General features: G+C 73.7%; 46 protein-coding genes and 2 tRNA genes (1 of these 48 running past the window's edge). 36 read left to right on the top strand and 12 right to left on the bottom strand.

Annotation, left to right across the window (positions count from 1 at the left end):
- On the top strand, nucleotides 1-2,328 hold the 3' portion of the coding sequence (locus ACTHAM_RS04200) for a penicillin acylase family protein (RefSeq protein ID WP_440684669.1). The gene continues 264 nt to the left of window position 1, outside the view; only the last 2,328 of its 2,592 coding nucleotides appear in the window; its start codon lies off the left edge, out of view; the stop codon is at nucleotides 2,326-2,328.
- A gap of 45 nt (nucleotides 2,329-2,373) precedes the next feature.
- Here ACTHAM_RS04200 and ACTHAM_RS04195 read toward each other — a convergent pair whose 3' ends face one another.
- Nucleotides 2,374-3,009, bottom strand: coding sequence for a 5-formyltetrahydrofolate cyclo-ligase (locus tag ACTHAM_RS04195; RefSeq protein WP_440684666.1), 636 nt, complete (start codon nucleotides 3,007-3,009; stop codon nucleotides 2,374-2,376).
- A gap of 150 nt (nucleotides 3,010-3,159) precedes the next feature.
- Between ACTHAM_RS04195 and ACTHAM_RS04190 the strand changes: the two genes are divergently transcribed.
- The 7 genes from ACTHAM_RS04190 (at nucleotide 3,160) to ACTHAM_RS04160 (ending at nucleotide 9,911) form a co-directional block, all read left to right on the top strand.
- The gene (locus ACTHAM_RS04190; protein WP_440684664.1) at nucleotides 3,160-4,056 is read left to right on the top strand and encodes a UTP--glucose-1-phosphate uridylyltransferase; all 897 of its coding nucleotides are present in this window, start codon (nucleotides 3,160-3,162) and stop codon (nucleotides 4,054-4,056) included.
- A gap of 59 nt (nucleotides 4,057-4,115) precedes the next feature.
- Nucleotides 4,116-5,351: a molybdopterin molybdotransferase MoeA gene (locus ACTHAM_RS04185; protein WP_440684662.1), complete on the top strand. Its 1,236-nt coding sequence runs from the start codon at nucleotides 4,116-4,118 to the stop codon at nucleotides 5,349-5,351.
- A complete protein-coding gene (locus ACTHAM_RS04180; RefSeq protein ID WP_440684660.1) occupies nucleotides 5,351-5,986 on the top strand; it encodes a GNAT family N-acetyltransferase in 636 nt (211 codons plus the stop codon). The genes ACTHAM_RS04185 and ACTHAM_RS04180 overlap by 1 nt, the downstream gene beginning before the upstream one ends.
- A 1-nt stretch (nucleotide 5,987) precedes the next feature.
- On the top strand, nucleotides 5,988-7,103 hold the full coding sequence (locus tag ACTHAM_RS04175; protein ID WP_440684658.1) for a hypothetical protein: 1,116 nt from the start codon (nucleotides 5,988-5,990) through the stop codon (nucleotides 7,101-7,103).
- Nucleotides 7,104-7,198: 95 nt separating this feature from the next.
- A tRNA-Ala gene (locus tag ACTHAM_RS04170) sits at nucleotides 7,199-7,271 on the top strand.
- 155 nt (nucleotides 7,272-7,426) lie between these two features.
- Nucleotides 7,427-8,398 carry a bile acid:sodium symporter family protein gene (locus ACTHAM_RS04165; RefSeq protein WP_440684656.1) on the top strand — a complete coding sequence of 324 codons (972 nt, stop codon included), beginning with the start codon at nucleotides 7,427-7,429 and terminating at the stop codon, nucleotides 8,396-8,398.
- Nucleotides 8,391-9,911, top strand: coding sequence for a beta-N-acetylhexosaminidase (locus ACTHAM_RS04160; RefSeq protein ID WP_440684654.1), 1,521 nt, complete (start codon nucleotides 8,391-8,393; stop codon nucleotides 9,909-9,911). The genes ACTHAM_RS04165 and ACTHAM_RS04160 overlap by 8 nt, the downstream gene beginning before the upstream one ends.
- A gap of 38 nt (nucleotides 9,912-9,949) precedes the next feature.
- Here ACTHAM_RS04160 and ACTHAM_RS04155 read toward each other — a convergent pair whose 3' ends face one another.
- Complete coding sequence (locus ACTHAM_RS04155; protein WP_440684652.1) at nucleotides 9,950-11,662, bottom strand: dolichyl-phosphate-mannose--protein mannosyltransferase; 1,713 nt, start codon at nucleotides 11,660-11,662, stop codon at nucleotides 9,950-9,952.
- A gap of 40 nt (nucleotides 11,663-11,702) precedes the next feature.
- Between ACTHAM_RS04155 and rsmI the strand changes: the two genes are divergently transcribed.
- The 8 genes from rsmI to ACTHAM_RS04115 all read left to right on the top strand — a co-directional run bounded on the left by rsmI (nucleotide 11,703) and on the right by ACTHAM_RS04115 (nucleotide 22,153).
- On the top strand, nucleotides 11,703-12,548 hold the full coding sequence (rsmI, locus tag ACTHAM_RS04150; RefSeq protein WP_440684650.1) for a 16S rRNA (cytidine(1402)-2'-O)-methyltransferase: 846 nt from the start codon (nucleotides 11,703-11,705) through the stop codon (nucleotides 12,546-12,548).
- Between the two features lie 63 nt (nucleotides 12,549-12,611).
- On the top strand, nucleotides 12,612-14,405 hold the full coding sequence (metG, locus tag ACTHAM_RS04145) for a methionine--tRNA ligase (RefSeq protein WP_440684648.1): 1,794 nt from the start codon (nucleotides 12,612-12,614) through the stop codon (nucleotides 14,403-14,405).
- A gap of 40 nt (nucleotides 14,406-14,445) precedes the next feature.
- Complete coding sequence (locus tag ACTHAM_RS04140) at nucleotides 14,446-15,393, top strand: TatD family hydrolase (protein ID WP_440684646.1); 948 nt, start codon at nucleotides 14,446-14,448, stop codon at nucleotides 15,391-15,393.
- Nucleotides 15,394-15,493: 100 nt separating this feature from the next.
- Nucleotides 15,494-16,732: a ubiquitin-like domain-containing protein gene (locus ACTHAM_RS04135; RefSeq protein WP_440684644.1), complete on the top strand. Its 1,239-nt coding sequence runs from the start codon at nucleotides 15,494-15,496 to the stop codon at nucleotides 16,730-16,732.
- A 508-nt stretch (nucleotides 16,733-17,240) separates the two neighbouring features.
- Nucleotides 17,241-18,356: a transglycosylase family protein gene (locus tag ACTHAM_RS04130; protein ID WP_440684642.1), complete on the top strand. Its 1,116-nt coding sequence runs from the start codon at nucleotides 17,241-17,243 to the stop codon at nucleotides 18,354-18,356.
- 15 nt (nucleotides 18,357-18,371) lie between these two features.
- Entirely contained in the window at nucleotides 18,372-19,346 is a 975-nt protein-coding gene (locus tag ACTHAM_RS04125; protein ID WP_440684640.1) for a ribosomal RNA small subunit methyltransferase A, read from the top strand.
- Entirely contained in the window at nucleotides 19,343-20,293 is a 951-nt protein-coding gene (locus ACTHAM_RS04120; protein ID WP_440684638.1) for a 4-(cytidine 5'-diphospho)-2-C-methyl-D-erythritol kinase, read from the top strand. The genes ACTHAM_RS04125 and ACTHAM_RS04120 overlap by 4 nt, the downstream gene beginning before the upstream one ends.
- A 12-nt stretch (nucleotides 20,294-20,305) precedes the next feature.
- On the top strand, nucleotides 20,306-22,153 hold the full coding sequence (locus tag ACTHAM_RS04115) for an ABC-F family ATP-binding cassette domain-containing protein (protein WP_440684636.1): 1,848 nt from the start codon (nucleotides 20,306-20,308) through the stop codon (nucleotides 22,151-22,153).
- Here ACTHAM_RS04115 and ACTHAM_RS04110 read toward each other — a convergent pair whose 3' ends face one another.
- Genes ACTHAM_RS04110 through ACTHAM_RS04100 form a run of 3 tightly spaced genes read right to left on the bottom strand, consistent with a single transcriptional unit; the run spans nucleotide 22,154 to nucleotide 24,586 of the window.
- Complete coding sequence (locus ACTHAM_RS04110) at nucleotides 22,154-23,410, bottom strand: MFS transporter (protein WP_440684634.1); 1,257 nt, start codon at nucleotides 23,408-23,410, stop codon at nucleotides 22,154-22,156.
- Complete coding sequence (locus tag ACTHAM_RS04105; RefSeq protein ID WP_440684632.1) at nucleotides 23,407-23,931, bottom strand: MarR family winged helix-turn-helix transcriptional regulator; 525 nt, start codon at nucleotides 23,929-23,931, stop codon at nucleotides 23,407-23,409. Before ACTHAM_RS04105 ends, ACTHAM_RS04110 begins: the two co-directional genes overlap by 4 nt.
- A 55-nt stretch (nucleotides 23,932-23,986) precedes the next feature.
- The gene (locus tag ACTHAM_RS04100) at nucleotides 23,987-24,586 is read right to left on the bottom strand and encodes a TetR/AcrR family transcriptional regulator (protein WP_440685087.1); all 600 of its coding nucleotides are present in this window, start codon (nucleotides 24,584-24,586) and stop codon (nucleotides 23,987-23,989) included.
- Between the two features lie 108 nt (nucleotides 24,587-24,694).
- On the opposite strand from ACTHAM_RS04100, the gene ACTHAM_RS04095 reads away from it, so the two are divergent.
- The 6 genes from ACTHAM_RS04095 to ACTHAM_RS04070 all read left to right on the top strand — a co-directional run bounded on the left by ACTHAM_RS04095 (nucleotide 24,695) and on the right by ACTHAM_RS04070 (nucleotide 31,131).
- Nucleotides 24,695-24,766, top strand: a tRNA-Gln gene (locus ACTHAM_RS04095).
- A gap of 169 nt (nucleotides 24,767-24,935) precedes the next feature.
- Nucleotides 24,936-26,612, top strand: a complete 1,677-nt coding sequence (gene glmU / locus ACTHAM_RS04090) for a bifunctional UDP-N-acetylglucosamine diphosphorylase/glucosamine-1-phosphate N-acetyltransferase GlmU (protein ID WP_440684630.1) — start codon at nucleotides 24,936-24,938, stop codon at nucleotides 26,610-26,612.
- Entirely contained in the window at nucleotides 26,609-27,592 is a 984-nt protein-coding gene (locus ACTHAM_RS04085) for a ribose-phosphate diphosphokinase (protein WP_440684628.1), read from the top strand. Before glmU ends, ACTHAM_RS04085 begins: the two co-directional genes overlap by 4 nt.
- Before the next feature lie 335 nt (nucleotides 27,593-27,927).
- Nucleotides 27,928-28,545: a 50S ribosomal protein L25/general stress protein Ctc gene (locus tag ACTHAM_RS04080; protein WP_440684626.1), complete on the top strand. Its 618-nt coding sequence runs from the start codon at nucleotides 27,928-27,930 to the stop codon at nucleotides 28,543-28,545.
- A gap of 194 nt (nucleotides 28,546-28,739) precedes the next feature.
- Nucleotides 28,740-29,360, top strand: coding sequence for an aminoacyl-tRNA hydrolase (gene pth / locus ACTHAM_RS04075; RefSeq protein WP_440684624.1), 621 nt, complete (start codon nucleotides 28,740-28,742; stop codon nucleotides 29,358-29,360).
- A gap of 178 nt (nucleotides 29,361-29,538) precedes the next feature.
- Entirely contained in the window at nucleotides 29,539-31,131 is a 1,593-nt protein-coding gene (locus ACTHAM_RS04070) for a sugar transferase (protein WP_440684621.1), read from the top strand.
- 41 nt (nucleotides 31,132-31,172) lie between these two features.
- Here the strand turns inward: ACTHAM_RS04070 and ACTHAM_RS04065 are convergent, their stop codons facing one another.
- Nucleotides 31,173-31,805: an acyltransferase gene (locus ACTHAM_RS04065; RefSeq protein ID WP_440684619.1), complete on the bottom strand. Its 633-nt coding sequence runs from the start codon at nucleotides 31,803-31,805 to the stop codon at nucleotides 31,173-31,175.
- Between the two features lie 245 nt (nucleotides 31,806-32,050).
- Between ACTHAM_RS04065 and ACTHAM_RS04060 the strand changes: the two genes are divergently transcribed.
- From ACTHAM_RS04060 to ACTHAM_RS04015, 10 genes are all read left to right on the top strand, one after another.
- Nucleotides 32,051-36,760: a DUF4082 domain-containing protein gene (locus tag ACTHAM_RS04060; RefSeq protein WP_440684617.1), complete on the top strand. Its 4,710-nt coding sequence runs from the start codon at nucleotides 32,051-32,053 to the stop codon at nucleotides 36,758-36,760.
- 201 nt (nucleotides 36,761-36,961) lie between these two features.
- A complete protein-coding gene (locus ACTHAM_RS04055) occupies nucleotides 36,962-38,011 on the top strand; it encodes a Gfo/Idh/MocA family protein (RefSeq protein ID WP_440684615.1) in 1,050 nt (349 codons plus the stop codon).
- Nucleotides 38,008-39,057 carry a dTDP-glucose 4,6-dehydratase gene (locus ACTHAM_RS04050; RefSeq protein ID WP_440684613.1) on the top strand — a complete coding sequence of 350 codons (1,050 nt, stop codon included), beginning with the start codon at nucleotides 38,008-38,010 and terminating at the stop codon, nucleotides 39,055-39,057. Before ACTHAM_RS04055 ends, ACTHAM_RS04050 begins: the two co-directional genes overlap by 4 nt.
- Nucleotides 39,054-40,193, top strand: coding sequence for a DegT/DnrJ/EryC1/StrS family aminotransferase (locus ACTHAM_RS04045; RefSeq protein WP_440684611.1), 1,140 nt, complete (start codon nucleotides 39,054-39,056; stop codon nucleotides 40,191-40,193). The genes ACTHAM_RS04050 and ACTHAM_RS04045 overlap by 4 nt, the downstream gene beginning before the upstream one ends.
- Before the next feature lie 2 nt (nucleotides 40,194-40,195).
- Nucleotides 40,196-40,936, top strand: coding sequence for an acetyltransferase (locus tag ACTHAM_RS04040; protein WP_440684608.1), 741 nt, complete (start codon nucleotides 40,196-40,198; stop codon nucleotides 40,934-40,936).
- Nucleotides 40,933-42,048: a DegT/DnrJ/EryC1/StrS family aminotransferase gene (locus ACTHAM_RS04035; RefSeq protein WP_440684606.1), complete on the top strand. Its 1,116-nt coding sequence runs from the start codon at nucleotides 40,933-40,935 to the stop codon at nucleotides 42,046-42,048. Before ACTHAM_RS04040 ends, ACTHAM_RS04035 begins: the two co-directional genes overlap by 4 nt.
- Complete coding sequence (locus tag ACTHAM_RS04030; RefSeq protein ID WP_440684604.1) at nucleotides 42,045-43,088, top strand: glycosyltransferase family 2 protein; 1,044 nt, start codon at nucleotides 42,045-42,047, stop codon at nucleotides 43,086-43,088. Before ACTHAM_RS04035 ends, ACTHAM_RS04030 begins: the two co-directional genes overlap by 4 nt.
- Nucleotides 43,085-44,851 carry a glycosyltransferase family protein gene (locus tag ACTHAM_RS04025; RefSeq protein WP_440684602.1) on the top strand — a complete coding sequence of 589 codons (1,767 nt, stop codon included), beginning with the start codon at nucleotides 43,085-43,087 and terminating at the stop codon, nucleotides 44,849-44,851. Before ACTHAM_RS04030 ends, ACTHAM_RS04025 begins: the two co-directional genes overlap by 4 nt.
- Entirely contained in the window at nucleotides 44,848-46,404 is a 1,557-nt protein-coding gene (locus tag ACTHAM_RS04020; RefSeq protein ID WP_440684600.1) for a lipopolysaccharide biosynthesis protein, read from the top strand. Before ACTHAM_RS04025 ends, ACTHAM_RS04020 begins: the two co-directional genes overlap by 4 nt.
- On the top strand, nucleotides 46,401-47,594 hold the full coding sequence (locus tag ACTHAM_RS04015) for a glycosyltransferase family 2 protein (protein ID WP_440684598.1): 1,194 nt from the start codon (nucleotides 46,401-46,403) through the stop codon (nucleotides 47,592-47,594). Before ACTHAM_RS04020 ends, ACTHAM_RS04015 begins: the two co-directional genes overlap by 4 nt.
- A gap of 34 nt (nucleotides 47,595-47,628) precedes the next feature.
- On the opposite strand, the gene ACTHAM_RS04010 is transcribed toward ACTHAM_RS04015, so the two are convergent.
- From ACTHAM_RS04010 to ACTHAM_RS04000, 3 genes are read right to left on the bottom strand one after another with little or no spacing between them, the layout of a single operon-like run.
- The gene (locus ACTHAM_RS04010) at nucleotides 47,629-48,819 is read right to left on the bottom strand and encodes a glycosyltransferase (protein WP_440684596.1); all 1,191 of its coding nucleotides are present in this window, start codon (nucleotides 48,817-48,819) and stop codon (nucleotides 47,629-47,631) included.
- The gene (locus ACTHAM_RS04005) at nucleotides 48,816-50,234 is read right to left on the bottom strand and encodes an O-antigen ligase family protein (RefSeq protein ID WP_440684594.1); all 1,419 of its coding nucleotides are present in this window, start codon (nucleotides 50,232-50,234) and stop codon (nucleotides 48,816-48,818) included. Before ACTHAM_RS04005 ends, ACTHAM_RS04010 begins: the two co-directional genes overlap by 4 nt.
- Nucleotides 50,235-50,246: 12 nt before the next feature.
- Nucleotides 50,247-51,155: a hypothetical protein gene (locus ACTHAM_RS04000; RefSeq protein ID WP_440684592.1), complete on the bottom strand. Its 909-nt coding sequence runs from the start codon at nucleotides 51,153-51,155 to the stop codon at nucleotides 50,247-50,249.
- A 114-nt stretch (nucleotides 51,156-51,269) separates the two neighbouring features.
- On the opposite strand from ACTHAM_RS04000, the gene ACTHAM_RS03995 reads away from it, so the two are divergent.
- Nucleotides 51,270-51,965, top strand: a complete 696-nt coding sequence (locus tag ACTHAM_RS03995) for a hypothetical protein (protein ID WP_440684590.1) — start codon at nucleotides 51,270-51,272, stop codon at nucleotides 51,963-51,965.
- A gap of 18 nt (nucleotides 51,966-51,983) precedes the next feature.
- Here ACTHAM_RS03995 and ACTHAM_RS03990 read toward each other — a convergent pair whose 3' ends face one another.
- The gene (locus ACTHAM_RS03990; RefSeq protein ID WP_440684588.1) at nucleotides 51,984-52,724 is read right to left on the bottom strand and encodes a polysaccharide deacetylase family protein; all 741 of its coding nucleotides are present in this window, start codon (nucleotides 52,722-52,724) and stop codon (nucleotides 51,984-51,986) included.
- Nucleotides 52,725-52,967: 243 nt separating this feature from the next.
- The gene (locus tag ACTHAM_RS03985; RefSeq protein WP_440684586.1) at nucleotides 52,968-53,261 is read right to left on the bottom strand and encodes a hypothetical protein; all 294 of its coding nucleotides are present in this window, start codon (nucleotides 53,259-53,261) and stop codon (nucleotides 52,968-52,970) included.
- 100 nt (nucleotides 53,262-53,361) lie between these two features.
- Between ACTHAM_RS03985 and ACTHAM_RS03980 the strand changes: the two genes are divergently transcribed.
- The 3 genes from ACTHAM_RS03980 (at nucleotide 53,362) to ACTHAM_RS03970 (ending at nucleotide 56,664) form a co-directional block, all read left to right on the top strand.
- A complete protein-coding gene (locus tag ACTHAM_RS03980) occupies nucleotides 53,362-54,039 on the top strand; it encodes a right-handed parallel beta-helix repeat-containing protein (protein WP_440684584.1) in 678 nt (225 codons plus the stop codon).
- Nucleotides 54,040-54,146: 107 nt separating this feature from the next.
- Nucleotides 54,147-55,340 carry a glycosyltransferase family 4 protein gene (locus ACTHAM_RS03975; RefSeq protein ID WP_440684582.1) on the top strand — a complete coding sequence of 398 codons (1,194 nt, stop codon included), beginning with the start codon at nucleotides 54,147-54,149 and terminating at the stop codon, nucleotides 55,338-55,340.
- Nucleotides 55,341-55,350: 10 nt separating this feature from the next.
- Nucleotides 55,351-56,664 (top strand): glycosyltransferase family 4 protein, encoded by a 1,314-nt coding sequence (locus ACTHAM_RS03970; RefSeq protein WP_440684580.1) that lies wholly within the window; start codon nucleotides 55,351-55,353, stop codon nucleotides 56,662-56,664.
- 46 nt (nucleotides 56,665-56,710) lie between these two features.
- Here ACTHAM_RS03970 and ACTHAM_RS03965 read toward each other — a convergent pair.
- The coding region (locus ACTHAM_RS03965) for a glycosyltransferase (protein WP_440684578.1) at nucleotides 56,711-57,671 on the bottom strand (961 nt) is incomplete at its 5' end.

Below are 57,671 nucleotides of genomic sequence, written 5' to 3'. Positions count from 1 at the left end.
ATGGACTACCGCCGGCACGTCACCGCCGGGCGCCTGTCGGAGCTGGTGGGCGAGAACGAGGACGCGCTGGCCGCCGACAAGGTGATCCGCACGTTCGGCTGGCGCCGGGTCGCCGAGCGGGAGTGGCCGCTGGTGCAGCAGTCCACCCGCGACTACCTGCAGGCGTACGCCGACGGGGTCAACGCCTACCTCGAGGGGCGCGCGCCGGCCGAGATCGCGGTGGAGTACACGGTCCTGGGGCTGCAGGTGCCGCAGTCCACCCCGGAGCCGTGGGACCCGGTCGACTCGCTCGCGTGGCTCAAGGCGATGGCCTGGGACCTGCGCGGCAACTACGACGACGAGCTGGCCCGCGCCCTCATCTACTCCTCGGTGCGCGACGTGCAGCGCGTCGACGACCTGTTCCCGGCCTACCCGCAGGACGTGAACCAGCCGATCCTCGACGCGGCCGAGCTGACGCCTGCCGACGAGGTGGACGCGAGCCCCACGAGCACCACGACCTTCGACACCGACCTCGCCGGCACCGATCTGCAGGCCGCGCTCGAGGCCGCCGACGCAGCGCTCGCCGCGGTGCCGCACCTGCTGGGCGAGGGCGAGGGCGTCGGCTCGAACTCCTGGGTCGTCTCCGGTGAGCACACCGCGTCCGGCTCGCCCGTGCTGGCCAACGACCCGCACCTGTCGATCTCGGCCCCGGGCATCTGGGCGCAGGTCGGTCTGCGCTGCGCCGAGGTCGGCACGCAGTGCCCGTTCGACGTCAGCGGCTTCTCGTTCGCCGGTATGCCCGGTGTGGTCATCGGGCACAACGGCGACCTGGCCTGGGGCCTGACGAACCTCGGTGCGGACGTCACGGACTTCTTCGTGGAGCGCGTCGACGGCGAGGTCGGCGAGCAGACCAGCCGGCTCGACGGCAAGGACGTCCTGGTGGCCGCACGCACCGAGGTCATCGAGGTCGCCGGTGCTGACGCCGTCGAGCTGACCGTGCGGGAGACCGTGCACGGGCCGATCGTCTCGGACGTGCTGGACGTCGGCGAGGTCCGCGCGGCGCCCGTGCCCGAGGGGTCGCCCCGTGGACGCTACGAGGTCGCCCTCGCCTGGACGGCCCTGACCCCGGGGACGACCGCGGACGCGATCTTCGCGTTCGACCTGGCGCAGGACGCCGACGACGTCGCCGCGGCGGCCGCCCTGTTCGACGTGCCCTCGCAGAACATCGTGTTCGCCACGACCGACGGCCACATCGGCTACCAGGCCCCCGGCTCGATCCCCGTGCGGGCCTCGGTGGCCGGCGCCGTGGTGCCGTCCGACGGCACATGGCCCCGGCCGGGCTGGGACAGCGCGTACGAGTGGCAGGGCTACGTCGACGACGCGGAGATGCCGCGCGCGCTCGACCCGGCCGACGGGTTGATCGTCGCGGCGAACCAGGCGGTCACCCCCGCCGGTTCGGGGCCGTTCCTCACCGTCGACTGGGACTACGGGTTCCGCGCCCAGCGCATCCGCGACGTGCTGACGTCCCAGATCGAGAAGGGCGTCGCGATCGACGTCGACTCGACCGCGACCCTGCAGCTCGACCAGCACTCGCCGTACGCGGACGTGCTCGTGCCCGCGCTGGTGGACCTGCCGGTGTCGGACCTGTTCTTCGACGACGGCCAGGAGCTGCTGCGCGCGTGGGACGGCGAGGCGGGTGAGGACTCCGCCGCGGCCGCGTACCTGGCGGCGGTGTGGCGCACGATCCTGCACCTGACGTTCGCCGACGACCTGCCCGACGGCCACGACGCGAGCGGTGACTCGCGCTGGCTGGAGGTCGTGCGGCGACTGCTCGAGCAGCCCGACTCCCCGTGGTGGGACGACCGTTCGACGCCCGGCCTGGTCGAGGGCCGCGACGAGATCCTCACCCAGGCGCTCGTGCAGGCACGCCAGGAGCTGACGGCCCAGCTGGGGCGTGACGCCGAGGACTGGCAGTGGGGTCGGCTGCACCAGGCCGCACCGGAGCACCCCGTGCTCGGCGGCTCGTCGGTGCCGGGGGTGGTGCGCAGCCTGGTCAACCCGGCGGCGCACGCGGTCGGCGGCGGCTCCTCGGTGGTCGACGCGACCGCGTGGGACGCCTCGGCAGACACGTACACGGTCACGGCGGCCCCGTCGATGCGCATGGTCGTCGACCTGGGTGACCTGGACTCCTCGACGTGGGTCACGCTGACGGGCACGTCGGGGCACCCGGCCAGCAGCCACTACGACGACCAGCTGGGCGCCTGGGCCGACGGCGAGACGTTCACCTGGCCCTTCAGCCAGACCGCCACGGACGACGGCGCCCGCGACACCCTGACGCTGACGCCCTGACGCCCTGACGCCGGCGTCAGCGGCCTCCGCGCGGGTCGGCAGGCGTCAGCGCAGGCACTGCCAGCCGTCGGGCGTGGCCACCGCGTCCACGCGGCGGTCGTGCTGCTCGCGGGGCAGCGGGCGCACACCGGCCTCGTACAGCTCCTCGGGGTAGACCAGGGCGACGGTGCGCACCCCCGGCCGGGCGTGCGCCAGCGCACGGTCGTACCAACCGCCACCCTGCCCCAGTCGCGTCCCGGCGGTGTCCACCGCGAGCGCGGGGACGATGATGATCTCGGCGTCCGCCAGCGCGTCGGGCCCCAACGCAGGTCCGCTCGGCTCGGGCGGGCGCCCGGGTGCGCGCTCGCGCAGGTCGTCGGCTCCCGCGTAGGCCGCCCAGTCGCGCTGCAGCCCGTTGCCGAGCACCGGCATCAGCACGCGGACACCGCGGGTGTGCAGGGCCTCGAGCAGCGGGCCTGTGCCGGGCTCGGTGGGCCGCGAGGCGTACACCGACACGCAGCGGGCCGTCGCCAGCTCGGGGATGGTGCCGACCACCTGGGCGAAGGTCCGCGCTGCTTCCTCCCGCCGACGCACGGAACGCTCCTGCCGGGCCGCACGGATGGCGAGCCTCAGCTGCTCCTTGACGTCGTCGACCTCGTCCGGCTCGGTCGCGTGCAGGTAGGGCTGGGCGGCGCTGCTCATGCCCACCAGTGTCTCAAACCTCCCCGACCGATCCGGACACCGGTTGTGTGGATCGGGTGAAGCACCCAGGTGGTGGGGGCGCCCGGCGCGTCGTCCCGGGCTCTGGACCGGGGACTGTGGTGGCGCTCATGACCCGGGTAACCTCGCTGCATGACGATCCACAAGGCAGTCATCCCCGCAGCCGGTCTGGGCACCAGGTTCCTGCCCGCGACCAAGTCCACGCCCAAGGAGATGCTTCCCGTCGTCGACACCCCGGCGATCGAGTACGTCGTCGCCGAGGCTGCCGCCTCCGGCCTGGACGACGTGCTCCTCGTCACCGGTCGCGGCAAGGACTCCCTCGCGGCGCACTTCGACGCCGTGCCCGAGCTCGAGGCCGCCCTGGAGGCCAAGGGCGACCAGGGCCGCCTGGCCGCCGTGCGACGCTCGTCCGAGCTGGCCGCGGTGCACACCGTCCGCCAGGGCCAGCCGCGCGGGCTGGGGCACGCGGTGCTCGTCGCCCGGTCCCACGTGGGTGACGAGCCGTTCGCCGTGATGCTCGGCGACGACCTGATCGACGAGCGCGACGCCCTGCTGACCACGATGATCGCGCTGCAGGAGGAGGTCGGGGGGTCCGTCATCGCGCTGCTGGAGGTCCCTCCCGCGCAGATCTCCCTGTACGGGTGCGTGGCCGTCGAGCCGATGGGTGACGACCCCGACCAGGTGCGGGTGACCGCGCTGGTCGAGAAGCCTGCCGTCGAGGACGCCCCCAGCAACCTGGCGATCATCGGCCGGTACGTGCTGCACCCGGCGGTGTTCGACGTGCTCGAGCGGACCGAGCCGGGCCGCGGCGGCGAGATCCAGCTGACCGACGCGCTGGCCACGCTCGCCACGATGCCGGCCGAGCAGGGCGGCGGTGTGCACGGCGTGATCTTCCGCGGTCGCCGGTACGACACCGGTGACCGGCTCGACTACCTCAAGGCGGTCGTGCAGCTGGCCGCCGAACGGCAGGACCTCGGCCCGGAGTTCCGCACCTGGCTCACCGGCTTCGCCGCGACGCTGCCCGACTGACCCCGCGACCTGCGGCAGGCCTGCACGGGGGCTCGTGCCCCGCGCGGCAGAATGCGCCCATGAGATCGGTGCAGGACCACCTCGGGGCCGTGCTGGCCGCGGTCGGACCCGTCATGCCTCTCGACGTGGTGCTCGCGGACGCGGTGGGGTGCATCCTCGCTGCCGACGTGACCGCCATGGCGGACGTGCCGGGTGTGGCCGTCGCCGCCCGTGACGGGTACGCGGTCGCCGCGCACGACACCGCGGTGACGGTGTCCGGTCAGCCGTCCGCCTTGCCGGTCGCGCACGACCTGCGGCCGGGCATGCCCGCCGGGTTGCGGCTGGTCCCTGGTCAGGCGGTGCGCGTGGCCTCGGGTGCTCCGCTGCCGCTCGGTGCCGACGCGGTGGTCCCCGTCGAGGAGACCGACCGGGGGGCCGCCCGCGTGGCGTTCATGCGCCCGGCCGTCCCGGGCCAGCACGTGCGCACCGCAGGTTCCGACGTGCGGGCGGGCGACGTCGTGCTCACCGCGGGGACCCGCCTGGGTGCCCGCCAGCTGGCCCTGGCCGCGACCATGGGCCGCGGGCGGCTGCACGTGCATCCCACCCCGCGCGTGGTGCTCCTGGCGGTGGGTGACGAGCTGGTCGAGCCGGGCGCGCCGTCCGTGCCGCCTGGTGCGGTGCACGAGTCCGACGGGCATGCGCTCGAGGCGGCGGTGCGCGATGCGGGTGCGTCCCCGGTGCGCGTGGGCATCCTGCCCGACGAGCGTGCGACCGTGCGTGAGGCCCTCGAGGACCAGCTGGTCCGCGCCGACCTGGTGGTCATCACCGGCGGGTTGTCCGAGCTCGTGCACGACACCGTCAAGGACGTGCTGGCCCCGCTGGGCACGGTGCGCCTGGACCAGGTGGCCATGACACCGGGCTACCGGCACGGCTTCGGCACGGTGGGCAGCGACATCGGCCGCGAGCGTGCGGTGCCGATCTTCGCGCTGCAGGGGCACCCCGTGGCGGCGCAGGTGTCGTTCGAGGTCTTCGTCCGCCCGGCGCTGCGGGCCATGGGCGGGCACGCCGACATCTTCCGCCCGTCGGTGTCCGCCGAGGTCACCGTGGGCTGGGCGTCCCCGCCGGGTGTGCGGCAGTTCGTGCCGGCGATCGTGGTGGGCAGCCCCGACGAGGGGTACCAGGCCACGCCCGTCGGTGACCCGTCGGCACCGTCCGTGCAGGGACTGGCGCAGGCGAACGCCCTGGCGGTCGTCGGCGAGCAGGACACGTCCGTGCAGGCCGGTCAGGTCGTGCACTGCCTCGTGCTGGAGGGCTGATGGCCACCGGGTGGCCGGTCGTCCTCCAGGACGGTGACGTGCGGCTGCGGCCGTTGCGGCGTCGCGACCAGGACGCGTGGCTGATGTTGCGGGCCCGCAACGCCGCATGGCTGGACCCGTGGGACGCCACGAGCCCTGTGCCGGTGGCCGGGCCGCCGCCGACGTTCGGGCAGTTCGTGCGGATGCTGGCCTCGCAGGCCCGGTCCGGTGCTGCCCTGCCGTTCGCCGTCGACGTGGACGGCCGGCTCGCCGGCCAGCTGACGGTGTCCTCGATCGTGTACGGCTCGCTGCGGGGGGCCACGATCGGGTACTGGCTGAGCGAGGACCTCGCCGGTCGCGGTGTCATGCCGACGGCGGTCGCGCTCGCGACCGACCACTGCTTCGCCGCGTTGGGGCTGCACCGGATCGAGGTGAACATCCGGCCGGAGAACACCCCGTCGCTGCGCGTGGTGCACAAGCTCGGGTTCCGTGACGAAGGGCTGCGGGAGCGATACCTGCACATCCAGGGCAGATGGTGCGATCACCGGACGTTTGCCCTCACCACGGAGGACGTGCCGGAGGGTCTGCTGGCGCGTTGGCACGCGACACGCCGGGGCGGTTCCGCCGAGCCGTCCGGGGGGCCCCTACCGTCGTGACGTGAACGATCTCGCCGGCCCCGTCGCCCTGGCGCTCGTGGGTCTGTGGGTCGCATACCTGGTGCCGCACAAGCTGCGGTACCGGCAACAGCTGCTCGAGTCACGGACCGACGACCGCTTCTCCGAGGCGCTGCGCGTCCTGGCCGTGACCGACCGGACCGACCGTGGCGGCCTGCGCGGTCGGGCGGCACGGTCGCGCAGGACCCGCGACGCGCGCGAGGCGACGTCGGCGGACTGCGGCCCGGCGGCACCAGGACGGACGGGGTTGCTGACCCCGGGCTGGGGGGTTCCGGTGCTCGTCACCGGACCTGCGACAGGAGGCACGACCGTGGACCGACCGCACGCCACCCAAGACCGCATCACCGCGGACGCGGCGCGTCGCGCTGCCCAGGCACGTGCCGCCCGGGCCGCCGCTGCCGCGCGCCGTGCCGCCGGTGCTCGTCGTCGTGCCGCCCTGGTCACGGTGCTGCTGGTCGTGTCGGTGGCCGGGTGGGCCGCTGCCGGGCTGCTGCCTGCCGTGACGTGGGTCGCGGGCCTGGTGCCGACGGTCCTGCTCGGTGGTGTGCTGACCCTCGGCCGGCGTGCCGTGGTGGCCGGTGCGGCGGCCGACGCGCAGTGGGCGGCGCAGATCGAGCGGGCTGCGCTGCGCCAGCAGGTGGCCCGCGAGCGACGTGCCGGTGCGCCGACGAGCGCCGCGCCGGTCGTCACCGGGCGTGCGGTGCACCCCTCGGAGGCCAGCACCGAGATGTTCCGGCTCGTCGAGCTCGACGAGGACGGGCGGGCGTACGCGCCTGGCACGAGCGGGGCCGCGTCGGCCACGGCGGGTGACCTGGCCGGGCAGGACGCCCCGGCGAGCACGCAGGACGGGTGGTCGCCGGTGCCGGTGCCCCGCCCGACGTACACGATGAAGGCCGCCGCGCCCCGACGCGAACCGGTGCCACTGACGGACCTCGAGGGTTCGACGGCCGCCGTGGACCGCGGTGCCGCGTCGGTCACGGGGCACGGGCCGGCAGCGGACGCGACCGGAACCCTCGCGCCGCTCGAGCCGCCGGCCACGACCACGGGTGCGCTCGACCTGGACGCGGTCCTGGCCAAGCGTCGCGCCGCGGGGGAGTGACCGGCACCTGCCGGCACAGCCCGGGAGGGGTCCGTGCGCCGCGGGGCGGATTTCGCGATCGACGTCCACGCGGTGCTAGTCTGTAGCCCGCTCGCGGGGCTGTGGCGCAGTTGGTAGCGCGTCTCGTTCGCAATGAGAAGGTCAGGGGTTCGAATCCCCTCAGCTCCACCCGGCGATGTCGTTCCGACATCGACAACGGCCCGGACCACACGGTTCGGGCCGTTGTCGTTGCAGCGACCAGGAGCAGCCGGTGCACGGGCACGGGACCGCTCCGGTCCGCCGGACCAGGGGAGGCCGTCACGGTGCAGCGCCGCGGGGCAGCGATGCGCGGCGCGGTCGTCCGGTGGGTCGACCCGCTGGTCCTGCTCATCGTCGGCGCCCTGCTGCTCGGCCTCCTTCTCCCCGTGCACGGGGCGGCCGCCGACGTGCTCGACCAGGTGCGCACCGGCGCGGTCGTCCTGCTCTTCTTCCTGTACGGCGCCCGCCTGCACACCACCGAGGTGCGGGCCGGTCTGCGCAACTGGCGGCTGCAGGGCTCGATGCTGGTCGCCACCTACGTCGTGTTCCCCCTGCTCGGGCTGGCCGTGCAGCTGCTGCCCGACGCGGTGCTCTCGCCCGACCTGCGCACCGGGATGCTGTTCCTGTCGGTGCTGCCCTCCACGGTGCAGTCCTCGGTGGTGTTCACCTCGATCGCCCGCGGCAACGTGGCCGGGGCGATCACGGGGGCGACGGTCTCGAACGTGCTGGGCATCGTGCTGACGCCGCTGATGGTCGGTCTCCTGCTGGGCCGGGCGGGGGTGTCGGCCGGCGGCTCGCTGGGGGCCACGCTGCTGCAGCTGCTCGCGCCGTTCGCCGCCGGGCAGGTCGCCGAGCGGTGGATCGGCGGCTGGGTCCGGGCGCACCCTCACCTGCTCAGGTTCAGCGACCGCGCCACGCTGCTGCTGGTCGCGTACACCTCGGTCAGCCAGGCCCAGGTCTCCGGGGCCTGGTCGCACGTCACGTGGGGGGTGCTGGCTGCGCTCGCGGGGGTCTGCGCGGTGCTGCTGGCCCTGATGCTCGCCCTCACCTGGCGTGCCGGTGCGGCGCTCGCCCTGCCGTACCCGGATCGCGTCGCCCTGCTGATGTGCGGGTCGAAGAAGTCGCTGGCCACGGGCCTGCCGATGGCCTCGGTGCTGTTCTCCCCGGTGGTCGCCGCGAGCGTGGCCCTGCCCGTGGTGGTGTTCCACCAGCTGCAGCTGGCGACCTGCGCCGTCGTGGCGCGCCGCCTGGCCGACCGCACGGCCCCGGGTGTGTAGGTTTCCTCCGACGTCCCTGCGAGCCAGTGAGGTGTCCGTGCCCGAGATCGCCGTGGTCCCACGGCCTGTGTCAGCCACGGCGCTGCCCGGCGGCCCGTTCGTCATCGCACCGGGCACCCCGGTCCTGGTCGACCCGAGTGCCGAGCTGGTCACCGTGGCGGTGCTGGCCGCGGACCTGGTGGGGCGCCTCATCGACGGCCCGGTCGAGGTCCGCCACCACGAGAGTGGTGTCGTGGGCGCGATCCGGCTGCGGCTGAGCGAGACGCTGCCCGCCGGGGACGAGGCGTACCGGGTCGTGGTGGGCCGGTCGGGCGTGCTGGTCGAGGCGCGGACGGCCGCCGGTCTGGTGCACGGGGTCGTCACGGTCCGCCAGCTCGCCCGGCACGCCACGGACGGCACCGTGCAGGTACCGGCGGTGCACGTCGAGGACGCGCCGCGGTACGCGTGGCGGGGGCTGTCGCTCGACCTGGCCCGGCACTTCTTCGGTCCGGCGGAGCTGCGGCTCGTGGTGGGGCTGCTCGCGCACTACAAGCTCAACGTGCTGCACCTGCACCTGACCGACGACCAGGGGTGGCGGCTGGAGATCCCCTCACGTCCGCATCTGACGGAGCGGTCCTCGGCGAGTGCCGTGGGCGGGGGACCCGGCGGGTTCCTCACCGCGGCCGAGTTCGCCGACCTGGTGGCCTACGCGCAGGTGCGCGGGGTGACGGTGGTGCCTGAGATCGACGTGCCGGGGCATGTCAACGCCGCGCTGCACGCCTACGGCGAGCTCACGCCCGACGGTCGGGCGCCGGACGCCTACACGGGGGTCGAGGTGGGTTTCAGCCGGTTGCACGGCGACCTGCCGGCGACCGCACCGTTCTTGGCGGACGTGCTGGGCGACGTGGCCGCGATGACGGCGGGTCCCTGGGTGCACATCGGTGGCGACGAGGCGCTGACGATGGACCGGGCCGAGTACGCGCGGCTGGTGACGCAGGCGGCGCAGGTCGTGCGTGCGCACGGCAAGCAGGTGGTCGGGTGGCAGGAGATCGCGCACGCCCCGCTGGAGCCGGGCGCGGTGGTGCAGTACTGGGACGACCGGGTCGGTGCGCGTGCGGACCGGGACGCGGTGGTCGCGGCGGCCCGTGCGGGGGCCCACGTGCTCCTCTCGCCGGGGCAGCACACGTACCTCGACATGGTCTACGACGCCTCGACCCCGCTCGGGCAGGACTGGGCGGGTGCGATCGAGCTGCGCGACGCGTACGAGTGGGAGCCGTCGACCCTGGTGCCGGGGCTTCCCCCGGAGCAGGTGATCGGGGTCGAGGCCGCGCTCTGGACCGAGACGTTGGCGACCCTGCCCGAGCTCACGCAGATGCTGCTGCCGCGCCTGGCGGCGGTGGCCGAGGTCGCGTGGACGGCCCCTGAGCGGCGCGACTGGGACGGGTTCCGCGAGCGTGTCGCCGGGCAGGGTGCGTTCTGGGACCGGCTCGGGCTGAGCTGGTACGCCAGTCCGCAGGTGCGCTGGCTCCGCTGAGCCCTGCGGGCAGGCCGGTCAGCGGCGACCGGTGCCGATCACACCCACGACGGCAGCCACATGTGCGCGTGCCAGAAGTCGTAAGGCACGATCCACGCCGTCCAGATCGGGTAGAAGAACGCGCTGACGCCCACCACGAGCCCGAGGAACACCCCGACCCAGATGATCGCCGCCCGCCGACCGCGCTGCGAGCGCGCGTCGGGCGTGCGTGGCCCGACGACCAGCCCCAGCACGTACGTGAGCGTGAGCACCACCCACGGCGTGAACGCGATCGAGTAGAACGTGAAGATCGTGCGGTGCGCGTACAGGAACCACGGCAGCCACCCGGCGGCGATGCCTGACAGCACGGCCCCGGCCCGCCAGTCGCGGAACCGCAGCAGCCAGACGATCGCGACGAGCACCGCGGCCGAGGCCGCCCACCAGATCACCGGGTTGCCCATCGAGGTGATGGCCTGCGAGCAGGCGGAGGCGCCGCACGCGTCGACCGCCTGCTGCCCGGTGAGCCCGGAGACCTCGGTCGGGTAGAAGTACGACGTCGGTCGCCACTGCACGATCCAGCCGAGCGGGTGCGCCGCGTAGGCGTGCTCGGAGGTGAGCGTGGTGTGGAACTGCCACATGTCGGTGTGGAACTTCCACAGCGAGCGGGCGGCGGGCGGCAGCCACGAGACGCCCTCGCCGGGGTGCTGCGCGGCCCACTGGCGCAGGTACCCGTCGCTCGAGGCGAACCACGACCACCACGTGGCCACGTAGACCGCCCCGGCGATGAGCACCGTCGAGACGCCTGCCACGATGCCGTCGCGTCGGATGCCTGCCCACACCCAGGGGCGCACGCCGACAGCCCGGCGTGCGGTGAGGTCCCACAGCACGCTCATCAGGCCGAACACGGCCAGGAAGTACATGCCCGACCACTTGGTGCCGATGGCCAGACCGAGCAGCACCGCGGCGGCCAGCCGCCACCAGCGCCAGCCCAGGCGGGGGCCCAGACCCAGGGGTCGGCCTTCGTCCAGCAGCACGGCGGTGCGGTCGGCGAGCCGCCGTCGCGCCTGGTCGCGGTCGATGAGCAGGGCACCGAAGGCCGCCAGCACGAAGAACATGAGGAACGGGTCGAGGAGGCTGATGCGCGAGTGCACGATCGCCTCGCCGTCCACGGCGAGCAGCAGGCCCGCGACGGTGCCCAGCGCGGTCGAGGCGAACAGCCGCCGTGCGATCCGGGCGGTCATCAGCACCGCGAGCGTCCCGCACACGGCGGCCGAGAGGCGCCACGCCGCCGAGCTGTCGACGCCGCCTCCGAGGTGCATGCCCAGGGCGATCATCCACTTGCCCACGGGCGGGTGCACCACGTACTCGGCGACGACGCCCAAGGAGCTGGTGTCGCCCGCCTCGAACGCCGGGTTGGGGTCGTCGCCCCACTGGGCCTCGAAGCCCCGCGCCAGGAGCGAGTACGCCTGCTTGACGTAGTACGTCTCGTCGAAGACCAGCACGTGCGGGCGGCCCAGGTCCCAGAACCGCACCAGGCCACCCAGCAGCGTGACCGCCAACGGCCACAGCCAGCCGAGCAGGCGGGCGCGCGGCGTGGCGTCCAGCGCCAGCCGGTCGTCGCCGAGCAGCCGGCTCAGCAGACGCTGGCGCGTCGCCCCGGGCTCGGTGTCGCGCGGGTCGTCGTGCGGGTCCGTGGGACCCGGGGCGGACGAGGGCTCCGGACGCGGGTCCGGGCTCGTGGCGGTGGGCTCGTCGTCGGACGTGGGCGGCACGGGGTCATCGTAGGGGCGGGGCCCGTGGGAGGCTGGCGGGATGAGTGCTCCGGTCGGCCGCCTGGTGCTGGCCGCAACCCCCATCGGTGATGTCGAGGACGCCTCGGCCAGGCTGCGCCGCCTGCTGGCCGAGGCGGACGTCGTCGCTGCGGAGGACACGCGCCGCCTGCGGGCGCTCGCCGCGCGCATGGGCGTCGAGATCGGTGGGCGCGTGGTGAGCTACCACGAGCACAACGAGGCCGAGCGGGCCGGTGACCTGCTCGAGGTGGTCGCCGGTGGCGGGACGGTCCTGGTGGTCACGGATGCGGGGATGCCGGCGGTGTCGGACCCGGGCTTCCGGGTGGTCACGGCTGCCGTGGCCGCGGGTCTTCCCGTCACGGCGGCCCCGGGGCCGAGTGCGGTGCTGACGGCGCTGGCGCTGTCGGGGTTGCCCACCGACCGGTTCTGCTTCGAGGGTTTCGTGCCGCGCAAGGCGGGGGAGCGTGCCCGCGCGCTGGCCGACCTGGCCGCCGAGCGGCGCACGATGATCTTCTTCGAGGCGCCGCACCGCGTGGGTGACCTGCTGGCCGCGATGGTCGAGGCCTTCGGCGCCAAGCGACCCGCCGCGGTCTGCCGAGAGCTGACCAAGACGTACGAGGAGGTCCGCCGCGGTCCGCTGGTCGACCTGGCGCAGTGGGCGACGGGTGAGGTGCGCGGCGAGATCGTCGTGGTGGTGGGTGGCTCCGAGCGTGGGGCGGGCCTGTCGTTGCCGGACCTGGTCGCCGAGGTGCTGGCCCGCTCGGACGCGGGGGAACGCCTCAAGGACGCCGTGGCGGACGTGGCGGCCAGCGCCGGCATCGGCAAGCGGGACCTGTACGCGGCGGCCCTGGCGGCCCGCAAGGGCTGAGGCGCGGGCCGCCGTCCGGTCGGCTGCCGGTGGTGACCTGCCCGCTCACCTAGGATCGGCACCATGTCCCGCATCCTGTCGGCCGTCGCGTGGCCCTACGCGAACGGCCCCCGCCACATCGGTCACGTCGCCGGCTTCGGTGTCCCCTCGGACGTCTTCTCCCGGTACATGCGCATGGCGGGTCATGACGTGCTGATGGTGTCGGGCACCGACGAGCACGGCACGCCGATCCTGGTGCAGGCCGAGCAGGAGGGCGTGGCCCCGCAGGAGCTCGCCGACCGGTACAACCGGGTCATCGTCGAGGACCTGACGGCCTTGGGGCTGTCGTACGACCTGTTCACGCGGACCACGACGCGCAACCACTACGCGGTCGTGCAGGAGATGTTCCGCACGGTGCACAAGAACGGCTACATGGTCGAGCAGTCGACCATGGGTGCGATCAGCCCGTCGACGGGCCGCACCCTGCCCGACCGCTACATCGAGGGCACCTGCCCGATCTGCGGCTACGACGGCGCGCGCGGTGACCAGTGCGACAACTGCGGCAACCAGCTCGACGCGATCGACCTGATCAACCCCAAGAGCCGCATCAACGGCGAGGCCCCCAAGTTCGTCGAGTCGACGCACTTCTTCCTCGACCTGCCCGCGTTCGCCGACGCCCTGGGCGCCTGGCTGCGCACGCGCGGCGACTGGCGGCCGAACGTCCTGAACTTCTCTCTCAACCTGATCGACGACATGCGCCCGCGGGCCATGACGCGTGACATCGACTGGGGCATCCCGGTGCCGCTGGAGGGTTGGGAGGACAACCCGAACAAGCGGCTGTACGTGTGGTTCGACGCGGTCATCGGCTACCTGTCGGCATCGGTGGAGTGGGCTCGCCGCACGGGTGACGCCGAGGCGTGGCGCGCGTACTGGAACGACCCCGAGGCCCGCTCGTACTACTTCATGGGCAAGGACAACATCACGTTCCACTCCCAGATCTGGCCGGCGGAGCTGCTCGGCTACGACGGGAAGGGTGCCAAGGGTGGTGCGCCGGGCGTCTTCGGCGACCTGCAGCTGCCCACCGAGGTGGTCTCGAGCGAGTTCCTGACCATGGAGGGCAAGCAGTTCTCCTCCTCGCGCGGGGTGGTCATCTACGTGCGTGACATGCTGGCCCGCTACCAGCCGGACGCGCTGCGGTACTTCATCTCGGTGGCGGGCCCGGAGAACCAGGACGCGGACTTCACCTGGGCGGACTTCAAGCGCCGCACCAACGACGAGCTCGTGGCCGGCTGGGGCAACCTGGTCAACCGCACGGCCAGCATGATCCACAAGAACTTCGGTGAGATCCCCGCCCCGACGCAGGTGCAGCCGGTCGACGCGGCGCTGCTGGAGACGACCGGTGCGGCGTTCGGCCGGATCGGCGAGCTGGTCGGCACGCACCGGCACCGTGCGGCCGTCGGCGAGGCGATGCGGGTGGTGCAGGAGGCCAACCGGTACATCTCCGAGACGGAGCCGTGGAAGCTCACGGCGGACCGCGAGCGCCTGGCCACCGTGCTGCACACCGCCGCGCAGGCCGTCACCGACGCGAACACGCTGCTCTCGCCGTTCTTGCCGCACTCGGCGCAGAAGGTGCACGAGGCGCTCGGGGGCACCGGTGACGTCTCGCCGCTGCCGCGCATCGAGGAGGTCACCGACCTGGACGACGCCTCGCGCGCCTACCCGGTCATCACCGGCGACTACCGGCTCGGGGACACCGTCCGGGCGTGGGCGTCGACCCCGGTGGTGCCCGGTGCGCCGGTCGCCAAGCCGACGCCGGTGTTCACCAAGCTCGACGACGCGATCGTCGAGGAGGAGCTCGACCGGCTCCGCGAGGCCTGAGCGGGTGGGGCGCAACCGGTCGAGGGACCGCGGCTGGCCCGTGCTGCCCGAGCCGCTGCCGGTGCCGGTGGTCGACGACCACACGCACCTGGACGCGGTGCTCGGTGTGCGTGCCCCGGGGTGGGTGCGGGACGCGGACGGCGCACCGCTGGACTCCCCGCACCCGGACGCGGCCGAGCTGGGCGCGGCGGTCGCGGCACCGTCCGTGCAGGACCACCTCGACCGGGCCGCGGCCGTCGGGGTCACGCGCATGGTGCAGGTCGGCTGCGACCTGGATGCCGTGGCGTGGACCGTGGCCGCTCTCGACGCCCATCCCGTGCTGCTGGGCGCGCTGGCCATCCACCCCAACGAGGCCGTGCTGCACGCCGGCGTGCACGAGATCGCCCCGGACGGCCTGGAGCCGGACCCGCAGGACCGGCACCGCATCGGGCTCGACGACGCGCTCGCCGCGGTGGCCACAGCGGCCCGGCACCCGCGGGTGCGGGCGATCGGTGAGACGGGCCTGGACCACTTCCGGGCGGGGGAGCGCGGCCGCGCGGTGCAGGTGGAGGCGTTCCGGGCGCAGGTCGCGCTCGCCAAGGAGCTCGGGCTGGCGCTGCAGATCCACGACCGCGACGCGCACGCCGAGGTCGTCGAGGTGCTGCTCGCGGACGGTGCCCCCGAGCGTACGGTGTTCCACTGCTTCTCTGGCGACGCGGCCATGGCGCGGCTCGCGGTGGAGCACGGGTGGTTCTGCTCGTTCGCGGGGCCGGTGTCGTTCCCTGCGAACGACGAGCTGCGCGCCGCGGTGCGGGAGGTCCCTGCGTCGTTGCTGCTCGTCGAGACCGACGCGCCGTACCTGACGGTGCACCCGCACCGTGGTCGCCCGAACGCCCCCTACCTGCTGCCGGGCACCGTGCGAACCGTCGCGGAGGTCACCGGACGTCCGCTCGAGGACGTGTGCGCGCAGGTCTCGCGCGTCGCCGAGCAGCTGTACGGGCCGTGGTGAAACTCACCGGACGTTCCGGACACCGGCTACCCGCTCACGTCACGGATCGGTTACGGTCGGTGCGACCTGCCTGCCTCCGGCCGACCGAAGGACCCACCGCGTGACTGCCGCCGAACCCGCTGCGACCACTCGTCGCAGCGCCCGTCGTGCGGCGCAGCAGGCGGCCGTCGTCCCGCTCTCGCGGGGTGCGCGCCTGCGCCGGCTGGCCGCCCAGGGGGCTGTCCTCGGTGTCGTGGTCGGTGCCACCAGTGCGTTCACGGTGCTGCACAAGGAGGTCACGGTCGACGTCGACGGGCGGGCCGTCGTCGTCGAGGGCTTCGGACGCACGGTCGGTGACGTGCTGGCCGGCGCGGACATCGACGTGAGCGAGCGCGACCTGGTCGCCCCGGCGCCCTCCGAGCCGGCGGTGCGCGGCGGGCAAATCGTGGTGCGCCACGCACGGCAGATCGACGTGGAGGTCGACGGGTCCGAGCAGACCGTGTGGACCACCGCGCTGACGGTCGGTGAGGCCGTCGACAACCTGGGCCTGCGTGACTCCGACGTGCGGCTGTCGGCCTCTCGCGGTGAGTCCCTGGGCCGCGAGACGATCCGGGTCTCGACGCAGAAGACCATCCACCTGGCGGTCGACGGCCAGATCATCGACGGTGTGAGCAGCTCCGCCACGGTGCGTGACGCGCTCAAGGACATCGGCCTGGTGCTCGAGGAGGGCGACCATGTCTCCGTCCCGCTGGATGCCACGGCCGTCGACGGGCTCGTCGTCCTGGTCACGCGTGCCAGCAGCACCGGCGAGACGGTGACCGAGGCGGTGCCGTTCGAGACCCAGGAGGTCGAGGACCCCACGCTCGTGAAGGGCACCACGAAGGTCAAGACCGCGGGCAAGGCCGGGTTGCGCACCTCGACGTACGAGCTGCAGGTCGTCAACGGCGTGGTGGTCGGGCGGACGCTGCTCACCTCGGTGGTGACCACCGAGCCGGTGGCCCAGGTGGTGCGCGTCGGCACGGCCGAGCTGCCCGACCCGAGCGTCGTGGCGGTCGAGCCGGGCACCGCGCAGGCCATCGGCAAGGAGCTGGCGGCCGCGCGTGGCTGGGGGGACGACCAGTTCGCCTGCCTGCTGTCGCTGTGGAACAAGGAGTCGGGCTGGCGCGTCACCGCGGAGAACAAGTCCTCGGGTGCGTACGGCATCCCGCAGGCGTTGCCCGGGTCGAAGATGGCCTCCGCCGGCGCCGACTGGCAGACCAGTGCGTCGACGCAGATCACGTGGGGTCTGGGGTACATCGCCGGGCGGTACGGCGACCCGTGCGGCGCGTGGGCGCACTCGGAGGCCAAGGGCTGGTACTGAGCCCTCGTGCGGGTGCAGGGCCGCGCCCCGGGCGTGCGCCGGTGGTCCGGTGTGGCGTCATTCACCCTCCGGTTGCCTTGGCACATCGGTCACGATCGGGTTACGGTCGCGTGCCGCTCTTGACGAGAACGGGTTCGACACACCAGTCGAGCTGACCGATCTCGGTGCGGCGCGGTGGCCGTGCCCGGTTCGCGGGACAGGCCGCCACGACGGCCGGATCAGGGATCCGGACCGGCGGGGGTCACCTCCCTCCAGGTGACCGGACGTGCGACCCGAACCCGGGCACGACCCGGGGGACGAACCACACCTGTCGGGTGCCCTGCGGGCACGACCGCTCCCTGTGCCCGGGCACCTCGACGTCTGGAGCCTCGTGCCCTTCTCGCCCCGCACCCGCGGTCCCCTCACGCCCACACGCCCCACCTCCGAGTCGGGCGGTGCGTCGCGCCCCCGGGACCACCGGTCCGGGCGTGGACACGCCGGCCCCCGTGCCCCCCGTGCCTCCCGTGCTGTGCCCCTCGCGCTGCTGAGCGCAGCCGCCCTCGTCGTCTCCGGCGCCGGCGTCGCGTTCGCCGACGCGCACAAGACCGTCACGCTCGACGTGGACGGCACCGTCGTCACCCTCGACACGTTCGCCGGCTCGGTCGACGGTGTGCTCGCCCAGCGCGGCATCGACCTCGGCACGCACGACACGGTCGCCCCTGCCGGTGCGCTCGACGACGGCGCCACGATCGTCGTGCGCCACGGCCGCACGATCGTCGTGTCCGCCGCCGGCGAGGAGCGCACCGTGTGGACCACCGCGCTGACCGCCGACGAGGCGCTCGAGACGCTCGACGCGCGCACCGGTGGCCTCTCCCTGGTCGCCTCGCGCTCGTCCGGCGGCCGGCCCGAGCTCGCGCTGGACCTGACGCTGCACGGTTCCGCGGAGGTCCTCGTCGACGGCACGGTGCTCGAGACCCCCGACGGCGACGTGCGCGTGGCCGACGTGCTCGACGAGCTCGGCGTGACGTTGGGCGAGCTGGACACCGTACGGGTGCAGCACAGCGCCCAGGGTCGCGTGCAGGTCGTCGTGCAGCGGGTCCTCGTGCAGGATGTCACCACGACCAGCGAGGTCGCGTACGCCTCGGTGTCGGAGGACGACGCGAGCCGGTACGTCGGCACCACCAAGGTCGTCACCGCCGGTGTACCGGGGGTGCGCACGGTCGTCGACCGTGTCACCACCGTCGACGGCGTGGAGACCGCACGCACGACGCTGTCCGACACGGTCACGCAGGCCCCGGTCGACGAGGTCGTGGCTGTCGGGACCAAGGTGCGCCCGGTGGCCACCGCCCCCGCGAGCGGCTCGTCCTCCGCGGCCCCGGGGCCGATCGCGGCGGGTGGCGGCGCCGACTCGCTGAACTGGGCGGCGCTGGCCGCGTGCGAGTCGGGCGGCAACCCGACCATCGTGTCGAGGAACGGGCTCTACCACGGGCTGTACCAGTTCTCGGTGGGAACCTGGCAGGCCGTCGGCGGGGCAGGCCTGCCGTCCGCGGCCTCGGCCGACGAGCAGACCGCACGGGCCAAGATGCTCTACAACCGGTCAGGTGCCGGGCAGTGGCCGCACTGCGGCCCGCGCCTGTTCAGCTGACATACCCTCGGGGTCATGTCCGTGACGTCCCTGCTCGGCCCCGCCCAGATCCGCGAGCTCGCGGAGCAGGCGGGCATCCGTCCGACCAAGACGCTCGGCCAGAACTTCGTCATCGACGGCGGCACGGTCCGCAAGATCGTGCGCCAGGCCGATGTGGTGGACGGTGAGCGGGTCGTCGAGATCGGCCCCGGCCTGGGCTCCCTGACCCTGGGGCTGCTCGAGGCCGGGGCCGACGTCGTCGCCGTCGAGATCGACCCGGTGCTCGCACGCCTGCTGCCCACCACGGTCGCCCGGTACCTGCCGGGTCTGGAACGCCTGGACGACGAGCCGACCGCCGACGGGGCGCCCGTGGTGCGCCTGCGTGACGCGCAGGGGCGCGACCGGCTCACCGTGGTGCTCAGCGACGCCCTCGACGTGCACGTGCTGCCCGGGCCACCGCCGACCGCCCTCGTGGCCAACCTGCCCTACAACGTCTCGGTGCCCGTGCTGCTGACCTTCCTCGAGCGGTTCGCCTCGCTGGAGCGGCTGCTCGTCATGGTGCAGGCCGAGGTGGCCGACCGCATCGCGGCGCCCCCGGGCAGCCGCACGTACGGCGTGCCGTCCGTCAAGGCGGCCTGGTGGGCGGCGGCCCGCCGCACCGCGACCGTCGGCCGGTCCGTGTTCTGGCCGGTGCCCAACGTCGACTCGGCACTGGTCCGCCTGGACCGCCGTGAACCGCCGTCGGCCGGCGCGGCACGCGAGGACGTCTTCGCGGTGGTCGACGCCGCGTTCGCCCAACGGCGCAAGATGCTGCGCTCGGCGCTGGCCGGGGTGGCCGGTTCGGCCGAGCAGGCCGTGGCGGCGATCGCCGCCGCGGGTGTGGACCCGCAGGCGCGCGGCGAGACCGTCGACGTCGAGGGGTTCGCCCGGGTGGCCGCGCACCTGGTCGCCACCGGGGTCACGTTCGGTGACAGGTCGCACCGGGCTCGACCTGGCACAGTGGGCGCGTGACACTCACGCGCCTCGACGTCGTCCCGGACCGGGAGGTGCGTGTGCGTGCCCCCGGGAAGGTGAATCTCTCGCTGCGGGTCGGCCCCCGCCGCTCCGACGGCTACCACCCGCTGTCCACCGTGTTCCAGGCGGTCTCGGTGCACGAGGACGTCGTGGCGACCCCGTCCCCGGACGTGCGGCTGACCGTCTCCGGCCCGCAGTCCGAGCTGGTGCCCACCGACGAGACGAACCTCGCCGTGCGCGCCGCGCGTGCGTTGGCCGCCCGGGCAGGCATCGAGGACGGGGTGCACCTGCACCTGCACAAGGGCGTCCCGGTGGCCGGGGGCATGGCTGGGGGCTCGGCCGACGCCGCCGCGGCGCTGGTGGCCTGCGATGCGCTCTGGCACACGGGTCTGAGTCGCGAGGACCTGCTCGAGCTGGCGGCCGACCTGGGTTCCGACGTGCCGTTCTCGATGACCGGGCACACCGCCGTCGGCTCCGGGCGCGGTGACCTGCTGACCCCGGTGCTGGCGCGGGGCGAGTTCCACTGGGCGTTCGCCGTGCAGGACCGTGGCCTGTCGACCGCGGCGGTGTACGCGGCGTTCGACGACCTGCTCGGTGACGACGCACGCGACCCCGACCCGCAGGACGACCTCGCGCTCATGCAGGCGCTGCTCGCCGGTGACGCGATCGCACTGGGTGCCGCGCTGCACAACGACCTGCAGCCCGCCGCGCTGGCCCTCGACCCCGGGCTGGCCGAGCCGCTGACCGTCGCCCGCGAGACGGGCGCCCTGGGGGCCGTGGTCTCCGGGTCCGGCCCGACCGTCGCGGCCCTGGCGCGCAGCCGCCAGCACGCCCTGGTGATCGCCGCGGCCTTCACCGCCTCCGGGGTCGCCGACTCGGTGCTGACCGCCGTGGGACCCGTCGCCGGGACCCGGGTGGTCAGCGGGGCCGACCAGGCCGGGTAGCCTGCACGCTCGATGGCTCACCTGCTCGGCGCGGACCGCGTCACCCTCACCCTTGGCACGCGCACCCTCCTCGACGGCATCAGCCTCGGCGTCGACGACGGGATGCGCGTCGGGGTCGTCGGCCCCAACGGTGCCGGGAAGTCCACGCTGCTACGCGTGCTGGCCGGGCTGCAGGAGCCGGACGACGGACGGGTCACCCGGTCCGGGTCGGTCCGGGTCGCCGTGCTGGACCAGCGCGACGACCTGCCGGCCGGCCGCACCGTGCTCGAGGCGGTGCACGCGGGTGCGGACACGCACGAGTGGGCGGTCGACGCCCGGATCCGCTCGGTGCACACCGGCCTGCTGTCCGACCTCGACCTGGCTGCGGACGTCGCCACGCTGTCGGGCGGTCAGCGCCGCCGGGTGGCCCTGGCCGCGCTGCTCGTGCGGGACGACGAGGTGCTCGTGCTCGACGAGCCGACCAACCACCTGGACGTCGAGGGTGTGGCATGGCTCGCGGCGCACCTGTCGGCCCGGTACGCGCGCGGTGGCGGGGCGCTGGTGGTCGTGACGCACGACCGGTGGTTCCTCGACGCGGTCTGCACCCGCACGTGGGAGGTGCACGACGGTCAGGTCGACCAGTACGACGGCGGGTACGCCGCCTACGTGCTGGCCCGGGCCGAGCGCGCGCAGCAGGCGGCCACCGTGGAGACCAAGCGCCAGAACCTGCTGCGCAAGGAGCTGGCCTGGCTGCGCCGCGGCGCCCCCGCGCGGACCTCCAAGCCGCGGTTCCGGCTGGACGCCGCCGCCGCGCTGATCGCCGACGAGCCGCCCCCGCGCGACAACCTCGAGCTGACCCGCATGGCCACCGCGCGCCTCGGCAAGGACGTGCTGGACGTCGAGGGCGTCACGCTGACGTTCCCCGCGCACGACGGCGGCCCGGACCGGGTGCTGCTCGACGACGTCACCTGGCGGTTGGGTCCCGGCGACCGGGTCGGGCTCGTGGGTGTCAACGGCGCCGGCAAGACCTCGTTGCTGCGCCTGCTCACCGGCCGGCTGCAGCCGACGTCGGGGCGGGTGAAGCGCGGCAAGACCGTGCAGGTCGCCGAGCTGAGGCAGGACGTGGAGGACCTCGACGAGCTGGCCGACCTGCGGGTCGTCGAGGTCGTCGAGCGCGAGAAGCGGTCCGTGGTGGTCGGCGGCAAGGAGCTGACGGCCTCGCAGCTCGTCGAGCGGCTGGGGTTCACCCGCGACCGCGCGCGCACGCCGGTGCGGGACCTGTCCGGCGGGGAACGGCGGCGCCTGCAGCTGCTGCGCCTGCTGGTCGGCGAGCCGAACGTGCTGCTGCTCGACGAGCCCACCAACGACCTGGACACCGACACGCTGGCCGCGCTGGAGGACCTGCTCGACGGCTGGCCCGGCACCCTGATCGTCGTCTCGCACGACCGCTACCTGCTCGAGCGGGTGTGCGACCGGCAGATGGCGCTGCTGGGCGACGGCGCGCTGCGTGACCTGCCCGGGGGTGTCGAGCAGTACCTGGAGCTGCGGGCCGCCGCGATCGCCGCCGGACCCGCCGTGGCCTCGCCCGGCACCCCGACGCCGACGGCCGGTGCACCCGACGCGCCACCGGCCGGTGCCGCGTCCGACGAGCCGCCCGCGCCGAGCGCAGCCGACGTGCGTGCCGCCCGCAAGGAGATCGCGCGCGTCGAGCGGCGTCTGTCCCGCATCGCCGCGCAGGAGGCCGAGCTGCACGCGCGGATGGTCGAGCAGGCCACCGACCACCAGGCGGTGACGGCCCTGGACGCCGAGCTGCGGGCGTTGGCCGCCGAGAAGGACGAGCTGGAGATGGTCTGGCTGGAGGCGTCCGACATCGTCGGCTGATCAGCCGACGGTGTCCCGCCGGGCGTGCACCAGGGCCAGCTGGCTGCACGCCGCCATGACGACGAGCCCGCCCAGCACGACCAGCAGCGGGGCCGTCCAGGTGTCCGTCGCCGAGTGCACGGCGCCCATCACGCTGGGTCCGAGCGCGGCGCAGCCGTAGCCGACGGTCTGCACGGTCGCCGACATGCGCCGGGCGGCCGCCTGCGAGCCCGCGGACTGCGCGACGACCGTGAAGATCACCGCGAAGTTGCCGCCCTGCGACGTCCCCGCCAGCGCGCACCACACGGGCCACGCCTGCGGTGCGAGCAGCAGGCCGAGCGGCAGCACCACCCAGCCGAGGGCGATCGCCGACGAGACGACCCGCACGGGCACGTGCCGCCCGAGCGCGAGCGGCACCCCGACGCCGCCCAGCACGCCGAACAGCTGGAACAGCGCGGCGGCCGCCCCGGCCGAGGCCTGCTCGAGGCCGAGCCGGTCGTGCAGGATCACCGGCAGCCAGGCGCTGATCGCGTAGTAGCCGAACGCCTGACCGCTGAACGCGATCGCCAGCAGCCACGTCACGGGCCGTCGCAGCACGTGCACGGCCGCGGGGGCCGTGGGCTGCCCGTCGGGGCCGCGCAGCTCGGCCGCAGCGCCCACCACCGGGGTCTCACCGGGATCGCGCACACCGTAGGCGCGCAGCCACACGGCGGTCGCTCCCACCGCCATCACACCCCACACGGCCAGCGCCCAGCGCCACCCGACGACCGCCGCCAGCGGTGCGGTCAGCAGCGTCGTGAGCACCGAGCCGACGTTCAGCGCCGCCGTGTACAGGCCGGTGACCCGGGGCACCTGGTGCGGGAAGTCCCGTCCGATGAGCACGGGTACCGCGACGTTGCCGACGGTGATCGCCAGGCCGATCAGCGCCGTGCCGACCAGTGCCGTGCTGAACCCGCCGACGGAGCGCAGCACGGTGCCCAGCAGCACGGTCGTCAGCGAGGCGGTGACCATCGCGGCCGTGCCCGCACGCGCCAGCAGCACGGAGGCCAGCGGCGTGCCGATCGCGAAGCACAGCACGGGGATGCCGGTCAGCAGCCCGGCGCCGGCCGGGCTGAGCGCAAGGTCGGCGCTCACGTCGCCCACCACGGGCGCCAGGGCCGTGATGGGGGCCCGCAGGTTCAGCGCGTAGAGGAGCACCGCCGACAGCGCCAGCCCTCGTGCCGCGTCACCGGCGTAGCCCGCGGGGCTGACCGGGCTGACGGGGCGGCCGGACGTCACGGGGAGTCGAACGGTGCGACGACCTCGCGCAGCAGGGCCGCGAGCCGGTCGCGGTCCTCCTCCTGGAGGTCACCGAGCAGACCACGCTCCACGTCGAGCAGGTCACTGAACGCCGCGTCGACCCGGGCCAGACCCTCCGCGGTGAGCTGCACGAGCACCCCGCGTCGGTCGTCCGGGGACGGCAGCCGCCGCACCAGACCGTGCTCGACGAGCCGGTCGATGCGGTTGGTCATGGTGCCGCTGGTCACCAGCGTCTGGGTCAGCAGGGCACCGGGGGACAGCTGGTAGGGCGTCCCGGCACGCCGCAGCGCGGACAGGACGTCGAACTCCCACGTCTCCAGCCCGTGCCGGGCGAACGCGCTGCGCCGGGCCAGGTCCAGGTGCCGGGCGAGCCGGCTGATGCGGGACAGGACGGTCAGGGGCAGCACGTCGAGGTCGGGGCGCTCGCGCTGCCAGGCGAGGACGATCCGGTCGACCTCGTCGCGCGCGCCACCCTCGTCCGGTGCCGCTCCTGCTGCCATGCCGAGAGATTACTCGACATCAACACAAGGTCCTGGGACCTGCGGGCTCCTCGGGTCAGGTCTCCCGGTTCAGGGCCGGGCGCCGCTCCAGGCCCACGAGCCCGTTCCAGGCCAGGTTGACCAGGTGCGCGGCGACGTCGGTCTTCTTCGGGCTGCGCGCGTCGAGCCACCACTGACCGGTGAGCGCGACCATGCCGACGAGCATCTGCGAGTACATGGGTGCGGTGCGCGGGTCCAGGCCCTGCTTCTTGAACTGGTCGGCCAGCAGGTGCTCGACCTGCGTGGCGACGTCGCCGATGAGGCTGGAGAACGTCCCGGTGGCCTGCGCGACGGGGGAGTCGCGCACCAGGATGCGGAACCCGTCCTCGGAGTTCTCGATGTAGCTCAGGAGCACCAGGGCCGTGCGCTCGAGCAGCACCTTGGGGTGGCCGCCACCCTCGAGGGCTCCGGTCAGGGCGCCGGTCAGCGCCTGGATCTCGCGGTCCACGACCACCGCGTACATGCCCTCCTTGCCGCCGAAGTGCTCGTAGACGACGGGCTTGGACACCTCGGCCCGCGCCGCGATCTCCTCGACGCTGGTTCCCTCGAACCCCTTCTCGGCGAAGAGCCGCCGGGACACGTCGAGCAGCTGGGCGCGGCGCTGCACCGCGGTCATGCGCGAGCGGGACGTGCGCTTGGTCTCGGTGGCCACGGTCCCATCATGCCGTGCTGCTGCTGGCAGACTGGCTGCCTCGCGTGCGCACCCCTGGGGCCGGGCACGCGGTCCGCCCTGGTGTAACGGCAGCACACAGGCCTTTGGTGCCTTGAGGTCCGGGTTCGAATCCTGGGGGCGGAGCAGCGGGGGGCAGGCCACAGCACGGACGCCGGGGCGCAGGTGCCCAGGTGCGTGACGTGCGTCACCGGCGCCCGGGTCGTCCGGGTGAGTGGTCCGTGACCGGCGGTAGAGTGCACCTGCGCACGATCCGCCGCCCGGTGACGGGCAGATCCGCGAGGAGCAGCCTCAGGTGACCACCCCTGGCACCCACCGTCCAGCCGCCGTCATCGTCCTCGCCGCAGGCGAAGGCACCCGGATGCGCTCGTCCACCCCGAAGGTCCTGCACGGGCTGGGTGGTCGGTCCATGCTCGGCCACGCCCTCGCGACCGCCCGGGCGCTGGAGCCGGCGCGCGTCGCGGTCGTGGTGCGCCACGAGCGGGAGCGGGTCGCCGAGCACGCCCGTGTGCTCGACCCCCAGGTCCTGCTCGTCGACCAGGACGACATCCCCGGCACGGGGCGCGCCGTCCAGGTCGCGATGACCGCGCTCGATGCGGCCGCCCAGGCCGGAGCGGCCAGCGCGGGCGACGGTCCGGGCGTGGTCGGCTCCGCTGCCGGCGCCGCGCTCACCGGGGCGGTCGTGGTGATCGCCGGCGACGTGCCGCTGCTCGACCCGGGCACGCTCACCGAGCTGCTGGCCGCCCACCACGCGGACGGCAACGCGGTCACGGTGCTCACCACCGAGGTCGAGGACCCGACCGGCTACGGCCGGATCCTGCGCGAGCCGGGCAGCGGTGACGTGCTGGGCATCGTCGAGGAGAAGGACGCCGACGACGAGCAGCGCACCATCACCGAGATCAACTCCTCGATCTACGTCTTCGACGCCGACGTGCTGCGCAGCGCGCTCGGTCGGCTCGACCAGGACAACGCGCAGGGCGAGGTGTACCTCACCGACGTGCTCGCGATCGCCCGTACCGACGGAGGCCACGTGCGCGCGCTGCGCACGGACGACCCGTTCGCGGTCGAGGGCGTCAACGACCGCGTGCAGCTGGCGGTGCTGCGCGCCGAGCTGAACCGCCGGATCCTCGAGGACTGGATGCGGGCGGGCGTCACGGTCGTCGACCCGGCGACCACCTGGGTCGACGTCGACGTGGACCTGGCCCCCGACGTCACGCTGCTGCCGGGCACGCAGCTGCACGGTGCGACGGTCGTCGCCTCGGGTGCCACGATCGGCCCCGACACGACCCTCACGGACGTCGAGGTCGGTCCCGGTGCCACCGTGGTCCGCACGCACGGCTCGCTCGCCGTGATCGGCGCGGACGCCAGCGTCGGCCCGTTCGCCTACCTGCGCCCGGGCACCGTGCTGGGTGAGCACGGCAAGATCGGCACGTTCGTCGAGACGAAGAACGCGACGATCGGCACGGGCTCCAAGGTGCCGCACCTGTCGTACGTGGGTGACGCGACGATCGGCGAGCACACGAACATCGGTGCCGCCTCCGTCACGGTCAACTACGACGGCGTGAACAAGCACCGCACCACGATCGGCTCGTACGCCCGCACGGGGGCCGACAACATGTTCGTCGCCCCGGTGACCATCGGTGACGGGGCGTACACCGGCGCCGGCAGCGTGATCCGCCGTGACGTGCCGGCCGGTGCGCTCGCGGTCAGCGCGGCCCCGCAGCGCTCCATCGAGGGGTGGGTCGCCCGTGCGCGGGCCGGCACGCCTGCTGCCGAGGCGGCGGCCCGGGCCGGCGGTCGGCGTGAGGAGTCGGAGCTGTCCCCGCAGGCGCGCGCCGAGCGCGAGCGTGCGGCCACCGCGGCGTCGGGGATCCCCGTCACACCGCCCCCTGTGCTGCCGGACCAGCCGGCACCCTTGCCCGACCCCGCCCCCCGGTCTGCCGGGACCGACCCGAAGGACCTCGCCCGATGACCGGGATCGTCTCCAACGACGGCGAGAAGCGTCTCGTCCTCGTGTCCGGCCGTGCTCACCTGGACCTCGCCGCCGATGTCGCCCGTGAGCTCGACATCGACCTTGTGCCGACCACCGCGTACGACTTCGCCAACGGGGAGATCTACACCCGTTTCGGGGAGTCGGTGCGTGGCTCGGACGCGTTCGTCCTGCAGTCGCACGCCTCGCCGATCAACCAGTGGATCATGGAGCAGCTGCTCATGGTCGACGCACTCAAGCGTGCGTCGGCGAAGACCATCACGGTCGTCGCCCCGTTCTACGGCTACGCCCGGCAGGACAAGAAGCACCGCGGTCGCGAGCCGATCTCGGCCCGCCTGCTGGCCGACCTGTTCCGCACCGCCGGCGCCGACCGCCTGATGAGCGTGGACCTGCACTCGGCGCAGATCCAGGGCTTCTTCGACGGCCCGGTCGACCACCTGTGGGCGATGCCGATCCTCACCGACTACGTGCGCACGCGCGTCGACACCTCCAACGTGGCCGTCGTCTCCCCGGACGCCGGGCGCATCCGGGTGGCCGAGCAGTGGGCGGCCAAGCTCGGCGGCAGCCCCCTGGCGTTCGTGCACAAGACCCGCGACATCCGCACGGCCAACAAGTCGGTCGCGAACCGGGTGGTCGGCGAGGTCGAGGGGCGCACATGCGTGCTCGTCGACGACCTCATCGACACGGCCGGCACGATCGCCGGTGCTGTGCGCGTGGTCATGGAGGCCGGTGCCAAGGACGTCATCGTGGCAGCCACGCACGGGGTCCTGTCGGAGCCCGCGAGCGAACGCCTGCAGGAGTGCGGTGCGCGTGAGGTGATCGTCACGGACACGCTGCCGATCGCCGAGGAGGCCCGGTTCCCGCAGCTGACCGTGCTGTCCATCGCCCCGCTGATCGCCCGCGCGATCCGTGAGGTGTTCGACGACGGTTCGGTCACGTCGCTGTTCGACGGCCAGTCCTGACCGCAACCGTGCGCCGGGACCTCACGGCCTGAGGTCGCCTGAGCCCGCTCGCGCCGCACGTGCGTGAGCGGGCTCACGCACGTCCGTGCACCTGGACGGGACAGCGGGGTTGGGGCGGCGCCCCGGTGCGGGTAAGATCGTCAGGTTGCCTCGGCGAGGGACGTCGGACGGTCCACCCGTGAACCGCGGGAAGACCCCCACGCTCCGTGATCGACTGGGCGGATGCCTCCGCGTGCCCGTCCTGCGCCCCGCGTCGAGGCCACCCGTCTCTGAGTCGCCATCACCATCACCGCTCGGTCTGCGCCCTCCGCAGCCGCGATCTTCTGGGAGTCACCGTGTCTGACGTCAAGCTCGCCGCCACCACCCGCACCGAGTTCGGCAAGGGCGCCGCCCGCCGTCTGCGTCGCGCCGACCAGATCCCCGCCGTCCTCTACGGGCACGGTGCCGACCCGGTGCACGTCGCGCTCCCGGGCCACGACACGATGCTGGCGCTCAAGCAGTCCAACGCGCTGTTCGAGATCGAGCTCGACGGCAAGGTCACGCTCACGATCGTCAAGGACGTGCAGCGCGAGCCCGTCAAGAACGTCATCGAGCACGTCGACCTCCTCATCGTGAAGAAGGGTGAGAAGGTCCAGGTCGAGGTGCCCGTGCACATCGTGGGCGAGTCGTACTCGGGCACGATCCACGTCGTCGAGACCCAGGCGCTGACCCTCGAGGCCGAGGCGACGCACCTGCCGCAGGCCGTCGAGGTCTCCATCGAGGGCCTGCGCGGCGGTGCCACGGTCGTCGCCGGCGACGTGACCCTGCCCGCCGGTGCCACGCTGGTCACCGACGCGGACACCACCGTCGTCGCGATCTCCGTGCCGCACGCCTCGGCCGACGACCTGGCCGCCGACGAGGCCGCCGCGTCGCTCGCCGCCTCGCAGTCGGCCGCCGCGCACGCCGAGGTCTGATCCTCCGCGACCTCAGGGTCGCCCACGCCGACGCCCGGTACCGTTCCGACGGTGCCGGGCGCTGTCGTCTGCGCCGACCGGTGGGTTCCACGGCCCCGCGGCCCGCACGTCAGGTCGCCCGACCGCCCGACCCGCCCCGACCCACGCCTGACCCGGCCCCGCGGCCGTGGCGGCACGACCTGCAGGAGTGAGGCATGAGCGAGCGTCCCTGGCTCGTGGTGGGGCTGGGCAACCCCGGTCCGCAGTACGCCGGGAACCGGCACAACGTCGGCCAGATGGTGCTGGACGAGCTGGCCCGTCGCACGGGCAGCACGTTCGGCGCCCGCGCCGGCGGCCTGCTGTCGCGTCGGCCGCAGGCGGTCGTCGCCGAGGCGCGTCTGGGCACCCTGCCCGGTGGGGCACCCGGTCCCCGGGTGGTCCTGGCCAAGCCCACCACGTACATGAACGTCTCCGGCGGTCCCGTGGTCGCGCTGGCGCGCTACTTCGACGTGCCGCCCGAGCAGGTCGTCATGGTGCACGACGAGCTGGACATCCCGTTCGCCGACGTGCGGCTGAAGATCGGGGGAGGCGAAGGCGGTCACAACGGGCTGCGCGACACCACCAAGGCCCTCGGCACCAAGGACTACGTGCGGGTGCGCGTGGGCGTGGGTCGCCCCCCGGGTCGCATGGAGGCGGCGGACTTCGTGCTGCACGACTTCGCCAAGGCCGAGCTCAAGGACCTGCCGTGGTTGGTCGACCGTGCGGCGGACGCCGTCGAGGCGGTCGTGGGCGAGGGGCTGGAGAAGGCGCAGCTGCGGTTCCACACCAAGGCCTGAGCGCAGCCCTGCGCGCACGTCGGAGCCGCTCTCACGCAGTTCTCACCCGCGTCCGGCGCCCCGATGCCCCCATCGGGTGATACATGGGGTGAAAACGGACAAACGGTGCATACATGGTGCACCTGGCGGCCATAGCCTCCGAGCGGAGACACACACCGCATTCGGGGGGATGCCCACCATGACGATCCTGGACGACCAGAGACGGGCTGCCGGTCAGCCCGTGGCGCCCAGTACGCCTGACCTCGTGATCGACCGCACGGTCGACACCGACGAGCTCGAGGCGCTCGCCGCCGACCGTCGCCGCACCGCTGCGGGCCCGCGCCTGTCGTGGGCCTCCGCGCAGCCCTTCGTGCGCCGGACCCGGCCCGAGGCGCCCGGCGAGAACCAGGTGCCGGGCTGGCGGGTGCTGGTCGGCGGCTACGTGCGCCGCGCGCTGCTGCTCGACACCGTGGCTGCCGTCGGCGCCGGGGTGCTCGTCGCAGTCGTCGCGGCGGCATCGGCCACGACGCTGACCTGGCTCGCCGTCACCGCCGCTGCGCTGCTCGTCCTCGTGGCCGTCTTCCGGGGCTACGACCGCCGTTCCGTCGGCAACGGGCCCGCCGAGTTCCAGGCCTTGCTGCGGGCCGGGCTGAGCGCCGCGGCGTTCGTCGCGCTGGCCAGCGTCGCGCTGGGGGTCACCCTGCCCCGACTGCCGGTCGGTGCGTTCCTGCTGCTGGTCACGCCGGCGGCGGCCCTCGGTCGTTACGTGCTGCGTCGACGGCTGCACGGGCGTCGGCACGAGGGTGTGGCGATGGCCCGCACGCTCGTGGTCGGCGACGCCGCCTCGGCGCACCGCCTGGTCACCGACCTGCGCAACGCCTCGCACCACGGCTACCGGGTCGTGGGCCTGTGCCTGCCGTCCGTGGACGCCACCCCGCCGCAGGACGGCGTGCCCACCCTGGGTGCCTACGCCGACGTGCCCCAGGTGGCCTACGACCAGCGGATCGACGTGGTGATCGTGACCGGGGGCGACCTCGCCGGGGACGCGTTGCGTCGCCTGTCGTGGGCCTTGGGTCGGGTCGGTGCGGACCTGGTCGTCGAGCCGGGTCTGGTCGAGGTGCTCGGCCCGCGCCTGCAGCTGCGGCCGACGGCAGGTCTGACCCTGCTCGAGGTCGAGACGGCTCCGCCCGGTGGGCGCCTGATCGCCAAGTCCGTGCTGGACCACGCGCTGGGTGCGCTCCTGCTGCTGGCGGCTGCGCCCGTGATCGCCGCGGCGGCGCTGGCCGTGCGGCTCAGCAGCCCGGGCCCGGCCTTCTACCGGCAGACGCGCATCGGTGTGGACGGCCGTCGGTTCACCATGTGGAAGCTGCGCAGCATGTACGTGGACGCCGACGCGCGTCGCGCCGCGCTGCTCGCCGACTCCGACCGCGACGGCCTCATGTTCAAGATGCACGACGACCCGCGGGTCACGAAGGTCGGCCGGGTGCTGCGCCGCTACTCCGTCGACGAGCTGCCCCAGCTGTGGAACGTGGTGCGCGGCGACATGTCGCTCGTCGGGCCCCGTCCGCCGCTGCCGGTCGAGGTCGACGCGTACCGGGACCAGGTGTTCCGCCGGCTGCGCGTGCGTCCGGGGTTGACGGGTCTGTGGCAGGTCAGCGGGCGTGCCGACCTGTCGTGGGACGAGTCGGTCCGCCTGGACCTGCGCTACGTGGACAACTGGTCGGTCGCCATGGACCTGCTGATCCTGTGGAAGACGGGCCGCGCGGTGCTCGGTTCGTCCGGCGCCTACTGACGCGTGGCGGCGCGTGCCGACGCGTGGTGGGCGGTCCGCCGTCAGCCGGTGGTCTCGACCAGGCGGAGCGTCCCGTCCTGCTCGACGTAGAGCTCACCGGTGACGGGGCACACCCACGTGCGGACCTGGGCGTCGGTGTCGTCGCCGGGCCGGGGCTCGAGCGGGGTGCCTGCCCGGCCCACCCAGCGCAACCGTCGTGCCGGCACCCCGGCCACGAGTGCGTGGTCGGGGACGTCGGTCGTGACGACGGCGCCGGCCGCCACCAGTGCCCACCGACCGATCGTCACGGGGGCCACGCACACCGCCCGGGCGCCGATCGAGGCGCCTTCGCGGACGGTGACGCCGACCGCGTGCCAGTCGTCGGCCGACTTCAGGGTGCCGTCGGGGTTGACGGCCCGCGGGAAGTAGTCGTTGGTGAACACCGCTGCCGGCCCGACGAACGCGCCGTCCTCGAGCACCGCGGGCTCGTACACCAGGGCGTGGTTCTGGATCTTGCAGCGGTCGCCGACGACCACGCCCGGCCCGACGTAGGCGCCGCGACCGATGATGCAGTCGCGGCCGACCTGGGCGTCCTCACGGACCTGCGCGAGGTGCCACACCTTGGTTCCGGCGCCGACGGTGGCGCGCGGGTCGACGTCGGCGCTCGGTGCGATGGTGGCAGCAGGCTCGGTCACGGGGTCCTCCGGTCGGCAGGTGCGGGCGGCGCTGTGGCGCGCAGGTGGTCGCATGCGCGGGCGCACCTGATTGTGCCGGGGTGGGCCGTGCGCGTCGACGGCGCGGTGCCACCCTCACCCGCTCGCCGTCCGGCGGCTGGGCGGGGCGGGTGATATCGGGGCCTGAGTGCCCCGGAGCGTCGGCGCGGCCCGTATCGTCCGTTATAGCCGCTTTGTCCGCGCGGCCATGAACGCCGGAGCCCCCCATGCACTCTCGTCCCCACCGCCGACTCGCCGCCGCTGTCACGGCGCTCGTCCTTGCGATCCCGGTCGGCGTCCTGGCGGTGGCTGTCCCGGCCTCCGCCTCGGACCCGTGCGCGGTGGGGGGCAACCCGATCGTCTGCGAGAACTCCAAGCCGGGCACCGATCCTGCCGTCTGGGACATCCAGGGTGCCGGTGACGAGTCGATCCAGGGCTTCGCGACGGCCATCTCGGTGAACGTCGGCGGGACGATCGACTTCAAGATCGACACCGCCGCCACCGCCTACACGATCGACATCTACCGGACCGGTTGGTACGACGGCCTCGGCGCCCGCAAGGTCGACACGGTCACGCCGTCGGCGGCGCTGCCCCAGGTGCAGCCGCAGTGCGTCACCGACGCGGCCACCGAGATCTACGACTGCGGCAACTGGGCGGTCTCGGCGAGCTGGCAGGTGCCGGCCACGGCCGTCTCGGGCGTGTACCTGGCGCACCTGAAGGACCCGGCCACGGGCGGCGAGAGCCACATCACCTTCGTCGTACGGGACGACGCGAGCACCTCGGACCTGATCTTCCAGACGTCGGACACCACGTGGCAGGCCTACAACACGTACGGCGGGTCGGACTTCTACCAGGGGGCCGCCAACGGCCGCGCCTACAAGATCTCCTACAACCGGCCCTTCGCCACACGCGCCGGCGTGGAGGCCCGCGACTTCTACTTCGGCAACGAGTTCCCGATGGTGCGCTTCCTGGAGCGCAACGGGTACGACGTGTCCTACCAGTCGGGCCTGGACACCGACGCGCGCGGGGACCTGCTGCTCAACCACCGCGTCTTCCTGTCCGTGGGGCACGACGAGTACTGGTCCGGACCGCAGCGGGCCAACGTCGAGGCCGCCCGTGACGCGGGCGTGAACCTCGCGTTCTTCAGCGGCAACGAGATGTACTGGCGCACCCGGTGGGAGCCGTCCGTCGCGGGCACCCCGACGGACGACCGCACGCTGGTGTCCTACAAGGAGACCTGGGGCGACGCGAAGATCGACCCCTCGCCGGAGTGGACGGGCACGTCACGCGACCCCCGGTTCGCCTCGGCGGCCAACGGTGGCGGCACGCCGGAGAACGCCGTCACGGGCACCATGTACATGGCCAACGACTCCGACCTGGCCCTGACGGTCTCCGCGGACGAGGGCAAGCTGCGTCTGTGGCGCGGGACCACCCTGGACTCGCTGGCGTCGGGGACGACGGCCACGCTGGCCGCGCACACCGTGGGCTACGAGTCCGACGAGGACCTCGACAACGGCTTCCGTCCCGAGGGTCTGATCCGCCTGTCGACGACGACCGGCGCGGTGAACTCCTACCTGCAGGACTTCGGCACGGTCGTGAAGTCCGGCACGACGACGCACCACCTGACCATGTACCGCGCGGCCAGCGGCGCGCTGGTGTTCTCCGCGGGCACGATCCAGTGGTCGTGGGGGCTGGACTCCGAGCACGACGGCAACGGTGCCGCCGCCGACCCGCGCATGCAGCAGGCCACGGTCAACCTGCTCGCCGACATGGGCTCGCAGCCCTCGACGCTGATGAGCAGCCTGGTCGCCGCGACGGCCTCGAGCGATGTCATCGCACCGGTCGTCCAGGTCTCCTCGCCCACCGAGGGCACGTCCCTGGCCAACGGCACCTCGGTGACGGTCACGGGGACGGCGAGCGACGTCGGCGGGCGCGTCGCCGGCGTCGAGGTGTCCGTGGACGGCGGGACCTCCTGGCACCCGGCGACGGGCACGACGGCGTGGACGTACACCGCGGTGCTCTCCGGCAACGGCGCCGTGCCGATCCTCGCGCGCGGCATCGACGACTCGGCGAACATCGGCCAGGCAGTCACCCGCACCGTCACCACCGCGTGCCCCTGCTCGATCTACGGCCAGAGCGTGCCCGTGGTGGCCGCCGTCGACGACTCCTCGGCCGTCGAGCTCGGGTTGAAGTTCACCCCGCAGGTCAGCGGGTTCGTCACGGCGATCCGCTTCTACAAGGGTCCGGGCAACGGCGGCACGCACCAGGGCCGGCTGTGGAGCGCAGCCGGTGCCACGCTCGCCTCCGTCACGTTCACCGGTGAGAGCGCCACGGGCTGGCAGACGGCGCAGCTGTCGACGGCGGTTGCCGTGCAGGCGGGCACCACGTACGTGGTGTCGTACACGGCACCGCAGGGCAGGTACGCCGCCCAGGCCGGCGCGTTCTGGTACACGGGCCGCGAGGCGAGCCCGCTGAGCGTCGCCGGCGGCTTCGGTGCCACGACATCGGGCGTCTACGCCAACGCGGGGCAGTTCCCGACGTTGAGCTGGGGCGCGTCGCAGTACTACGTCGACGTGGAGTTCTCCCCGTCCGACTCCACCCCGTTCACCGTGACCTCGCGGTGGCCGGTCGACGGCGCGACCGGGACCCCGCTCGGGTCGGTCGTGACCGCGCAGCTCTCGCGGGCGCCTGACGACGAGCACGTCACCATGACGCTCGCGGACGCCGGTGGCACGACCCTGGCCGGCTCGACGAGCTACGACGCGGCCACCCGCACGGCCACGTTCGTGCCCGACGGGTCGCTGGCACCCGAGACCACGTACACCGCGGCCGTGCAGGCCACGGCGGCCGGCCAGGCGCTCGGCGGGCAGTCGTCGTCGACCTTCACCACGGCCACCGCCGCCCAGTCGCCGGGCGCCTCGACGGTCACCCTGTACGACGAGTCCGCGCTGCCGGGGGTCCTGCAGGACGCCGACACCTCGGCCGTGACGCTCGGGGTGAAGTTCTCCAGCAGCGTGGCCGGCTACGTGACCGGCGTGCGGTTCTACAAGGGCCCGAACAACACGGGCACGCACGTCGGGGCGCTCTGGCTCGCCGGTTCCTCGACGCCGCTGGCGACGGCGACGTTCGGCACCGAGAGTGCCTCGGGGTGGCAGACCGTCACGTTCGGCAGCCCCGTGCACATCGACAAGGACACGCCGTACATCGCCTCGTACCGCACGAGCGTGGGCAGGTACTCGGCAACCGTCGGGGCGTTCTCCGGCCTGGGCGTGCAGCGTCCGCCGCTGTCGACCACGACCGACAGTGGTGCGTACACGTACGCGGACGGCTACCCGGGCTCGAGCTCCTCGACGAGCTACATGGTCGACGTGGTCTTCACCCGTGACCGCACGGCCCTGACCACGACGTCGCTGAGCCCGGCCGCCGGGCAGACGGCCGTGGACGTCGACGCGAGCGTCTCGGCGAGCTTCAACCTGGCTCTGACCGACGTGTCCACGCTCACCGTCAGTGCCGGGGGCAGCCCGGTGGCCGGTGCCCTCACGCGGTCCGACAGCGGGCGCACGATGACGTTCACACCGAGCTCGCCGCTGCCGGCGGGCACGCTCGTCACCGCCACCGCGGCCGGGCTGGCCTCGGGCAACGGCTCCACGGCCGACGACGTCGTGTGGACGTTCACCACGGCCGGGGCCGGGGGCTGCCCGTGCACGCTGTTCGGCGAGCGCGTCCCGTCGGTCGCCTCCGCGAACGACGGTGCCGCGGTCGAGCTGGGCGTCTCGTTCGTCCCGTCGGTGGCCGGCGCGGTCACCGGTGTGCGGTTCTACAAGGGCGCCGCGAACACCGGGACGCACACCGGCACGCTGTGGAGCTCGACGGGCACACAGCTGCGCACGGTGACCTTCGGCGACGAGAGCGCCAGCGGCTGGCAGACGGCGTCGTTCAGCTCGCCGTACACGGTCACCCCGGGCGAGACGTACGTGGTCTCGTACCTGGCGCCCCGTGGCGGGTACTCGGCGACCGCCGCGGCGTTCGCGGCGGACCTGACCGCAGGGCCGCTCACCGTCCCGGCCGCAGGCAACGGGCGGTACCGGTACGGCGGTGGGTTCCCCACGTCCACGTGGCAGCAGACGAACTACTTCGTGGACGTCGTGTTCGAGAACGCCCCGGCGGCGCCGCCCATGGTGGTGACCCGCACGCCGGGCACCGGTGCGACGGACGTCGCGGTGGGTACCGCCGTCAGTGCGGTCCTGTCGGCGTCGCAGTCCACGGCCGTCCCGACCGTCACGGTGAAGGCGAACGGTCAGCCGGTCGCCGGCCAGCAGCAGTACGTCTCGGGTTCGCGCACGCTGACCTTCCAGCCGACTGCCGCACTGCCTGCCGGGGCGACCGTGTCCGTGGTCGTCGCGGTCGACGGCCAGCCGGTCGAGGGTGGCTCGTGGTCGTTCACGACCACGTCGCAGGTCCCGGCGCCGGACCCCGTCTCGTTCTGGTCCGACACCGACGTCCCCACCTACGCGGCCTGGGACGACCCGGCCGCCGTGCAGGTGGGTACCCGGTTCACCACCAGCGCCGCCGGGACCGTCACCGCGATCCGCTTCTACAAGGGGCCTACGAACACCGGGACGCACACCGTGAAGCTGTGGGCGGCCGACGGGACGCTCCTGGCCGAGGCGCCGTCGACCTCGGAGACCGCCTCCGGGTGGCAGACGGTGCCCCTGGCCGCGCCCGTCGCGCTCGTGCCGGGCACGACCTACGTCGCGGCGTACCACTCCTCGAGCGGCCGGTACTCGGTCACCCCGAGCGGTCTGGCCGCGGCGCGCACGAGCGGCCCGTTGACCACGGCGGTGCCCGGCGGTGCCTACGTGTACGGCACCGGGCTGCCGTCGGGCACGTCGACCGCGTCGTACGGCGTCGACCTGGTGTTCACGCCTGCGGGCTGAGTGTCGGAGGTCCCCGCTCGTCCCCGGTTCCCCCCCCGCGTGCGGCCGGGCGTCCACCCTGGCACGGTGCGACGTAGGTCCGGTCGGGGGGCGGCCGATCGGCTGAATCGCCCGCTCAGGCGGGGTGAAAAGGCCGGGTATCGGCCGACATGTCCAGATCTGCTGTGAGACTGGACGTGTCGAACCACGAGTGGGGGAATGATGACCGACAAGCTGCGGGCAGCCGTGATCGGCGCCGGCTACTGGGGGCCGAACCTGGCCAGGAACTTCCGCACGAGCCCCGACTGGGACCTCGTGGCGGTGTGCGACCTCGACGAGGGGCGCGCACGGAAGGTGGTGGGCCCGCGGTCGACCGTCGACGTCGTCACCTCGGTGACCGAGCTGCTGGCCCGCGACGACGTCGACGCCGTCGCGATCGCGACCCCGGCACGCACGCATGCACCCATCGCGCTGGCCGCGCTCGAGGCCGGCAAGCACGTGGTGGTCGAGAAGCCCGTCGCCGACGGGGGCGTCGCCGCCCGGACGATGGTGGCGCGGGCCGCCGAGCTGGGCCGCGTGCTCATGGTCGACCACACGTTCTGCTACACGGCACCCGTGCTGAAGATGCGCGAGCTGATCGCCGAGGGCGCGCTCGGCGACATCCACTACGTCGACTCGGTGCGCATCAACCTCGGCATCGTGCAGCCCGACGTGGACGTCTTCTGGGACCTGGCGCCGCACGACCTGTCGATCCTCGACTTCATCCTGCCGGGGGGCCTCGTGCCGACCGGGGTCGCCGCGCAGGGCGCCGACCCGATCGGTGCCGGGCAGTCGTGCGTCGGCTACCTGACGCTGCCCTTGCCGGGCGGCGCGATCGCGCACGTGCACGTCAACTGGCTCAGCCCGACCAAGATCCGCCAGATGGTCATCGGCGGCAGCCGCCGCACGATCGTCTGGGACGACCTGTCGCCGCAGCAGCGGCTGACGGTCTACGACCGTGGCGTCGAGCTCGGGCAGCCGCTGCCCGACAAGGCCACGACGAACATCTCGTACCGGCTCGGGGACGCCTGGGCGCCCGCGCTGCCGGAGAAGGAGGCACTGGGAGTGATGGTGAGCGAGTTCGCGGCCGCGATCCGTGAGGGGCGCGCGCCCCGCACGGACGGGCACGCCGGTCTGCGCGTGCTCGACGTGCTGGAGGCCGCGGGCCGCAGCCTCGGTGACGGCGGCCGGCTCGTGCCGGTCGGCGCCGTGCCGGTCGGCGGTGCCGCTTGAGCGCGCTGGCGGGCGCCCGGGTCCTCGTCACCGGCGGTGCGGGCTTCATCGGCAGCCACCTGGTCGACGAGCTGCTCGACCACCACGACCCGGTCGAGGTCCGCGTGATCGACAACCTGGCGACCGGTCGGATGGAGAACCTCGAACGGCTCGGCAGCGACGGTCGGCTCCGGTTCGACCAGGCGGACCTGAGGGACGCCGACGCGCTGGAGCGTGCCCTCGACGGCGTCGACGTCGTGCTCCACCTGGCCTGCCTGGGGGTGCGGCACTCGCTGCACGACCCGGTGGAGAACCACGAGGTCAACGCGGGGGCGACCCTCGGGCTGCTCGAGGCGGCCCGGCGGCACGACGTGCGCCGGTTCGTGCACGTCTCCTCCAGCGAGGTGTTCGGCACCGCGCAGTACGCGCCGATGGACGAACGGCACCCGACCTGGCCGGAGACGGTGTACGGCGGCAGCAAGCTCGCCGGCGAGGCGTACGCCCGGGCCGCGCACCGCACGCACGGCATGGCGACCGTCGTCGCGCGCCCGTTCAACACGTTCGGTCCGCGCAGCCACTTCGAGGGTGACTCCGGGGAGGTCCTGCCCCGCACGATCGTGCGCGCCCTGTGCGGCCTGCCGCCCCTGGTGTACGGCGACGGCACCCAGACCCGTGACTTCATGCACGTCAGCGACACCGTCCGGGGGCTCGCGGCGCTGGCCTCGTGCGACGCGGCGATCGGGCAGACGGTCAACCTGGGCTCGGGTCGCGAGGTCACGATCAACGACCTCGCGGAGGCCGTCGTCGCGGGGGCAGGACGCCCCGACCTGCAGACCGTCCATCTCGAGGCGCGCCCCGGTGACGTGCGGCGACTCATCGTGGACGGCACGTTCATGAAGGAGCTCACCGGCTTCGAGACCGAGGTCGTGTTCGAGGACGGCGTGCGCGACCTCGTCGCGTGGTTCGCCTCACGGCCGCAGACACCGCAGGAGATGCTCGCCCGGATCGAGGACCGCAACTGGGTGGGTTCCCCCGTGGCGACCGCAGCCGGGGAGGCCGCGCGATGAGCGACCGGATCGACGTCATGCGCCCGTGGCTCGGGCGGGAGGAGGTCGACGCGGTCACCGAGGTGCTGGCCTCCGGCTGGGTGGCGCAGGGGCCCCGGGTGGCCCGGTTCGAGGACGAGTTCGCGCGGGTGCAGCAGGCCGGGCACGCGATCGCCACGTCCTCGTGCACGTCGGCCCTGCACCTGGCGCTGCTGGTCGCCGGGGTGCACGCCGGCGACGAGGTCGTGGTGCCCTCGTTCTCGTTCGTCGCCACGACGAACGCGCCCGTGTACGTCGGCGCGACCCCGGTGTTCGCCGACGTCGACCTGGCCACCGGCAACGTGACGGCGCAGACCGTCGAGGCGGTGCTGACCGAGCGCACCCGCGCGGTGATCGTCGTCGACCAGGGGGGTGTGCCGGTCGACCTCGACTCGATCCGTGCCGTGACCGACCCGCGCGGCATCGTCGTGATCGAGGACGCGGCGTGCGGAGCCGGCTCCACGTACCGCGGCCGACCGGTGGGTGCGGGCGCCGAGCTGACCGCGTGGTCGTTCCACCCGCGCAAGGTCATCACCACGGGCGAGGGTGGGATGCTCACCACGTCGAACCCCGAGTGGGCCGTCCGAGCCCGCCGTCTGCGCGAGCACGCCATGAGCGTCTCGGCGGCGGACCGGCACGCGAGCGTCCTGGCCCCGGCCGAGCAGTACCTCGAGGTGGGCTACAACTACCGGATGACGGACCTGCAGGCCGCCGTCGGGATCGTGCAGCTGGGCCGGCTGCCGGAGATCGTGGAGCGCCGCCGCCAGATCGCGGCGACCTACGCCAAGCAGATCGCCGAGCTGGAGGGCCTGCGGCCCGTGACCGACCCGGCGTGGGGCACGTGCAGCTTCCAGTCGTACTGGGTCGAGGTCGGACCGCAGTACCCGGTGGACCGCGACGGGCTGCTGGCCCACCTGGCCGCGGCGGGCGTCTCGGCGCGCCGCGGGATCATGGCCGCGCACCGTCAGCCCGCGCACGCCGCGGTGCCGCACGGGCCGCTGCCGGTGACCGAGCACCTCACGGACAGCACGCTGATCCTGCCGGTGTTCCACCAGATGTCGGAGTCGGAGCAGTCGCGGGTCGTCGACGCGCTGCGCACGGCCGGGCGCGGGGCCTGATCATGGCGCCGGCGCTGCTGCTGGTCGCTGCGAGCGGTCTGGCCCGTGAGGTCCTGGCGTGCCTGCGCACGCACGCGATCGCCCCGGTGCTGGGCTTCCTCGACGACAGCCCGGCCCGTCAGGGCACGCTCGTCGACGGCGTCCCGGTGCTCGGCCCCCTGGAGGCCGTCCGGGACTACCCGCACGCCGAGCTGCTGGTCTGCACGGGCAGCGGCGCCGCCCGTGAGCAGATCGTGGAGCGCCTGGTCGCGCTGGGCGTCGGACCGTTGCGCTACGCGACGCTGGTGCACCCGCGGGTCGAGGTGCCGGCGGGCTGCGAGGTCGGTGCGGGATCCATCGTGCTGGCCGGCGTGGTGCTCACCGCCGACGTGACGATCGGTGAGCACGTGGTCGTCATGCCGAACGTGACGTTGACGCACGACTGCGTGCTGCAGGACTACTCGACGGTGTGCGCCGGGGTGGCCCTGGGCGGCAGCGTGGTCGTCGGGCACGGCGCCTACGTGGGCATGAACGCCTCGGTGCGTCAGACGGTGCACGTGGGCTCGTACGCGACGCTCGGCATGGGTGCGGTGCTGCTCACCGACCAGCCGGACCACGAGACATGGGTGGGTGTGCCCGCGAGGGCGAGGGGTCCGCGTACCGCGCCGACCCCGGACGGGGCGGCACGGACGCCGCACGTCCAGGACAGCAGGCCGACCGGGGTTCCCGCGGCCACGATCGAAGGAGGGGCGGTCGCCCGATGAGGATCCCGCTGGTTGACCTGGGGGCGCAGCAGCGCGAGATCGGCGACGAGGTGAAGGCCGGCCTGGACGAGGTGTTCGGGGCGACGGCCTTCATCGGTGGCCCGGCCGTCGCACGGTTCGAGCAGGCCTACGCGCAGTACGTCGGCGCCACGCACTGCGTGGGTGTCGCCAACGGCACCGACGCGATCGAGCTCGCCCTGCGAGCCGTCGGCGTGCAGCCCGGTGGCGAGGTGATCCTGCCGGCGAACACGTTCATCGCGACCGCCGAGGCGGTCTCCCGGCTGGGCGGTGTGCCGGTGCTGGTCGACGTGGACCCCGTCCACCTGCTGATGGACCCCGCTGCCGTGCGTGCCGCGGTCGGCTCGCGTACCGCCGCGATCGTGCCTGTGCACCTGTTCGGGCAGCTGGCCGCGGTCGAGGAGATCGGCAAGATCGCCGCCGACGCAGGTGTGCCGATGGTCGAGGACGCCGCGCAGGCCCAGGGTGCCCGCCGGGACGGTCGCGCCGCGGGGTCGTTCGGCCTCGCCGCGGGGACGAGCTTCTACCCGGGCAAGAACCTGGGGGCAGCAGGTGACGCCGGTGCCGTGACCACCTCGGACGGTGAGGTGGCGCGCGCCGTGCGGGTGCTGGGTGCCCACGGGTCCGCCGCGAAGTACGACCACGAGGTCATCGGCATGAACTCCCGGCTGGACACCGTCCAGGCCGTGGTGCTCGAGGCGAAGCTGCGTCGCCTGGAGGCATGGAACGAGGCCCGCCGGACCGCTGCCGCCCGCTACGAGGCGCTGCTGGCCGACGTCCCCGGGGTGAGCACGCCGAAGGTCGTGCCCGGCAACGAGGACGTGTGGCACCTGTACGTCGTCCAGGTCGACGAGCGTGACCGGGTGCTCGCCGAGCTCAACGAGGCCGGGATCGGTGCGGGCATCCACTACCCGACGCCGGTGCACCTGACCGGCGCGTACGCGCACCTGGGCCACGGCGTCGGGGCGTTCCCCGTCGCCGAGCAGGCCGCAGGTCGCATCCTGTCGCTGCCGATGTTCCCGCACCTGACCGTCGAGCAGCAGGAGGCGGTCGTCGACCGTCTCTCGCAGGCGGTGCGCGGGTCGCGCGGATGACGATGACGGTGACCACGCACCGTCGTCCGCGGGTGTCCGTGGGCATCCCGTTGCACAACTACGAGCAGTACCTCGAGGAGTGCGTCGCCTCGGTGCTCGCGCAGGACGGCGTGGACGTCGACATCACGATCATCGACGACGCCTCGACCGACGGCAGCCTCGCGCTCGCCCGGCGGTGGGCGGCGGCGGACCCACGCGTGGCCGTCCGCGTGCACGAGACGAACCACGGGCACATCGCCACGTTCACCGAGGCGCTCGCCGTCGGTGACGCGCCGTACGTGCTGAAGATGGACGCCGACGACGTGCTGCCGCCCGGTGCGCTGCGCCGCTCGCTCGCGCTGATGGAGGCGCACCCGGAGGTGGCGTTCTGCTACGGGTACGCGCAGCGGTTCCAGGGCGCCACCCCTGTCGGTACCCGCACGGCCGTGCGGCGGTGGTCGGTGTGGTCCGGGCCGGAGTGGATCGAGCGTCGCGTGCGCCGCGGCCACAACGTGATCCTGCAGCCCGAGGTGGTCATCCGCCGCAGCGCGCTGGCGCAGGTCGGCGGGCACGACGTGCGGGTGGCCGCCGCGTCCGACCTGCACCTGTGGCTGCGCCTGGCGTCCGTGGGCTCCGTCGCGCGCATCGACGGCCCCGTGCAGGGCCTGTACCGGGTGCACGGCTCCAACATGCACTCCACGATGCACGGCGGGTTCTGGCGGGACCTGCAGGCGCGGGCCGACGCGTTCGCGTTGTTCCTGGACGAGCAGGGCGACCGCCTGCCCGACCTCGAGCGCACCCGCGCCACCTTGGCGCGCACGCTGGCTCGCGACGCCCTGCGGCTCGTCCAGCGCGACGCCGAGGGGCGCATCGAGCTCGAGGTACCCGCGCAGCAGTTCCTGGACTTCGCCCGCGCCACCGACCCGACGATTGAGCGCAGCGCCGCCTGGCGCCGTACGTGCCGCGCCGACGGCACCGTGCGGACCGGCCCCGTCGGCGCCCTGCTGCGCGACCTCGAGGACAAGGCACGCTGGCGCGTGTGGCGTCGGTACGGGCTGTGAGCGGTGTGACGGCCCCGACCACCGGCAGCAGCCCGGCCTCGGCCACCGGCGCGGCGCTGCTGCCGGCCCGGCCGCGCCTGCTGTTCCTGCGGCAGGACCGCGCCGACCTGCCGGCGTTCGTCCTGCAGCACCTCGACGAGCACCTGCGGGCGCTGCAGGCGCAGTTCGACGTGACGCTCGTGGACGGTGCGTGCGACTACGACCGGGTCTGCGACGAGCACCGGCCCGACCTGACGCTCATCGAGTCCGGGGTGTACGCCCGCCGCGAGCGCCGGATCGACAACACGCACACGCATCCCGACGTGCCGCGCCTGGGCCTGATCAACGCCGACGCGTACTGCCAGACTCGCTCGGTGTTCCTGTCCGACATGGAGCGCTGGGGTGTCGAGACGTACTTCACCATCTCGATGGTGATGCGCGAGCGGATGCCCGAGGTCGCCGACCGCCTGTTCGTGTGGCCCAACTTCGCCGATCGCACGCTGTTCCGCACGTACGAGCAGGAGCGGCCCACGCCGTTGCTGCTCACCGGCAGCCAGCAGTCGAACTACCCGTGGCGGGTGCGGGTCACCGCGCTGCTGCAGGAGAGGTTCGGTGTCGAGCAGCAGCACCACGCGGGGTGGTTCGACGCCCGCACCTCGGCAGGCATGATCTCCGGCGAGGCGTACGCGCGGTCGCTGAGCGCCGCGCAGATCGTGCCGACGTGCGGCACGATCGCGCACGAGCTGGTCCGCAAGCACCTGGAGATCCCGGCGGCCGGCGCGTTGCTGCTCACCGAGCGCACCCTCGCCGTCGAGCAGGCCGGGTTCGTCGACGGCGTCTCGTGCGTGATGGCCGACGAGCACGACGTGGTCGACAAGGTCGCCCACCTGCTGGAGCACCCCGACGAGCTGGCCCGCATCGCGGCGGCCGGCCAGGCGCTGGTGCACGAGCGGCACGACCTGACCATGCGTGACCAGATGCGCCAGTGGTTCGAGCTGCAGCAGCAGGCGCAGCCGGGGCAGCGGATCGAGCAGCCCGACCCGTTCGGCCCGATGGTGCTCGTGCCGGTCGGTGGGGCGTCCGCCGCCGTGGCCGAGCCGCCGACCCCGCACGCGCGTGACCTGGTGCTGCTGGCGCGAGGCCGGGCCGAGCTGGCCGACGGGCGCCCGCAGCAGGCCGAGGCGACGTTCGGCGAGGTGCTCGCGCTGCACCACATGCCCGAGGGCACCCGGGGCACCGCCCTGGCGCTGCTGCGGCAGGGCCGCGCGGAGCAGGCTGCCGGCTGGGCGTGGGAGTCGATCGAGCAGTCCGTGCGCCGGCACCTGGCCTACGACCCGGACCCGGTGGACTGGGCGACGTGGGTGCGTGTGCTGCTGTGCCAGGGCTCGCTGCGGCGGGCCGCGGACGCCGCCGGGCGGTTCCCCGACATCGACCACCGTGAGCTGCGCCGCATGCGGGCCGTGGTGAGCGCACTCGGGGGGCGGCGGTCCGCGAACGGACCGGTCCGTGCGCGCTCCTCGGTGCACGCCGTCCCCGCGCTCACGTGGGATGCGTGGCTGGCGGAGCTCTCCGCCGACCTGGTGGCCGGTGGCCACCTGGCGTTCGCCGCGCGGGTGCTCGCCCTGGGTGCGGCGGGGGAGCCCCCGTCCCGGCCCGTGGGCGCACCGGCACCCGCGCGGGCCCGTCGCCGCTCCCGCGAGCTGCCGCGTGAGCTGCGCCGTTCGCCGCTGCGGTTCGCCCGACGCCGGCTGCAGGCGTTGACCGGTCGCTGGAGCCGACGATGAGCGGCATCGACCCGGCGACCCCGCTGGTCACCGAGGTCCCCGCAGGCCCGGGGAGCACCGACGACATCGGGCGGCGTGCCGCGTCCGGGGTCCTGTGGATGACCGCGCAGAAGTGGCTCATGCGGTTCTCCGGCCTGGCGACCGTGGCGATCCTCACGCGCCTGCTCGGTCCCGAGCAGTTCGGTCTGGTCGCGGCCGCCTCGACCGTGGCGCCGATCGTGTACCTGTTCTCCGACCTGGGGTTCTCGGCGTACATCGTGCAGGCCGACACGGTCGACGAGCGGCGGCTGAGCACCGGCTTCTGGTTCTCCACGATCGTCGGCGGGCTGATGTGCGGGGGCCTGCTGCTGTTCGCACCCGTGCTCGCCGACCTGTTCCACCTGCCCGACCTGGTCGCCGTGCTGCGGGTCATGACGATCTCCATCGGGTTCGTCGTCGTCACCTCGATCCCGTACGCGCTGATGCGCCGCCGCATGCAGTTCCGCGCACTGGCCGTGCAGGGCGGCATCGCTGCGCTGCTCGCGCAGGTCGTCGCGGTCGTCACCGCGCTGGCCGGCATGGGGGTGTGGGCGCTTGTCCTGCAGCTCATCGTGGCGCAGGGCGTCTCGGCCGTGCTGGCGTGGATCTGGGCCCGCTGGCGGCCGCGACTGCTGTTCTCGACCCGCGACTTCGTGGCGATGGCCCGGTTCGGCCTGCAGGTCGTCGGGGTCGACGTCATCGCGATGCTGCGCTCGTGGGCCGAGACCGCGATCGTCGTGGCGTCGTTGGGGGCGACGGGTCTGGGCTACCTGAGCATCGCCCAGAAGCTGATCCAGGTGACGCAGGACATGAGCGCGGCCGCCCTGCTGCCCGTGGCCACGGTCGTGTTCGCCCAGGTGCGCTCGTCGGCGAGCCGCCTGCGCACGTCCTACCTCAAGGCCCTCGGGGTCTCGTACGCGGCGGTCGCCCCGGTGATGACGGTCGTCGCGGTGACCGGTCCTGTGCTCGTGCCGCTGATGTTCGGCGAGGGCTGGGGGCCCAGCGTCCAGGTCGCCCAGGCGCTCGCGCTCGCGGCGATCCTCACCCTGGGCGCGATGCTCGACCACGGTCTGTTCTACGGCGCGGGCAAGCCGGGGCGCTGGCTCGTCTACGCCGTCGGGATCGACGTCCTGACCGTCGCCACCACCGCCTGGGCGGTCCGCTGGGGGCTGACCGGCATCGCCGTGGGCTTCGTGGGTGTGGCTGCTGTGGCCACCGCCGTGCGCTGGGTCCTCGTCGGCCGCCTGATCGGCGCCCCGGCCCGGACCGTCGCCCGGCCGTTCGGGGGTGTCGCGGTGTGCGTGGCGCTGTCCGCCCTGGCCGGCGCGGGCGTGGCGCGTGCCACGGACGGTCTGCCGGCGATCGTCGAGGTGGGGCTCACCGGTCTGGTGATCGGCGTCGTGCACGTCGTGGCCGTCCGGTTCCTCATGCCGAGCACGGCCCGTGCCGTCGTCGAGATGCTGCCCGGTCGGGTTCGTGGTCCGCTGCTGCGTGTGACGGGTTGGGCTCCGGCCCGCGAGGAGGAGAACGCATGAGCACCCTGGGTGGCCTGTCGGCCCGCGCCCGGTCCTTCGTCGACGCCCGGTCGGTGAGCACCCCGGCCCTGGGCCTGCTGGCCGCGGTCCGTCCGGTGCACCTGCGTCCCCGGGTGCGGGTGCCGGCCGGGCAGGCGGCTCCGCTGACCCGGCGGCCGAGCGTCTCGGTGATCATCCCCTGCTACAACTACGCACACTTCCTGCCCGGGGCGGTGCGCAGCGCGCTCGACCAGGACGGCGTGGACGTGCAGGTGATCGTCGTCGACGACTGCTCGACCGACGGCACGCGTCGCGTCGCGCACGGCTTCGCCGACGAGGACCCGCGGGTGCTGCCCGTCGACAACGACGTGAACCTCGGTCACGTACGGGCGTTCAACCGGGGGCTCGAGCACGCCACGGGCGAGTTCGTGGCCCGCCTGGACGCCGACGACCTGCTGACCCCGGGGTCGTTGGCGCGGGCGTGCGCACTGTTCGACGCCGCGCCCGAGGTCGGGCTGGTCTACGGGCACCCCCGGCACTTCGTGACGTCGGTGGCCCCGCCGGCGCAGGTCGGCAAGATCGGTTCGACGGTGTGGGCCGGTCGGGACTGGTTGGCCGAGCGTTGCCGGGTGGGCGTCAACTGCATCACCACACCCGAGGCGGTGGTGCGGGCCTCGGTGATCGACCAGGTCGGGCCGCTCGACACCCGGCTGGGGTACGCCCAGGACATGGAGATGTGGTGCCGGGTCGCCGCCGTCAGCGACGTCGGTCGTGTGGACGGGGCCGACCAGGCGCTGCACCGCGACCACGCGGGGTCGATGAGCGCGACGGACGGATCGGGTGCGCTGCTGGACCTGCGGGAACGCGCGACCGTGTTCGACGTGGTGTTCGGTGGACCCGGCGGCGACCTGCCCGATGCGGCAGCGCTGCACGCCACGGCACGGCGGACGTTGGCCCGGGAGGCCGTCGACACGGTGCACCGGATGCTCGACCGCCCGGGGGCGCAGGCCGACGACGTGATGGCGCTGGTCTCGTTCGCGAAGGAGACCGACGCGGGGGTGCTCGACGAGCGGCGCGGGCGCGCGCTGCTGCGTCGGTTGGAGCAGGCCGGGCCGGTCTCGCACCGGGACCTGACCTCGTCGCTGGTCGGGTACTGGCGTTCGGCGCTCGGTGAGCTCGACTACGTGCGCTGGACGTACCGGGGCATCTGAGCCTGCGCCGCGGTCGGCGGCGCACCCGGCAGGGTCAGGTCTCGGTGGCGGGCACCGCGAGGGCGTGGTCGCCGAGTCCGAGCACGTCGAGGAACGCACGCGCCCGCGCGTCCCAGCTCTGCCCGTGCGCGTACGCGCGCCGCCGGTCGGCCAGGGCGGGGTCCGCCTGGGCCGCCAGCGCCGCGACGGTCGCCGCGGCCATCTGCGCGGGCCCGTCGGCGAGCGTGACCAGGTCGGCGGGCAGCTCACGGGCGGCGGGCAGCCCGGTCGTCACCACGGCACGCCCGGCAGCCAGGTACTCCAGGGTCTTCAGCGGGAAGCTGCTGCGGTTGAACGCCGTGTCGGCGTACGGCGTGAGCCCCACGTCGATGACCCGCAGGTAGCCGGGCAGGTCCTCGAACGGGCGCCGACCGGTGGCCTGCACGTTCTCGCGGGCCAGCAGCCGGGCCAACCGGTCCGTGGCGAACCCGGGTTGCACCGGCCCCACGAGCAGCAGCGACACCCCGGTGTCGGCCACGGCCTCGAGCACGGACACGTCGATCCGGTCGGAGAGGTGCCCGACGAACCCTGCGACGGGACCGGGCAGGTGCACGTCGGCGGCCGGGGTCGCCTCGTCGACGTGCGCGAAGTGGGCCGGGTCGCACCCGTTCGGCACGACCGCGACCTGCGCGCACCGGTCGCGCCACAGGTCGGCCAGGTGACCGGTGACCGTCACGACGAGGTCCGCCGCCGCGAGCTGCGCGTCCTCGCGCCGCCGCAGGTAGTCGGCCGACAAGCCCATCAGGTCGGCGCCGGCCACCCAGTCGTCGGTGCCCCACAGCACCCGCAGCGCATCGGGGCAGGCACCGAGCACGTCGTCGAGGGACGCCGCCACCAGTGCGTGCACGTCGCCACCCGTGCGACGCACCGCGTCCCGGATCGCGTGCCGGGTGGCCGCGGCGGCGGCGACCCGCAGGCCCGGCCTGCTCACCCCCGGCGGGGCCAGCGGCGTCACCCGCGTCAGGCCGGGCCGCGCCTGCGCGACCCGGGGGCGCAGCCCACCGGCCCGCAGGTGCGGTTTGCGCAGCGGGGTCAGGTACGAGACCGGCGGGTCCACGAACAGCACCGGCACGTAGGCGGACAGGGCCACGGCCAGGTGCTTCTCGGACATCCACGCGTCGTCCCAGGACACCCCGGAGGCGAGCACGACCAGCGGCCCGCGTGCCTGCGGTACGGGCCCGCTCACCGATGCCTCACACCGTGCGGGTGCCGTGCACCACCGGAGCTCGACGTGCCGCGGCCCGCCACTCCGGCCAGTCGGGCAGCGCTGGGCAGGGGAAGCGCCGTGGTCAGCACCGAGTCCTGCACCGCGCGTCCGGCGGCGGTGAGCCGCCGCAACGCCGTCACGCAGCCGATCGCGAAGAACATGACCCCGGCGACCTGCGGGAACCCGAACGCGTCGAAGGTGGCCAGGGCCAGTGCGGCGGCGGCGATGCATGCCGCGAGCGCGCGGGCCAGGCTGCGGTCGACGGCCTCGGGAAGGGCCGAGCTCATCCGGAAGATGACCACCAGTGCGGTGACGAGCAGGCCGAGGAACGCGAGGGTGCCCACCACTCCCGTCTCGATCAGCAGGCCCAGGTACTGGTTGTCGAGGATCCGGTAGGAGGGCAGGAACGTCGAGAACCCCCGCCCGAACACCGGGGCGCGTTCGATGAACTGCAGGGCGAGGTCGTAGCTGTCGGTGCGCGACTGGGCGCTGTCATCCTCCGAGATGCCCGTGAACAGGCGGATCATGGTCCCGAGCATCCCGGGGATCGCCACGTACACCGCGCCGAAGCCGGCCACGACGGCCGCCATCGCCCACCACCGCCGCCGCACGGGCCAGCTCGGCAGCAGCACGGCCAGGACGACCACCAGACCGAGCAGCGCGGAACGGGACATGGTGATCGGCACGGCCGCGCCGATCGCCACCACCGGTGCCCAGCGGGCGAACCGCGACCGGTGGGTGTCGGACAGGGCGAAGTGCAGGGCCAACGGCAGCACCATCACCATCAGCACACCGAACTCGATGGGGTGGGTCGAGGTGCCCGCGGCGCGCGCGAACCCGTTGCGGCCGTACACGCTGTTGAGCGTGGTGTTGGCGGACAGCCCGGGGATCACGATCAGGTCGACGTACGCCTTCTCGGTGAAGAACTGCAGCACCCCCAGCGCCCCGGCGATCCCGGCCGCGCCGACGAGCGCCCGCAGCACACGGTCGAGCCGACCGCGGTGCGCGAACCCGTCACCGGCGAGCATCACGAGCCCCCACCAGGACAGCACCAGCAGCATGCCGCGGTCGGACGCGCTGAGCTCGAGCGCGTCGATGGGGCGCATCGCGGCGGCGACGTAGCTGGCCATCATCCCGGCGACGAACACGGCCATGGCGGTACGGACGGGCTGCGCCGGCCGCAACGTGGTGCGCGACCGGTCCAGCTGCACGGCCAGCCACCAGGCGCCGGCCGCCAGGCCGAGGATCTGCGCGGGTGTCCCTGCCGCTCCGAGGGGCGCGAAGACCAGGTTCGCCGGGACGAGCATGACGGTGAGCACCCACGCCAGCAGCAGCACCCCGGCGTCGACGGATCGCCGCACCACCGGGGCGCGCGGGCCTGCAGGTCTGGCCATGATGGCGACCGGTCAGCGCGACTTCGAGCGGTTGCCGACGAACCCGGGGGGCACGGGGGCGGTGCTGCCCTGCGTCGGCTCAGGCCGGGCGGCGGCGGGTCGTGCCGGTGCGCCGGGCTGCTGTCCGGGGGTCGGGCGCGGATGGGGCCGCGGCTCGGCAGGGGAGCCGGTGGCGGGCGCATGCGGTGCCGTGCCCTGCGTGGGCACGGGGGGTGTGGTGGGCGCGCCGCCGATGGCGTGCGGGCTGCCGGGCGTCGGCGTGCCCGGTGCCACGTGACCTGCGGAGGTGACGCTGCGTCCGCCCCGACGTCGTTCGAGGCCGCGCCGCACGAGCAGGCCGTCGACCGCGTAGGTGAGGAACACGGTGAGCGCCAGGCCGCCCACGAGGCTGACGAGCAGCGCGCGGATCTGGGTCTTGGTCGAGGCCTCCGGCAGGTCGTCGCGGGTCACCACGGTCATCTTGATGAACGAGCTGGTGGGTGCCTCGACGTCGGCCTGGAGCTGCTCGAGCATCGGGGGCATCGCGGCGAGCACGTCGTCCAGCATCGCGATCGCGCCGTCCGGGTCGGTGTCCGTGACCTCGACCACGAGCACCGGGCCGCTGGAGGAGGTGTCGCGGATGACCACGAAGTCGCCGGTGCCCTCGGGTGGGGCGAGGTCGGCGTGCGCCTGGCCGTCGTTGAGCGCCCTGGCCAGGACGTCGGCGGCCGGCTGCAGACCGTTGAGGCCGAGGTACGGGTTGCCGGTGTCGCCGACGACGACCTCCGGCGGGACCAGCAGCACCGAGGCGCGGGCGACCTGCTCCGCGGGGACCAGCGAGACGACGTAGGCGGCACCGGCGGCGGTCAGCACGACGCCGACCAGCACGAGCCACCATCGTCGCCGCAAGCCGGCGAGGATCTCGGACAGGTACACGACCACCTCGCAGTTCTCGCTCGACTTCGCCCGTTTGCCTGTCGATCGTCCGGTTCGCCCCAGCATAGGCTGGGCCCTCGGGCCTGCTCGTGGGCCGGCGGGGTGAACATTGGGGCGGCCGTGACGATCTGGGACCTCTTGGTCACCATGTGGCGCCAGCGCCTGGCGGTGCTGGTCTGCGCCGCGCTGTCGCTCGTCGTGCTGCAGGCGGTCGCCACGGAGCAGCAGGTCTACAACGGTCGGGTCAGCGTGATGTTCCTCGCCCCCAAGGACGCGCCGGGCAACGCCCTGGCCAGCACCACGGCATCCCTGGTGAGCATGGCGGGTGTCGTGTCCCGGGCGGCCAACGGGCCGCACGACGCCCCCCGCACCGTCTCGGCGGAGATCACGCTGGCGTCGATGGGGGTCGGTTCGGGCTGGAGCATCCGCCAGCCGAACGCGGGTGGCCAGTGGGAGACCCGGTACGAGGACCCGGTGCTCGACGTGCGTTCGACGGGCGCCAGCCTTCAGGAGGCCCAGGCGTCGATGACGGAGGCGCTCGAGCGGATCGACACCGAGCTCACGCTGCTGCAGGACGCCGAGGACGTCGCCCCGCAGCTGCGGATCCGCACCGAGCTGAGCCCGCAGGAGCCGGCGTTCACGGCCCAGCAGGGGTCCCGGATGCGGGCGTTGGCGATCGCCGGTGTGCTGTGCGCGATCGCGACGGGTGCCGTGGCGCTCGGTGTCGACGCCGTGCGCTCGCGGACGCCGAACCGGCACGGCGCCGACCGGTCGCGCTCACGCCGAGGGCACCGGCGCGCACCCGTACCCGTCTGAAGCCTGGGCTCGCAGCGCTCAGTGGCCGAACCAGGCCGTGCGGCGCGCACCACCGTCGCGCACCAGCTCGGCGACGGTGACGGGGGACCATCCTCGTGCGGTGACGTCGTGCAGCACCTGCCGTGCCATCGCCACCCGGTCGAACGACGTGCTCACGGGTTCGCCGGCGGGCCCGGGCTCGACGCGTTCGTGCAGCAGCAGGATCCCGCCGCCGCGGAGCCGCTCGGTGGCCGTCGCGGCGACCTCGGTGGCGGGACGGTCCACCCAGTCGGCCGCGTCGGCGGACCACACGACGACCTCGAGCCCGGCACGGCGGGCGGCGACCCAGCTGGCGGGCGTCTGCTTGCCGTACGGGGGTCGGTAGCGCGTCACGGGCGCACCGGTGAGGACCTCGAGGCGGTGGCGTGCGTCGCGCAGCATCCGGACCGCGTCGGTGTGCCGCCACGACGTCAGGGGGCGGTGGTCGATGCCGTGCAGGGCGATCTCGTGGCCGCGGTCGCGGATCGCGCGGACCAGGTCGGGGTGCTGCTCGGCCTGGCGGACCAGCAGGAAGAACGTGCAGTGCACGCCTTCCTGCTCGAGCAGGTCCAGCAGGGGGGCAGTCGTCGACGCATCCGGCCCGTCGTCGAAGGTGATCGCCACCCGGTCGGTGCGCCGACCGCCCGCCACGGAGCCGAGCACCGGCCCCAGGACGGCGTCGGCGGCGCGGCGGGCGCCCGTGCGGGCCCATCCCGGCAGACGGCTGCGTGCACTGCTCACGTGCGGGGCTCCTGGTTCCTGGTGCGGGTGCGGGTGCAGGTCAGGGCAACCCTGGCACGTCGGCGGCGTGTCCGGCGCCCGGCGTCGGTGCACGGTCACCCCGGTGAGCGCGCTCCTGGGCTTGCCGGGCCCGGAACACGCTGACCTAGGATGGCCGTGGCCGGGCGATATCTGCCGGTCTGACAGGTTCGCCCGGTTCCCGGAACGACGCCCGCGGGCGTCGTTCGCCCGACAGGAAGACCTTCAGATGCGCATGGATCGTTCACGGCGTCGACGAGCCGCGCAGGCGGCGGCGATCGGGCTGGCCGCCGCGGCGGTCGTCGTCCTGGTCGACGCCGAACCGGGCACACCGGCCTCGGCCGTCCCGGCCCCGAGCGTGACGGTCACGGCACACGCCTCGACGAGCCCCTCGGCGACCAAGTCCCACGCCCCCACGCCGACGCCGACACCCACCCCGACGCCGACGCCGACGACCGACCCCGCACCGACCGCGACGGGGGCTGCCGGGACGACCTCGCCCGGCACGACAGCACCCACGGGGTCGTCCGGTGGCGGGTCGACGGCGGCAGGCGCGCCCGCCGCGCCGCCCGTCCTGTCGTCCCGTCCCGGCCCGGGCAGTACGGGCGTCCCGGACGGGGTGAGCCTGACGCCGTCCGGTGGCATCCGGGTCACCGAGCCGGGTCGGGTGATCGAGGGCCTCGACGTCGACGGCGACATCTCCATCGAGGCGCCGGGCGTGGTGATCCGGAACTCACGGATCCACGGCGACGGGACGTACGGGGTGTACGTGCGCTCGGGCAGCGTGACCATCACCGACACGGAGATCTTCGGCTTCGAGAACGCGATCGCCGGCAGCTCCTGGACGGCCACCCGGGTCGACATCCACTCCACCTACGGCGACGGGGTGAAGCTCGGCAGCGACGTGGTGCTCGAGGACAGCTGGATCCACGACATGACGCCCGCCCCGGGCGCGCACGCCGACGGTGCGCAGATGCAGAGCGGTGTCGAGAACCTCACCATCCGGCGCAACGTCATCGACATGACCACGGCCGGCGGTGCCAACTCGGCGCTGTTCCTCGCGCCGGACCTCGGCCCCAGCACCAGGGGCCCGGTGCTCGTCGAGCAGAACGTGCTCGACGGGGGCCACTACACGCTGTTCTGCGTCGACGGCAACGACGGTCAGTACGTCGTGGAGAACATCACGATCCGCAGCAACGAGTTCGGCCGCGGCGCCGACTACGGGGCCGCGCGGGTCAACGTCCCGGTCACCTGGGTGGGCAACGTGTACAGCGACGGGTCGGCCGCGCGGTACTGAGCCGGACGCCGCCCCGACCCCCGGGCGGCTGCGCCCAGCGGGTGAACCTGCCCCGCAGGCGCCTGGTGCGGGGACAAACCGGACGGCGCCCTGGCTAGGGTGGGTGCGTGCCCGAACCTGGCGGTGACCCCGGCGCGCCCGGGCCCGCGACGGCACCGGGCGCGGCCGTCGACCCGTTGCGCCTCGGTTTCGCCTGCCACTGGACCACCCCGCACGAGGAGACCTGGTCGGGCACGCCGTGGCGGCTGCGCCAGGAGCTGGCGACGATCACCCCGGTGGTCGACCTGGGTGTCGAGCTGCCCACCGCGTTGCGCACACCCTTGCGGCTGGCCGGCGCCCGGCGGACCCCGACCGGCTGGACCTCGACCTGGCGGCACGGCACCGTGACCCGTGCCGCGGTGGCCCGTGCGGTCCGCCGGGCCAGCGCGCGCGAACGTCCCGACGTGGTGCTGGAGATCCAGGACCTCAGCGCCCCCGCCGTGCCGTTCATGGTGCTGCAGGACCTCAGCTACGCCCTGCTGCTGGACCGGTACGGCCCGGACGGGGTGCCGCACTTCCGGTCGCTCGGCCGTCGGCGCATCGAGGCGCTGCGCCGTGCGCAGGACCGTGTCTACGCGCAGGCGGCGATGCTGCTGCCGATGAGCGGCTGGCTCGGCGATCACCTGGTCGCCCACGGTGTGCCGCGCGAGCGCGTGCGGGTGGTCAACCCCGGTGCCGGTGCCCCCGTGCCCGTCGGCACACCCGTGCCCGAGCGCCGTACCGGCCCCGTGCGGCGCCTGCTGCTCGTCGGTCGCGACTTCGACACCAAGGGCGGTGCCCAGGTGGTCGCCGCGTTCGCCCGGCTGCGCACCGAGCTGGGGCCGACCGTGTCGTTGACCGTCGCCGGGCCGGACCGGTGGCCGCTGCGCGGCGAGGTGCCCGACGGCGTCGACTTCCTGGGGCGGGTTCCCCGTGCGCGGGTCGGCGAGCTCATGGACAGCCACGACCTGTTCGTGATGCCCTCACGGATGGAGGGCTTCGGCATGGTCTTCGCCGAGGCGCTCACCCGGGGGCTCCCGTGCATCGGCCGCGACGCGTGCGCGATGCCCGAGATCATCGACCCGGTCTCCGGTGGGCGCCTGGTCGCCTCGGAGAGCCCGGACGAGCTGGCCCAGGTCGTCCTCGACGCGCTCGCGGACGACGATCTGTACCAGGCGTGCGCAGCGCAGGCTGACGCGCGCCGGGCGCACTACACGTGGGGACGGGCGGCACGCGAGGTGCTCGACGCCGCCGTGCACGTCACCCGCGCGACGGAGAGCTGAGGGGGAGACCATGGCCGGACGGCGAGGACCGCGCGCACCGCGGGTGCTGGTGATCGTGCAGAACCTGCCCGTGCCGTTGGACAGGCGCGTGTGGTTGGAGTGCCGCGCGCTCGTCGCGGCGGGGTACCAGGTCAGTGTCATCTGCCCGCAGGGTCCGGGGGACCCGACCCGGCACGAGGTCGACGGCGTCGCGCTGTACAAGTACCGCCCGGCACCGCAGGCGCGCGGGCTGCTCGGGTTCGTCTGGGAGTTCGTCTACTCCTGGGTGCGCACCGCGCTGCTGTCGCTGACCGTGCGCCGCGAGCGCGGGTTCGACGTCATCCAGGCCTGCAACCCGCCGGACACGTACTGGGCCCTGGCGCTGCTGTGGCGGGTGCGCGGTGTGCGGTTCGTGTTCGACCACCACGACCTGAACCCCGAGCTGTTCCTGTCCCGGTTCGGGGAGCCGACCTCGGCGGGGGCGCGGGCGCAGCTGGCCGGGCTGCGCTGGCTCGAGCGGCGCACGTTCCGGGCGGCGCACCGGGTCATCTCCACCAACGAGTCCTACCGTGCGGTCGCGATGCGCCGCGGCGGGGTCGACCGGCGGCACACCGCGGTGGTGCGCAGCGGTCCGGACACCCGGGTGATGCGTCCGGTGCGCGGCACGCAGGACGTGGCCGGTGGGCGGCACCTGCTGGTCTACCTGGGCATCATGGGTCCGCAGGACGACGTGGACGTCGCGCTGCGCGTGGTGCACGAGCTGGTGCACGTGCGGGGGCGGACGGACGTCGGGGCCGCCCTGCTGGGTTTCGGCGACTGCGAGGCCGAGCTGCGGGCGTTGTCGCGCGAGCTCGACCTGGAGCACGTGGTGGAGTTCACGGGCCGCGCCGGCAAGGAGACGATCGTGCGGTACCTCTCGGCGGCGAGCGTCGGGCTGTGCCCCGATCGCAAGACCCCGCTGAACGACATCTCCACGATGAACAAGACCATGGAGTACATGGCGTTCGCCGTCCCCGCGGTCACGTTCGACCTGGTCGAGGCACGCGCCAGTGCCGCCGACACGGCCCTGTACGTGGGGTCGGTCACCGAGATGGCCGATGCGGTCGAGCGGTTGCTGGACGACGAGGACCTGCGCACGCGGCTGTCGCTGGCGGCGCGGCGGCGCTGCGTGGACGAGCTCGACTGGTCGCCGCAGGCGGCCACGTACGTCTCCGTCTTCGACGACGTCACCGGTCACCGCTCGGGCCAGGGCCCGTTCGTCGACCCGGCCCCGGTCGCGTCGGCCGAGGTGGTCACCGACGACGAGCTCGAGGCCTTCGTCCGGGCGCGCGGCGCTGCCGGCTGACGTGGCGCAGCCGGCGGACCTGCGGGTCCGCCGGGGGTGTCGCCCGTCAGCGACGGGACGAGTCGTCGCGTTCCCACCCGCGTGCCGGGGCGCGTCGCAGCTGGGCGCGGGCGAGGGTGACCAGCGCGACGTAGGCGGCCGCGTCGACGAGGGTGCGGGGGCCGCGGACGGTGCGGACGACATCTGCCGGGGTCACGGTCCTGGGGGCGGCGTCGGAGCCGCTCTCCGGTGACGGCGGGGGTGGCGTCGAGGTGCGGGGTTCGCCGGCGTCGGCGCGGCGGGTGCGCCGCAGCACCGCGAGCAAGGACCGCGTGTCCCGCGGCCGTCGCACGACGACGGTGGCCTCGGGCACCCGGGTCTTCTCGGAGGCGGCCACCTGCCGGTCCACCCACAGGTCGTCGGCGGTGACGTCCGGGAACGCGCCCAGCCGGGCACGGACCGTCTCGTCCAGGGCGAACGCACCGGCGCCCCACAGGTGCTCGTGCAGCGCCGGGATCCGGGTCCGGACGCGGTAGAACGCGCGGACGGGCCACGTGGCGCCGGTCAGGTCGTCGACCGTGGTCGGCCGGGCGGCGTGGATGCCGGGTGCGGCCAGCGCGGCGAACAACGCGTCGACGGCGCCGTCGCCCAGCTCGATGTCGGCGTCGAGGTACAGGCGGGGGAACCGCGTGGCCGTGGAGTCCCCGGCCCGCAGCGCGGCGGTCTTCGAGGCGACGTCGATCTCGACGACGTGCACGCCGGGCACGGAGCGTGCGACGGCGGCGGTGTCGTCGGTGCAGCCGTTGCAGACCACGACCACCTCGAGCTGCCCCGAGGCGGCGGCGTGCGCGAGCGGTGCGAGGGTGCGCGCGATGACCTGCTCCTCGTCGTGCGCGGGGATCACCACGGAGCCCACGAGGACCTGCCCGGTCGTCGCGGTCCGGTCGGCGGGAGCGGGTGCTCCCGGGCGCGGGTGGGGTCGGGAGAGGGCGTCGCCGTCGAGCAGGCTGCGCAGCGCGACCCGGTGG

Source organism: Cellulomonas soli, assembly GCF_052036975.1.
GTDB classification, from domain to species: domain Bacteria; phylum Actinomycetota; class Actinomycetes; order Actinomycetales; family Cellulomonadaceae; genus Cellulomonas; species Cellulomonas soli_A.
Note: the sequence above shows the minus strand (reverse complement) of the source record. Positions and strands in the feature narration are given on the sequence as shown.

What these genes read in the sequence shown, in the direction of transcription:
- ACTHAM_RS04195 (WP_440684666.1), bottom strand. Translation starts at nt 3,009, where the DNA reads ATGAGCAGCGCCGCCCAGCCCTACCTGCACGCGACCGAGCCGGACGAG.
- ACTHAM_RS04190 (WP_440684664.1), top strand. Translation starts at nt 3,160, where the DNA reads ATGACGATCCACAAGGCAGTCATCCCCGCAGCCGGTCTGGGCACCAGG.
- ACTHAM_RS04185 (WP_440684662.1), top strand. Translation starts at nt 4,116, where the DNA reads ATGAGATCGGTGCAGGACCACCTCGGGGCCGTGCTGGCCGCGGTCGGA.
- ACTHAM_RS04180 (WP_440684660.1), top strand. Translation starts at nt 5,351, where the DNA reads ATGGCCACCGGGTGGCCGGTCGTCCTCCAGGACGGTGACGTGCGGCTG.
- ACTHAM_RS04165 (WP_440684656.1), top strand. Translation starts at nt 7,427, where the DNA reads ATGCGCGGCGCGGTCGTCCGGTGGGTCGACCCGCTGGTCCTGCTCATC.
- rsmI (WP_440684650.1), top strand. Translation starts at nt 11,703, where the DNA reads ATGAGTGCTCCGGTCGGCCGCCTGGTGCTGGCCGCAACCCCCATCGGT.
- metG (WP_440684648.1), top strand. Translation starts at nt 12,612, where the DNA reads ATGTCCCGCATCCTGTCGGCCGTCGCGTGGCCCTACGCGAACGGCCCC.
- ACTHAM_RS04125 (WP_440684640.1), top strand. Translation starts at nt 18,372, where the DNA reads ATGTCCGTGACGTCCCTGCTCGGCCCCGCCCAGATCCGCGAGCTCGCG.
- ACTHAM_RS04115 (WP_440684636.1), top strand. Translation starts at nt 20,306, where the DNA reads ATGGCTCACCTGCTCGGCGCGGACCGCGTCACCCTCACCCTTGGCACG.
- ACTHAM_RS04105 (WP_440684632.1), bottom strand. Translation starts at nt 23,931, where the DNA reads ATGGCAGCAGGAGCGGCACCGGACGAGGGTGGCGCGCGCGACGAGGTC.
- ACTHAM_RS04100 (WP_440685087.1), bottom strand. Translation starts at nt 24,586, where the DNA reads ATGACCGCGGTGCAGCGCCGCGCCCAGCTGCTCGACGTGTCCCGGCGG.
- ACTHAM_RS04085 (WP_440684628.1), top strand. Translation starts at nt 26,609, where the DNA reads ATGACCGGGATCGTCTCCAACGACGGCGAGAAGCGTCTCGTCCTCGTG.
- pth (WP_440684624.1), top strand. Translation starts at nt 28,740, where the DNA reads ATGAGCGAGCGTCCCTGGCTCGTGGTGGGGCTGGGCAACCCCGGTCCG.
- ACTHAM_RS04070 (WP_440684621.1), top strand. Translation starts at nt 29,539, where the DNA reads ATGACGATCCTGGACGACCAGAGACGGGCTGCCGGTCAGCCCGTGGCG.
- ACTHAM_RS04060 (WP_440684617.1), top strand. Translation starts at nt 32,051, where the DNA reads ATGCACTCTCGTCCCCACCGCCGACTCGCCGCCGCTGTCACGGCGCTC.
- ACTHAM_RS04055 (WP_440684615.1), top strand. Translation starts at nt 36,962, where the DNA reads ATGACCGACAAGCTGCGGGCAGCCGTGATCGGCGCCGGCTACTGGGGG.
- ACTHAM_RS04045 (WP_440684611.1), top strand. Translation starts at nt 39,054, where the DNA reads ATGAGCGACCGGATCGACGTCATGCGCCCGTGGCTCGGGCGGGAGGAG.
- ACTHAM_RS04040 (WP_440684608.1), top strand. Translation starts at nt 40,196, where the DNA reads ATGGCGCCGGCGCTGCTGCTGGTCGCTGCGAGCGGTCTGGCCCGTGAG.
- ACTHAM_RS04035 (WP_440684606.1), top strand. Translation starts at nt 40,933, where the DNA reads ATGAGGATCCCGCTGGTTGACCTGGGGGCGCAGCAGCGCGAGATCGGC.
- ACTHAM_RS04030 (WP_440684604.1), top strand. Translation starts at nt 42,045, where the DNA reads ATGACGATGACGGTGACCACGCACCGTCGTCCGCGGGTGTCCGTGGGC.
- ACTHAM_RS04020 (WP_440684600.1), top strand. Translation starts at nt 44,848, where the DNA reads ATGAGCGGCATCGACCCGGCGACCCCGCTGGTCACCGAGGTCCCCGCA.
- ACTHAM_RS04015 (WP_440684598.1), top strand. Translation starts at nt 46,401, where the DNA reads ATGAGCACCCTGGGTGGCCTGTCGGCCCGCGCCCGGTCCTTCGTCGAC.
- ACTHAM_RS04005 (WP_440684594.1), bottom strand. Translation starts at nt 50,234, where the DNA reads ATGGCCAGACCTGCAGGCCCGCGCGCCCCGGTGGTGCGGCGATCCGTC.
- ACTHAM_RS03970 (WP_440684580.1), top strand. Translation starts at nt 55,351, where the DNA reads ATGGCCGGACGGCGAGGACCGCGCGCACCGCGGGTGCTGGTGATCGTG.